Origin of the sequence: Pseudomonas sp. ArH3a (assembly GCF_022648765.1) — a bacterium.
Lineage (GTDB): Bacteria > Pseudomonadota > Gammaproteobacteria > Pseudomonadales > Pseudomonadaceae > Aquipseudomonas.
This window is the reverse complement of record NZ_CP080330.1, coordinates 343,502-401,172: the sequence shown is the minus strand read 5'-3', so window position 1 is coordinate 401,172 and position 57,671 is coordinate 343,502. Positions and strand designations below refer to the sequence as shown.

The 57,671-nt window shown below is 58.8% G+C and carries 43 protein-coding genes, 2 tRNA genes, 4 rRNA genes and 1 pseudogene (2 of these 50 running past the window's edge); 30 read left to right on the top strand and 20 right to left on the bottom strand.

Features of this window, described 5'->3' with window-relative positions; genetic code table 11:
• Positions 1–3,567 carry the end of a retention module-containing protein gene (locus K0P33_RS01845; RefSeq protein ID WP_242153742.1) on the top strand. Its footprint begins 11,601 nt before the window's first position, so the window shows 3,567 of its 15,168 coding nt (coding positions 11,602–15,168); its start codon lies off the left edge, out of view; its stop codon occupies positions 3,565–3,567.
• Positions 3,568–3,719: 152 nt separating this feature from the next.
• A complete protein-coding gene (locus K0P33_RS01840; protein ID WP_094953149.1) occupies positions 3,720–4,058 on the top strand; it encodes a tryptophan synthase subunit beta in 339 nt (112 codons plus the stop codon).
• 153 nt (positions 4,059–4,211) lie between these two features.
• Here the strand turns inward: K0P33_RS01840 and lapD are convergent, their stop codons facing one another.
• Together lapD and lapG are read right to left on the bottom strand one after the other, a co-directional pair.
• Entirely contained in the window at positions 4,212–6,158 is a 1,947-nt protein-coding gene (lapD, locus tag K0P33_RS01835; RefSeq protein ID WP_094953150.1) for a cyclic di-GMP receptor LapD, read from the bottom strand.
• Between the two features lie 14 nt (positions 6,159–6,172).
• Positions 6,173–6,865, bottom strand: coding sequence for a cysteine protease LapG (gene lapG, locus K0P33_RS01830; RefSeq protein ID WP_094953151.1), 693 nt, complete (start codon positions 6,863–6,865; stop codon positions 6,173–6,175).
• A 250-nt stretch (positions 6,866–7,115) separates the two neighbouring features.
• Here lapG and K0P33_RS01825 point away from each other — a divergent pair, with 250 nt between their 5' ends.
• The 5 genes from K0P33_RS01825 (at position 7,116) to K0P33_RS01805 (ending at position 13,760) form a co-directional block, all read left to right on the top strand.
• Positions 7,116–7,826: a GntR family transcriptional regulator gene (locus K0P33_RS01825; RefSeq protein ID WP_094953152.1), complete on the top strand. Its 711-nt coding sequence runs from the start codon at positions 7,116–7,118 to the stop codon at positions 7,824–7,826.
• Between the two features lie 380 nt (positions 7,827–8,206).
• The gene (locus tag K0P33_RS01820) at positions 8,207–8,965 is read left to right on the top strand and encodes a DUF3050 domain-containing protein (RefSeq protein ID WP_242153740.1); all 759 of its coding nucleotides are present in this window, start codon (positions 8,207–8,209) and stop codon (positions 8,963–8,965) included.
• Complete coding sequence (locus K0P33_RS01815; protein WP_242153738.1) at positions 8,962–9,909, top strand: diiron oxygenase; 948 nt, start codon at positions 8,962–8,964, stop codon at positions 9,907–9,909. The genes K0P33_RS01820 and K0P33_RS01815 overlap by 4 nt, the downstream gene beginning before the upstream one ends.
• On the top strand, positions 9,906–13,283 hold the full coding sequence (locus tag K0P33_RS01810) for an amino acid adenylation domain-containing protein (protein WP_242153736.1): 3,378 nt from the start codon (positions 9,906–9,908) through the stop codon (positions 13,281–13,283). The genes K0P33_RS01815 and K0P33_RS01810 overlap by 4 nt, the downstream gene beginning before the upstream one ends.
• An 18-nt stretch (positions 13,284–13,301) precedes the next feature.
• Positions 13,302–13,760, top strand: coding sequence for an SRPBCC family protein (locus K0P33_RS01805; RefSeq protein WP_242153734.1), 459 nt, complete (start codon positions 13,302–13,304; stop codon positions 13,758–13,760).
• A gap of 39 nt (positions 13,761–13,799) precedes the next feature.
• Here K0P33_RS01805 and K0P33_RS01800 read toward each other — a convergent pair whose 3' ends face one another.
• On the bottom strand, positions 13,800–15,680 hold the full coding sequence (locus K0P33_RS01800; protein ID WP_094953160.1) for a methyl-accepting chemotaxis protein: 1,881 nt from the start codon (positions 15,678–15,680) through the stop codon (positions 13,800–13,802).
• A gap of 148 nt (positions 15,681–15,828) precedes the next feature.
• On the opposite strand from K0P33_RS01800, the pseudogene K0P33_RS01795 reads away from it, so the two are divergent.
• Positions 15,829–16,137 (top strand): annotated as a pseudogene (locus K0P33_RS01795) (sigma factor); the annotation flags it as partial.
• Between the two features lie 162 nt (positions 16,138–16,299).
• Here the strand turns inward: K0P33_RS01795 and rrf (K0P33_RS01790) are convergent.
• The 8 genes from rrf (K0P33_RS01790) to K0P33_RS01755 form a co-directional block, all read right to left on the bottom strand.
• Positions 16,300–16,415 (bottom strand): 5S ribosomal RNA (gene rrf / locus K0P33_RS01790).
• Positions 16,416–16,524: 109 nt separating this feature from the next.
• Positions 16,525–16,640: ribosomal RNA gene (gene rrf / locus K0P33_RS01785) — 5S ribosomal RNA — on the bottom strand.
• A gap of 170 nt (positions 16,641–16,810) precedes the next feature.
• Positions 16,811–19,702 (bottom strand): 23S ribosomal RNA (locus tag K0P33_RS01780).
• A 251-nt stretch (positions 19,703–19,953) separates the two neighbouring features.
• Positions 19,954–20,029 (bottom strand) — tRNA-Ala (locus K0P33_RS01775).
• A gap of 30 nt (positions 20,030–20,059) precedes the next feature.
• Positions 20,060–20,136, bottom strand: a tRNA-Ile gene (locus tag K0P33_RS01770).
• Positions 20,137–20,218: 82 nt separating this feature from the next.
• Positions 20,219–21,755 (bottom strand): 16S ribosomal RNA (locus K0P33_RS01765).
• Together the 16S, 23S and 5S rRNA genes with 2 tRNA genes alongside form the textbook arrangement of a ribosomal RNA operon.
• Positions 21,756–22,383: 628 nt before the next feature.
• On the bottom strand, positions 22,384–23,604 hold the full coding sequence (locus K0P33_RS01760) for a CaiB/BaiF CoA-transferase family protein (RefSeq protein WP_094949637.1): 1,221 nt from the start codon (positions 23,602–23,604) through the stop codon (positions 22,384–22,386).
• 12 nt (positions 23,605–23,616) lie between these two features.
• Entirely contained in the window at positions 23,617–24,798 is a 1,182-nt protein-coding gene (locus tag K0P33_RS01755) for an acyl-CoA dehydrogenase (RefSeq protein WP_242153732.1), read from the bottom strand.
• 157 nt (positions 24,799–24,955) lie between these two features.
• On the opposite strand from K0P33_RS01755, the gene K0P33_RS01750 reads away from it, so the two are divergent.
• From K0P33_RS01750 to K0P33_RS01655, 20 genes are all read left to right on the top strand, one after another.
• The gene (locus K0P33_RS01750) at positions 24,956–25,855 is read left to right on the top strand and encodes a LysR family transcriptional regulator (protein WP_094949639.1); all 900 of its coding nucleotides are present in this window, start codon (positions 24,956–24,958) and stop codon (positions 25,853–25,855) included.
• 452 nt (positions 25,856–26,307) lie between these two features.
• Entirely contained in the window at positions 26,308–27,429 is a 1,122-nt protein-coding gene (locus tag K0P33_RS01745) for a Re/Si-specific NAD(P)(+) transhydrogenase subunit alpha (protein ID WP_094949640.1), read from the top strand.
• A gap of 15 nt (positions 27,430–27,444) precedes the next feature.
• Positions 27,445–27,768 (top strand): NAD(P) transhydrogenase subunit alpha, encoded by a 324-nt coding sequence (locus tag K0P33_RS01740; RefSeq protein ID WP_094949641.1) that lies wholly within the window; start codon positions 27,445–27,447, stop codon positions 27,766–27,768.
• Positions 27,765–29,201 (top strand): NAD(P)(+) transhydrogenase (Re/Si-specific) subunit beta, encoded by a 1,437-nt coding sequence (locus K0P33_RS01735; RefSeq protein ID WP_242153730.1) that lies wholly within the window; start codon positions 27,765–27,767, stop codon positions 29,199–29,201. The genes K0P33_RS01740 and K0P33_RS01735 overlap by 4 nt, the downstream gene beginning before the upstream one ends.
• Before the next feature lie 234 nt (positions 29,202–29,435).
• Positions 29,436–30,929: an acetyl-CoA hydrolase/transferase family protein gene (locus K0P33_RS01730; protein ID WP_094949643.1), complete on the top strand. Its 1,494-nt coding sequence runs from the start codon at positions 29,436–29,438 to the stop codon at positions 30,927–30,929.
• A 318-nt stretch (positions 30,930–31,247) separates the two neighbouring features.
• Positions 31,248–31,463 (top strand): DUF1127 domain-containing protein, encoded by a 216-nt coding sequence (locus tag K0P33_RS01725; protein ID WP_003214752.1) that lies wholly within the window; start codon positions 31,248–31,250, stop codon positions 31,461–31,463.
• A gap of 263 nt (positions 31,464–31,726) precedes the next feature.
• Positions 31,727–31,912 (top strand): DUF1127 domain-containing protein, encoded by a 186-nt coding sequence (locus K0P33_RS01720; protein WP_242153728.1) that lies wholly within the window; start codon positions 31,727–31,729, stop codon positions 31,910–31,912.
• A gap of 159 nt (positions 31,913–32,071) precedes the next feature.
• Positions 32,072–32,392, top strand: a complete 321-nt coding sequence (locus K0P33_RS01715) for a DUF2388 domain-containing protein (RefSeq protein ID WP_094949645.1) — start codon at positions 32,072–32,074, stop codon at positions 32,390–32,392.
• Positions 32,393–32,497: 105 nt separating this feature from the next.
• Positions 32,498–32,806, top strand: coding sequence for a DUF2388 domain-containing protein (locus K0P33_RS01710; protein ID WP_242155985.1), 309 nt, complete (start codon positions 32,498–32,500; stop codon positions 32,804–32,806).
• Positions 32,807–32,832: 26 nt separating this feature from the next.
• The gene (locus K0P33_RS01705) at positions 32,833–33,153 is read left to right on the top strand and encodes a DUF2388 domain-containing protein (protein WP_094949647.1); all 321 of its coding nucleotides are present in this window, start codon (positions 32,833–32,835) and stop codon (positions 33,151–33,153) included.
• A complete protein-coding gene (locus K0P33_RS01700) occupies positions 33,150–35,111 on the top strand; it encodes a DUF4105 domain-containing protein (RefSeq protein WP_242153725.1) in 1,962 nt (653 codons plus the stop codon). Before K0P33_RS01705 ends, K0P33_RS01700 begins: the two co-directional genes overlap by 4 nt.
• 272 nt (positions 35,112–35,383) lie before the next feature.
• Positions 35,384–36,691: a CitMHS family transporter gene (locus K0P33_RS01695; protein ID WP_094949649.1), complete on the top strand. Its 1,308-nt coding sequence runs from the start codon at positions 35,384–35,386 to the stop codon at positions 36,689–36,691.
• A 65-nt stretch (positions 36,692–36,756) separates the two neighbouring features.
• Positions 36,757–37,524 carry a TerC family protein gene (locus K0P33_RS01690; RefSeq protein WP_094949650.1) on the top strand — a complete coding sequence of 256 codons (768 nt, stop codon included), beginning with the start codon at positions 36,757–36,759 and terminating at the stop codon, positions 37,522–37,524.
• 301 nt (positions 37,525–37,825) lie between these two features.
• Positions 37,826–39,484, top strand: coding sequence for a Na/Pi cotransporter family protein (locus K0P33_RS01685; protein ID WP_094949651.1), 1,659 nt, complete (start codon positions 37,826–37,828; stop codon positions 39,482–39,484).
• 57 nt (positions 39,485–39,541) lie between these two features.
• On the top strand, positions 39,542–40,927 hold the full coding sequence (locus tag K0P33_RS01680) for a pitrilysin family protein (RefSeq protein ID WP_242153724.1): 1,386 nt from the start codon (positions 39,542–39,544) through the stop codon (positions 40,925–40,927).
• Between the two features lie 67 nt (positions 40,928–40,994).
• A complete protein-coding gene (locus K0P33_RS01675) occupies positions 40,995–42,026 on the top strand; it encodes a DUF5924 family protein (RefSeq protein WP_094949653.1) in 1,032 nt (343 codons plus the stop codon).
• A 54-nt stretch (positions 42,027–42,080) separates the two neighbouring features.
• Positions 42,081–43,229 carry an ABC transporter permease gene (locus tag K0P33_RS01670; protein WP_242153722.1) on the top strand — a complete coding sequence of 383 codons (1,149 nt, stop codon included), beginning with the start codon at positions 42,081–42,083 and terminating at the stop codon, positions 43,227–43,229.
• Positions 43,226–44,029, top strand: coding sequence for an ABC transporter ATP-binding protein (locus K0P33_RS01665; RefSeq protein WP_094949655.1), 804 nt, complete (start codon positions 43,226–43,228; stop codon positions 44,027–44,029). The genes K0P33_RS01670 and K0P33_RS01665 overlap by 4 nt, the downstream gene beginning before the upstream one ends.
• Before the next feature lies 1 nt (position 44,030).
• Positions 44,031–44,969: an MlaD family protein gene (locus tag K0P33_RS01660; protein ID WP_094949656.1), complete on the top strand. Its 939-nt coding sequence runs from the start codon at positions 44,031–44,033 to the stop codon at positions 44,967–44,969.
• Positions 44,966–45,577 (top strand): ABC-type transport auxiliary lipoprotein family protein, encoded by a 612-nt coding sequence (locus K0P33_RS01655; RefSeq protein ID WP_242153720.1) that lies wholly within the window; start codon positions 44,966–44,968, stop codon positions 45,575–45,577. The genes K0P33_RS01660 and K0P33_RS01655 overlap by 4 nt, the downstream gene beginning before the upstream one ends.
• A gap of 94 nt (positions 45,578–45,671) precedes the next feature.
• Here K0P33_RS01655 and K0P33_RS01650 read toward each other — a convergent pair whose 3' ends face one another.
• The 5 genes from K0P33_RS01650 to K0P33_RS01630 form a co-directional block, all read right to left on the bottom strand.
• The gene (locus tag K0P33_RS01650) at positions 45,672–46,901 is read right to left on the bottom strand and encodes a spore maturation protein (RefSeq protein ID WP_094949658.1); all 1,230 of its coding nucleotides are present in this window, start codon (positions 46,899–46,901) and stop codon (positions 45,672–45,674) included.
• Between the two features lie 96 nt (positions 46,902–46,997).
• The gene (gltP, locus tag K0P33_RS01645; RefSeq protein ID WP_094949659.1) at positions 46,998–48,329 is read right to left on the bottom strand and encodes a glutamate/aspartate:proton symporter GltP; all 1,332 of its coding nucleotides are present in this window, start codon (positions 48,327–48,329) and stop codon (positions 46,998–47,000) included.
• A 730-nt stretch (positions 48,330–49,059) separates the two neighbouring features.
• Entirely contained in the window at positions 49,060–49,527 is a 468-nt protein-coding gene (locus K0P33_RS01640; RefSeq protein ID WP_242153718.1) for an inhibitor of vertebrate lysozyme family protein, read from the bottom strand.
• Positions 49,528–49,529: 2 nt separating this feature from the next.
• Positions 49,530–49,694 carry a DUF1328 domain-containing protein gene (locus tag K0P33_RS01635; RefSeq protein ID WP_003170804.1) on the bottom strand — a complete coding sequence of 55 codons (165 nt, stop codon included), beginning with the start codon at positions 49,692–49,694 and terminating at the stop codon, positions 49,530–49,532.
• A gap of 77 nt (positions 49,695–49,771) precedes the next feature.
• Complete coding sequence (locus K0P33_RS01630; protein WP_094949661.1) at positions 49,772–50,056, bottom strand: hypothetical protein; 285 nt, start codon at positions 50,054–50,056, stop codon at positions 49,772–49,774.
• Between the two features lie 389 nt (positions 50,057–50,445).
• Between K0P33_RS01630 and algB the strand changes: the two genes are divergently transcribed.
• Both algB and K0P33_RS01620 read left to right on the top strand, forming a co-directional pair.
• Positions 50,446–51,792, top strand: a complete 1,347-nt coding sequence (algB, locus tag K0P33_RS01625) for a sigma-54-dependent response regulator transcription factor AlgB (RefSeq protein ID WP_094949662.1) — start codon at positions 50,446–50,448, stop codon at positions 51,790–51,792.
• A gap of 10 nt (positions 51,793–51,802) precedes the next feature.
• A complete protein-coding gene (locus K0P33_RS01620) occupies positions 51,803–53,590 on the top strand; it encodes an ATP-binding protein (RefSeq protein ID WP_094949663.1) in 1,788 nt (595 codons plus the stop codon).
• Between the two features lie 98 nt (positions 53,591–53,688).
• Here the strand turns inward: K0P33_RS01620 and K0P33_RS01615 are convergent, their stop codons facing one another.
• From K0P33_RS01615 to dsbA, 4 genes are all read right to left on the bottom strand, one after another.
• The gene (locus K0P33_RS01615) at positions 53,689–54,465 is read right to left on the bottom strand and encodes an N-acetylmuramoyl-L-alanine amidase (RefSeq protein ID WP_094949664.1); all 777 of its coding nucleotides are present in this window, start codon (positions 54,463–54,465) and stop codon (positions 53,689–53,691) included.
• Between the two features lie 89 nt (positions 54,466–54,554).
• On the bottom strand, positions 54,555–56,621 hold the full coding sequence (locus K0P33_RS01610; RefSeq protein WP_242153716.1) for a GGDEF domain-containing protein: 2,067 nt from the start codon (positions 56,619–56,621) through the stop codon (positions 54,555–54,557).
• On the bottom strand, positions 56,618–57,496 hold the full coding sequence (locus K0P33_RS01605; protein WP_094949666.1) for an endonuclease/exonuclease/phosphatase family protein: 879 nt from the start codon (positions 57,494–57,496) through the stop codon (positions 56,618–56,620). Before K0P33_RS01605 ends, K0P33_RS01610 begins: the two co-directional genes overlap by 4 nt.
• A gap of 10 nt (positions 57,497–57,506) precedes the next feature.
• A protein-coding gene (gene dsbA / locus K0P33_RS01600) for a thiol:disulfide interchange protein DsbA (RefSeq protein ID WP_094949667.1) crosses the window boundary here: on the bottom strand, positions 57,507–57,671 show its 3' end. It continues 471 nt past the right edge of the window; 165 of the gene's 636 nt are visible here — the last part of the coding sequence; its start codon lies off the right edge, out of view — the gene reads right to left on this strand; the stop codon is at positions 57,507–57,509.

Here is a 57,671-nt window from a genome sequence, read left to right as displayed (position 1 = left end):
GACTTCAATGGCGTGTACACCGTGAAGATCCCGGCCGGCTCCAGCAGCGTACCGTTTGATATCCGCACCCTCGACGACAAGATTACCGAGCCGACGGAAAAAATCGTCATCACCATCGACAAGACCACCGGGGGCAACTTCGAGAACCTGGTGGTCGGCAATGGCAGCGTCAGCACCGATATCATCGACAACGATGCACCACCGGTCATCGACCTGGATGCCAACAACTCCAGTGGCGCCACCGGTGCCGACTACAAGACCTCATTCACCGAAGGCGGCACGGGCGTGTCGATTGCTGACACCGACATCAAGATTACTGACCCGGACAGCACTCAACTGACCGGCGCCACCGTGGTCTTGACCAACACCCAGCAGGGCGACGCGCTGAATTTCAGCAGCGTCACCGGCATCACCGTGGCCTCGGCGACAGACCCTGCCACCGGCAAGATCACCCTGACCCTGACTGGCACGGCGTCGCTGGCTGACTACATGCAGCAGATCAAGAACATCACGTTCACCAACAGCAGCCACGACCCGAGCACCACGCCGCGGACCATCACCGTGACCGTGACTGACGGCGGCAACTACTCCAACGTCGCCACCACCACGGTCAACGTAGTGGCGGTCAACGATGCGCCTGTGGCGACCGGCAGTGCTGTGACCGGCACCGAAGACACCCCGCTGGCCCTGACCTGGGCTAACTTCGGCGTGACCGACGTGGACTCACCACCAGCCAGCCTGGCGGTGAAAATCACCGACCTGCCCATTGCCGGCAAGCTGCAATACCTGGCGACAGACGGCACCACCTGGACTAACGTGACTGCCGGCCAGACCTTCACCAAAGCCCAGATCGACGGCGGCCAGTTGCGCTTCATGCCAAACGCCAACGAGTCCGGCGCCGATGGTTATGGCGGCAACGGTATCGGCAACAAGCAAGCCGATTACGCACAGTTCAAGTTCCAGCCAACAGATGGCAAGGACTTTGGCACCAGCGCCACGGTGAAAGTCGATATCACCCCAGTGGCCGACGCACCGACCCTGAATGTGGCCGACAACAACGTCAACTCGATCGGCTTGCTCAAGCAAAGCTGGAACAGCATTGCAGGCATTGGCTCTAACGGTAACGGCGCGTCAGCGACCGACCTGAAAAACGCTATTGATAAGGCCGGCACGCCGAACAGCAGCGGCGTCGTCACCAACGTCGAGTCCACCGAAAACGTCGCCGCAGGCGCGGGTTCGAAGATCTCCGGGCTGATGTATATGGAAGCCGGCAAGACCTACACCTTCAGCGGTACCGGCGATGACAGCCTGGTGATCAACGTCGGCGGCAAAGACGTGGCCAGCGCGCAGTGGGGCACCAACAGCGGCAAGTTCAGCGGCTCGATCACCCCGACGGTGAGCGGTTACTACAGCCTTGAAATCTACCACGCCAACCAGGCCGGCCCAGGCAGCTATGACGTCAACCTGTCGGTCAACGGCGCCCCGGCCACAGACTTGAGCACCAGCGGCGTGCCGCTGTACACCGGCATCACCGACCTGACCAACGCCGGCGTAACCGTGTCCGACCTGCATGGCAGCAACGGTGACGGTTACTACGTGGGCTACAAGCTCAACGAAGGCCAGGAAAACGGCACCGTGAAGCTGTCCAAGGTCACCACTGCGCTGACCGATACCGACGGCTCGGAAACCCTGAGCGTGAAGATCAGCGGCATACCAGCGGGCTCGGTACTCACGGACGCTTCCGGGCACACCTTCACCGCGACCAAAACCGTAGGCGAAGTCAACGTGAACGGCTGGGACCTGAGCACCCTCACCATTAAGCCGCCGACCTACTACAGCGGCCAGTTCAACCTGACGGTTACCTCGACCTCCACCGAAAGCATCGGCGGTTCGGCGACTACTACCGCGCAATTGCCAGTCACGGTGCACCCGGCGACCTACAACCCGGTAACCGGCACCTCGGGCAGTGACACCATCAATGGCACCGATGGCAACGACATCGTCGTGGCCGACATCGCCGGCTTGAACGTGGTGCAGGGCAAGAACTACAACATTGCGTTCATGATCGATACGTCGGGCAGTATGGGTTCGGACTCGGTAGCGGCGGCGAAAGCCTCGCTGACCACCGTGTTCAACTCACTGAAAAACAGTGTCGGCTCCAGCACCTCTGGCACCGTGAACGTCTTCCTGGCGGACTTCAGTGACCAGGTCAATCGCACAGTTACAGTCAACCTGAAAGACCCAGGTGCACTGGATGCGCTGCAGAAAGTCCTGGATAAGATGGTGTCGACCGGCGGCACCAACTACGAAGACGTGTTCAAGTCTGCATCCAACTTCTTCCAAAGTGCCCAGGCGACTGGCAACACTGGCGCAATCAACACCACGTACTTCATCACCGATGGTCAGCCGACGTTTTACCAGGCGTCCGAGCAGACCAACCCGTACTTGTACGGCAACGTCAGGCTCGATGATGTCGTCACCATGAACAACTACACCATAGGTACAGCCACCCGGATCAACATCGATTCGAATAATTACCTTGATATCAACTCTGTCGGTAAGGTAACCCTCTGGTCCTACGGCGGGTCGTACAACAAGGGAATCATCCACGCCCAAGGGGATGGCACCTATGAAATATCGGTACAAGGCGGCCTCGGGTACGATACCGACTACTCCACCACCACCAACTCCAACAGCGCGTTCGCACTGCTCAAAGGCCTGTCCACCGGTGGTGTAGAAGCCATCGGCCTCAACAGCGGGGTCAGCCTGAGTCAGTTGGCACCGTACGACAGTGATGGCAAGCCACAAAGCAACATCGATCCGAAGGACTTGGCCAACGCCATCCTCGGTCACAGCGAGGCGACGCTGCCAGGCTCTGACACCATCAGCGGTGGCGACGGCAACGACATCATCTTCGGCGACCTGGTGAGCTTCAGCGGGATTGCCGGTGAGGGTTACAACGCGCTGCAGGCCTTTGTTGCACAGAAAACCGGTGTAGCCGTCACAGCCGTGACCGCCTCGAACGTGCACCAGTACGTCACCGAGCACTACGCGGACTTCGACGTGTCCGGCGCCAAGGACGGTAACGACACGCTGTTGGGCGGTGCAGGCGATGACATCCTGTTCGGCCAGGGCGGTAACGACACCCTGGACGGCGGCAAAGGCAATGACATCCTGCTGGGCGGCACCGGCAACGACACCTTGATCGGTGGCCAGGGCAACGACATCCTGATCGGCGGTTCGGGTGCCGACACCTTCGTGTGGAAGGCGGGTGACATCGGCAACGATGTGATCAAGGACTTCAAGGCATCGGAAGGTGACCGGATCGATCTGAAGGATCTGTTGAGAGGTGAGACCGACAGCACCATCGACAACTACCTCAAGATCACCACGGTAGACGGCGTGTCGACCTTGCAAGTCAGCACTGAAGGCAAGCTCAACGCCGCTGGCGGCCTGGCCAATGCCGATGTGACGATCAAGCTGGAAGGCAACGATTGGTCCCACACCAGCATCAACTCGCTGATCAGTGGTGCCGACCCAACCATCAAGATCGACCACACCGCCTAAGCTTCAGTTTATCGGCCGCCCCCAGGGGCGGCCGATTTGCTTAGGTGATACGTTGCTGGCCCTGGCGGGCGGTTGCATCGCATACTCGGTTCAATAAACACACCGCTGGCCTATGCGGGTGAAAACGTGTGGCTCATTTTCGAGGGTTTCTTATGTTTTACGTGCAACGTGATGCACAGGGTGCACTGAGTCGCGTGGAGGCCGCCGCCTTTGCCGAGTCAACCGAAACCCTGCCGGCCGATCACCTTGAGATTCAGGCTTGGTACGCCAACGAAGCGGTGGAAACCAGCCTGGCACAGCTCAAGCAAAGTGACCTGGAGATGATCCGGGTGCTGGACGACTTGATTCAGGTACTGACCCAAAAGGGCGTGATCAACGTGACGGACCTGCCGCCGGCGGCGCAGGCCAAGCTGATGGACCGTAACCACGCGCGGGAAGCGTTGGGCGGGTTGAGCCATTTGATCAATGATGAAGAGACTGGGCTGATCTGATTTCGGCAGGCAAACCGAATCTAAATGTGGGCAGGCTTTTGTGGGAGCTGGCTTGCCTGCGATGCAGGCACCTCGGTGTATCAGGCAGCCCGAGGTGATGCTATCGCAGGCAAGCCAGCGCCCACATAAGCCCGCTCCCACATTGGATTGGCATTATTTCCAGGGCGCGGGTTCACCAAACAACTGGCCCTGCACGCCGAAAATCCCCATCTCGCGAATCACCTTCAGCTCACCCTCGGTTTCCACGCGCTCGGCAATCAATGGCAAGTCGATACTGTGGGCCGCGCGTTGGATCGCTTCGATAAACAGGCGCTTGTCGCTTTCCTGGTCGATGGCGCGGATGTAGCTGCCGTCGATCTTCAAGTAAGCCAGGCCCAGGCGCGCCAGGTTGCCGATCATGCTGAAGCGCCCACCAAAACGCTGCAGGCTTAGGGAGAAGCCCAGCTCGCGTAGGCGCTTGGTTAACTGTTCCAGCAGCGCCTGCTCAGGCAATTGTTCTTCGCCAATTTCCAGGGTCAGGCGCGAGCCCAGGTTGCTGTGCTGGCGTAGCAGCTCAAAAATCCGATTCAACGCCTGGGCGTCCTGCAAGGTCGCCGCCGAGAGGTTCAGCGCCAGGCTATGGCTGTGGCCGGCCATCTGCTTGAGCACTTGCTCCAGCATCAGGCGGTCCAGGCGCGCGGTCCAGCCGAAGCGCTCAAGCCACGGCAGGAAACGCCCGGCGGGTATGGTCTGGCCGTCTTCATCCTGCAAACGCGACAGCACTTTGTAGTGCAGGACCAGCTGCGGGTCCTGGCTGGCGACGACCGGCTGGAAGTACAGCTTGAAACGTTGCTGAGTCAGGGCCTGGTCAAGCAGGGTGTGCCAGGCATGGTGATCATCACCGACGCTGGCGGCGGCACTGTGGTCGAGGCACACCCAACTGGTGTCGCCCTGCCCTTCGGCCTGGGCCAGGGCTTGGTCAGCCAAGGTCAACAGCGCCTGGGGGGAATCGCCATGGCTGAACGGCGCCAGGCCGATATAGGCGACCGGCGTCACATCACTGGCACCGGTGGCTTGCAGGCTGAGTAAGGTGCTTTCAAGGTTCTGCGCCAATTGCAGCGCTTCATCGCGCACCAGCCCGGGCGCCAGCACCGCGAATTCACCGCCGCGGATACGGGTGACGAGGTTGTGGGTTTCGGGGTACGGCTCGCACTCGCGCAGCAGTTGTTCACCGACCGCTTGCAGCAACTGGTCGGTGCGCTGACCACCCAGGCGCTGGTTAAGACCGGCCAGGTCCTTGACCCGCAATAGCAGCAGGTAGCCGGAGTTGGTGTCTTCCGGGTTACTCACCCGGGCGTTGAGCTGCATCTCGAAATAACGGCGGTTGGCGAGGCCCGTGAGGTTGTCCTGATAGGATTCGTTGCGCAGTTTTTCACTGCGCTCGGCCTGCTCCTGGAACAGCGCCTTGAGCTTCTCTACCATCTGGTTCATGGCCTGCACCACACGGCGCAGCTCCGGCGTACGTGGCAGGTCGGGCACGCTGAGGAACTCGCGGCGCGCAATGGCGTGGGATTGCTTGACCATGTAGTCCAACGGTTTCAGTTGCCGACGCAGCAGCAACGCGCCCAGCACCGCACTCACCGCACCGCACAGCAACAGCCAGCCGAGGCTGCCCAAGGCGCTTTGCCAAAGCTTGGCCAGGGCGAACATCGGGTGGCTGACCACTTCTACACGTGCCGCCTGTTCCCAGCCGCGGTTGACCAGCGCATCACCACCGGCCGGCTCCAGGCCGATCAATTTCACGAACCAGTTGGGCACACCGTTGTTGTCGGGGATACCGCTGCGCTCGACGATGGTTTTGTCAGTGGCCAGATCCACCACGCGAATGCTGGCGTAATAGCCGCTGTCGAAGATCGAGCTGACCAGTAACTCGACCATCGCCGGGTCGTCGATATTGGGCGTCAGCGACAATGCCAGCGCCGTCGCCGCGTCCTGTGCATGCGAGCGCAGCTGGTTGACGTATTGCGTGCGCGAGCTTTCCAGGCTGACCATGAAGCTGCCGCTGAAGGCGACCACCAGGAACAGACAGATTGCGATCAATAGTTGTTTGAACAGAGACATCCGATCAGTTACTCCTAGTTGGCAGGCTCGGCTGGGAAGCCTTCCGCACGCATTTTTTTCAACACATCCTGCCAGCGCGACAAGCGTTTAGTGTCACCGACTTTCTTGTTGCCCTTGGCGCCGGGCAAGTACAAACCTTCGGCGTTGAATGAGTACACCGGAATCAGGTCGGTACGGCGGGTGGCCGGCAAGATTTCGTCCATCAGGCTGTCGAGCACCAGCGGGATCGCGTCTGGGGTCGAATAATACGTCAGGACCATGTGAGCGCGATTCTGACGCAAGGCCTTGACGTAGGTAATGCGCAATTTGTCGCTGGAGACGCCCAAATGACGCAAACTGAAATACTTGGCGATCGCGTAGTCCTCGCAGTCGCCAGCCCCCTTCCAGAGTGCTTCGATGGGCGTCTCCCAGTAGTCGACCACGTGCCAGAGGTCGGTGTCTTCCACGTAAGACATTTGCTTGTTGAAGAACAGGTTGACCACCTTGAGCTGCTCCTGTTCGTCGACCTGCTTTTGGGTCGCCAGCAACCGCTGCCAGGCGTCGATACGCTGCTGGCCCTCCCCCAGCGGCCCGTACAAGGCCGTGGCCTTGCGGCTGATCTGGGAAAAATCCCAATCAGCATGCAGCCCGCCGAGCATAAGGCCGGCCAACACAATCGCTGAAAACAGCCAGCTAAAGATTCGAGAGGGAATAAAACTTACCGCCAAGGCGTTCAGTCCATGAAGAGAGACGGAATTTCAAAGGATGGTGATGCTTCGACTGGCAAAAAACAATGGCACAGTGCAATCATCCATCGGTCGGGCGAGTTTATAACCGCCCCCTGTGGGATGCACAAAGTACGCCCCGTAAGCCCTTACAAACGGAAACTTTGGTTGTTTGACAAGCGCGCGGCCCGTCTCTAGTGTGCATTGGATCCAATTAAACACACTCCACTCAAGAAAGGAGGATAGCGTAACCGTGACGCAGAAGCCGAACCCTTTAAGCAGCATCAAAATCAGCGGGCCTATTCCCGCCCATCTTGCTCGCGCCGTTATTGAAGAAACACTGCGTAATGCCATTCTCGATGGTCGATTGCCGTGTGGCACCGCGATGCGTCAGCAAGAGCTGGCTAGCCTGTTCGGCGTTAGCCGTATGCCCGTGCGCGAGGCTTTACGCCAACTGGAAGCTCAATCCTTGCTGCATGTGGTGACCCATAAGGGCGCCGTGGTTGCACCGTTGATCGAAGACAATTCGGCTGAGACCTATGAACTGCGCATGCTGCTTGAATCCGAAGCGTTGCGCCTCTCGACTCCGTTTCTCACCGACGCCGACATCGCTGAAGCCGATGCCTACATCAATGCGTTGGAGCAGGAGAAAGACTACACCGAGATTGGCCGTCTCAACCGCCTGTTCCACATGGTGTTGTATGGCAAGGCACCTAACCAGCGGCTGCTCAAACTGGTTGAACACGGTTTGAATGAGGAGGAACGCTTTCTGCGCTTCAACCTTGAGGCGATGGGCCTGGGCGAGACGTCCCAGGAAGATCACCGAGAACTGCTGAGCCTGGTGGCGCAGAAGAAAGTCGACGAGAGCATCCTGACGCTACGCAACCACTTGATGCGAGGGATGGAGGTAATCACCACCTACCTCAATGGTCTTGAAGCCTGCGCAAAGAAAGGCGCGCAGTAAGGTTTACGGCTCTGTTCCTTGACGCCTCTACGGTGTGGGGCTCCCTACCTCTCGGCGAGGGGCCCGCACTGATACGCCAGCGCCAGAACGATTCGATTTAAATAAGACGGCTCACTTCGAGGAAACTTCAAACAACTATCCAGGCAACTTACCCACAACAAGATATTTCTCGAAAAAACATCTAACACATTCATAAGATCCTCAAAACGTTTAACCAGACTATTATCTCTCGCCAATAAAACAAACATTTCGCTCGGCAGCACAACCCTATGTGCGGTTAGCGCTGCGCGCGTGGCACGGCTAAATGCCATCTTTACGTTGTTAATTAAAAACCCATTACTGTTTTCAGAGCAGTCGCAACAACTTATTAGGCGTCAACCATGCACCAACACTTACTTAAACAAAAAAAACTGCAGTTATGCAGCCATCCGTTATTTATAGAAATAACTTCAGTCAACAAGTTACACGTTTTTATGGAGCACCATGTATTTGCCGTTTGGGACTTCATGACCTTGACCAAACGCCTGCAGCAGGACTTGACCTGCACGCATTTACCCTGGCTTCCGCCCGCCGACCCGAAAGCCGCCCGCCTGATCAATGAAATCGTGCTTGGAGAGGAGTCGGACGAACACCCAACACATGGCCATTGCAGCCACTTCGAACTGTATCTGGAAGCCATGGGGGAGGTAGGGGCCGACACCACTAGCATCCAGCGCTTCATTGAATTGCAGCGCCAGGGCGTGGAAGCAAGTGCAGCCTTACACATGCTTGAGGTGCTTCCCGGCGTGGCCGGCTTTGTCGACAGCACGCTGGACATCGCGTTAAACGCACCTACCCACTGCGTGGCGGCGGCCTTCCTGCACGGCCGCGAGAGTGTCATCCCGTTGATGTTCGAACGTATTCTGCACAGTAATCCATGCATTGCTCGTCAAGCACCCACCCTGAACTATTACCTCAGCCGCCACATCGAGTTGGACGCTCAAGACCATGGGCCAGCGGCGCAGCAATTACTCCAACGCCTGATCGGGACAGACACTGCCCGACAACGCCAGGCCGATGAGACCGCCCTCGCCGCCGTGCAAAACCGCCTCAGCTTCTGGGACGCCGTGCGCGCCTCGCTTCAAGAGGTGCAACCATGACCGCCGTCGACTACCGCTCCTTTGCCGAAGACTGGGAACGCCGTGCAACGATCCGCACACGCCCTCGGCGCCTACTGGAAAACGATGACAGGTTGATCTATCCGCTGTGCCGCCAACCACTGGTGCTGAGTGCAACCTTTCTGGAGCACTGCCCGCAGTACCGCGACTTTGTGTTGGCGCAAAGCTTCTACAAATTCATCAACGATGTGGTGATCTTCGAAACCGAGATCGTCGGCAAGACCGCCCGCAACATTGCCAAGAACCACTTTTCGCTGCCCTTCCCCCTCGCCTGTCGCGTGGACGCGATGACCGTCGTGGTGGATGAGGACTACCACGCGCTGGTCGCGCTGGACTTCCTGCAACAGACCGTGGAAATGACCGGCATACAGCCCCTCGACCTGCCTGGGCAAATCGAACTGAGCCATGCCCTGCCGGCAGCGCAGGCGATGGCACCGGCACACCTGCGCGATGCCGTGGAATTGATTGGCGTGGCCATCGCCGAAAACACCGTCACCCATGACGTAGCGGCGTTTTCCAAGGACGACAGCGTCAAGCCTTCCATCCGTGGCTTGATGGCCGATCACTTGTTTGATGAAGGGCGCCATGCGCAATTCTGGACGCAACTGGTGCGTCTCTACTGGCAAGCGGCAAGCACGGCCGACCGCGACAGTATCGCTGTTACCCTGCCGACCTTTTTGGCGCATTACCTGACCAACGATCTGCAAAAAGGCTTTGATTTACACCTGATCGAACACCTGGACGCCAGCGCCGATGTTCGCCACGCGCTACAGGGCGAAGTCGCAGCGCTGGACTTTCCCATCACCCGCCAGCACCCACTGCTCGGTAACATCATGGGGTTCCTGCATCAGAGCGGCGTGCTGCACACACCGAGCGTCGCCCTGGCCCTGAGCGACTACCTGCCCGAACCGGGGAGGCCGGCATGAGGCGCTTGAAGATTGGTTGGAACGGCAGCAGCAATGCCTTGCAAGCGCTCAGGCAGACGCTGGAGCAATACGGGCACGTCAGCGCAACAGAATCCCTCGACATCGTTATTGAAGATGGCAGCCAACCACCGCTGACTCATTCCGACAACGCCCAATGGATAAGCCTGCGCCTGGGTGTCGGCCCGGTGTTCGAACATGGGCTTCCCGCGCTGCAGTTGCGCTGCTATGACCATGACCAACGCGTATTGGCGGTACAGGACCTTGCCGACGAACCCAGCGGCAACGGCCAGCAACTACGCCGGCACGCGACGAACGCGCTGGTGGAATGGGTGGCCTCGCTGGTCAGCGGTTTCTCGAGGGACGTGGGCTTCTTCGCCGCAACCACCACCGTTAACGCCTGGCCCGAGCAAGGCCTGCAAACGCTGGACGCGCTGGCGTTTGTGCATCGATTCAATCGCACAGCGCAGCCGGCATTATTGCAAGCAGCCCAGGCGCCCATCATCGAACGGCTACAGGCAAGCCTGCACACATTCGCCGAACGCCCGGCGCTGAACATCGCCGGCAGTGTGGTGACCTACCAGCAATTACGGATACGGGCCCTATCGATCCAGCAACGCCTGCGCCCCCTGCTGGAAGGCATTGAGGCGCCAGCAGTGGTCGGCGTTTGCCTGGGCAAGTCCACCGAGTTGTACGCCAGCATTCTCGCGGTGTTGGGTTGCGGCGCGGTGTACCTGCCACTGGCACCGGAGCATCCGCCACAGCGCCAGCAAACGATGCTGCAAAGTACTCGGGCGAGCGTGCTGTTGGATGATGGCCAGCACCCTTTGCGCGACCAGTTCGTTAGCCTGAATGTGTGCCAACTCGACCCGACGCACACTGACACCACGCAGCCTTTGGCGCACCATCGCGCCAGCGGCGAAGCACCCTGCATCGTGCTTTTCACCTCCGGCACCACCGGCCAGCCTAAAGGCGTGCTGCTCAGCCAAGGCAACCTTGCGCATTTCACCGCCTGGCTTGGGGCCTGTGTGGCGCTGAATGAGCAGAGCCGTGTGCTGCAATTTTCGCCGCTCAGTTTCGACTCATCGCTGATCGACATCTTCCCTGCCCTGATCGCCGGTGCCGAGTTGATCGTGCCCAGCGAGGGCCAGAGGCACGACCCTCAGCAGTTGGTCGAGCTGATTCGCCAAAAGAACATCAGCCACGCGTTTTTGCCACCGGCACTTTTGAGCATCCTGCCACTGGATCAGCCGTTGGGCCTGACCCACCTGTTGACCGGCGGTGATACCTGCGAGCCGCACGTGATCGAAAGGTTGGCGGGCCAGTGCCGATTGCACAACCTCTACGGCCCTACCGAGACGACGGTGCTCGCCACCCACCGCATGTTTCAGGCCGGCGACAGCCATCGCAACGTAGGCCATCCGATTGCCAACAGCCGGGTGCTGATCCTCGACGACCACCTGCAACCGGTGGATGAGCAGGTGATGGGCGACCTATACATCGTCGGCCCTGGGGTGAGCCTGGGGTATGTGAGCGCACCGCAACGGGTGGACAACCCGTTCGTTGAGCTGACACTGCCGGATGGCCAGATGCTGCAGGCTTACCGCAGCGGCGACCTGGCGAAATGGACGCAAGACGGTATAGAGCTGGGCGGTCGACGGGATGACCAAGTGAAGATCCGTGGTTTTCGGGTCGAGCCCCAAGAAATCGAAGAGTGCCTGCGCAGCAGCCGGTTGTTTCGCCAAGTGGCCGTGGTGATTGATGGTGATCGCCGGATTTTCAGTTTTGCCGCCCAGCCCGAGCCCGGCGCCACGCTGGCAGGCTTGAAGCGACATGCGCAGCAATGGCTACCGGCTTATATGCACCCCGAAGTGTGGACTGAGGTGCCAATAATGCCGCGCACCTGCCACGACAAGATCGACCGCCAGGCACTGCTGGCGATGCCAATGCACCCCACGCCCCACACTGCCCGTCACGCACCACAAACGCCTCTGCAAACGCGGCTGACGGCGCTGTGGAGCGAGTTGCTGTCGGTACCTGGCGATGCTCTTGGCATCGATGACAGCTTTTTCAACTTGGGCGGCCATTCCATCCTGCTGTCGACGTTGTTGCTGCGTCTGCGCGAAGAGTTTGGCCGCAGCCTGTCATTGAGCCGTTTCTTTGAGGCGCCGACGATTCGTACGCTCGCCGTGCTGATGGAGGACGGTGAACTGCCCAATGCACCGTCAGGCCAAGTGCACAAAGACGCATCGCAAGCGCTGAATCTACACATGCTGCATGAGGACCGCGCTGGTGATCCGCGCAAGGTGATCGTCACAGGCGCCAACAGTTTTGTCGGGGTGCACCTGGTCGAAGCGTTGTTGGCGGGCGGTGCGCAAGAGGTGGCCTGCCTGGTGCGAGAACAGCCGGGGCGCTCGGCGGCGGCGCGGTTTGCCGAGGCATTGCGCGAGTATCGCCTGGACCATCTGGACCTGAGCCGCGTGCAGGTCCATGCCGCCGATATCAGCCTGCCCCGGCTGGGCCTGGCCAGCGACGTGTATGAACACCTCGCCAGTACTTATGGCGTGTTGGTGCACAACGCAGCAAGGGTCAATCATGTGATGGACTACGCCTCACTCGCCAGGGACAACGTCGAACCGGTGCTGGAGTGCCTGCGCCTGTGTGAAACCCAGTGCAAGAAGGTCTTCAATTTCATCTCCACACTGTCGGCCTGCAGCAGCGTCGACGCTCAGGGGAACATCCTTGAAACACTTGCAGTGGCGACGTTGCCGCTCTATCTGAAGAACGGCTACAACCTCTCCAAGTGGGTGGCCGAACGGCTGTTGGGACGAGCGGCCGAGCAAGGTGCCTGGGTCAATATCTATCGCCCGGGCAATATCGCCTTCAACAGCCGCAGCGGTGTTTGCCAGCCGCAAAACAACCGCTTGATGCTGATGCTCAAGGGGTCGTTGCAGCTGGGCCTGGCGCCCCGCCTTGAGGTGAATTTCGACCTGATGCCGGTGGACTTCTTTGCCCGTTTCGTTGCGTTCCATTGCAGCCAATTTTCTGCCAGGCGCAACGTCTTCAACCTGCACAACCCACAGCCCTTGAGCTGGGATCACTACCTTGATGCATTCAGTCAGGCGGGCCACCCCTTCGAACGGGTGAGTGTTGCGCATTGGCAAAGAGCGTTGCGTACGGTGGGCTGCGAGAACGCGCTGTTTGGCGTGCTGGGTTTCTACCTGGATGACCTTTCAGAAGACATCAGCGACATCTCGATGATCTGTCACGACAACGCACGCCAGGGTGTTGAAGCCATGGGCGAGCACTACCCACAAAAGGACCCGGCGCTGTTGCGTAAGGGCTGCGACCACCTCAGGGCCATTGGCTTTCTCTGACCGCTAAAGGACACGCTTATGAAACCGCTGCAACCGGATACATTGATCCGCAACCCGAATGCCGCACCGTTGGTGGCGTCTGTCGAAGTCCCGTGCGAAGCCGCTCGCCTGTGGAACGTGGTAGGCAACTTTGCAGGCTTTGATGCCTTCATTCCCGCCCTTTCGCACATCGACATGACGGGGACAGGTGTAGGCGCATTGCGCACGAAATTTTTCCACGATGGCCATTGCGCTGTAGAGCAACTCAACAGCAGGGACGACGAGGCCATGTGCATGACATGGACCACAATCTACAACACGTTGGGCGTCGCGCGGTTGTGGGCTGCAATGCGCGTGGAAGGGCTTGGCGAGGGGTGCTCCAGGGCGACCTGGACCCTGATGGGCGAGCCACTGGAAACTGAGCAGGCAGAGTTTGAACAGTTTGTGCAGGCGTTCGCCGACAGCGCACTGCAGAACGTGCGCCAGATGCTCGGCTGATCAGCAGGAGCGAGAGGCCTCGCTCCTGCATAAACAGGGTCAGATTTTGAAGCTGTCGACCAATTGCTTCAGACGGCTGGCCTGCTGGGACAGTGCATCGCAGTCCTTGAGCGTTTCGTTGAGGTTAGCCACGCCCTGCTGGTTCAGCAGGTTGATCTGGTTGATGTCGACGTTGAGGGTTTCAACCACAGCGGTCTGCTCTTCGGTGGCGGCAGCAACCGATTGGTTCATGCCATCGATCTCGACGATTCGCTGAGTCACGCTGACCAGGCGCTCACCGGCCTGGTTGGCCACTTCCACGCTTTCTTCGCTGGAGGTCTGGCTGGCGTTCATGGTGGTCACCGCTTCACGCGAACCCACTTGCAGCGAAGTGATCATCTTATGGATCTCTTCGGCGGATTCCTGGGTACGGTGCGCCAAGTTACGCACTTCATCGGCAACCACGGCAAACCCGCGCCCGGCTTCCCCGGCACGCGCGGCCTCGATCGCGGCATTGAGCGCCAACAGGTTGGTTTGCTGGGAGATGCCTTTGATCACATCAAGGATGTGGCCGATGTTGTCGGTGCTGGCGTTCAGGGTTTCGATCTGGGTGCAGGACAGGCTGATTTTTTGCGACAGCTCCGACATCGCCAGGATGGTTTTCTCTACCACCTTGCGACCGTCGTCTGCCTGTTCACTGGCACCACTGGCGTGCTGCGAAGCATCGGCGGCGTTACGCGCGATTTCCTGAGTGGCGGCGCCCAATTCGTTGATCGCCGCGGCCACGCTATTGGTCCGCGCACTTTGCTCGTCCGAACCGATGATCGAAGCGTTGGACGAAGCCATCACGCGCTGGGACAGGTCGTGTACCTGACGCGTTGCCGAAGACACTTCCGAGATGGACGCGTGAATACGCTCGACGAACTGGTTGAAAGCACTGCCAACCTCGCCAAACTCGTCCTTAGTGGTCACGTCCAGGCGGCGAGTCAAATCGCCCTCACCCTGGGCGATGTCCTGCATGGCAACACCCATGGTGGTCAGGGGGCGTAGCAGCACTTGAATCAACAGGCTCAAGAGCACCGCAATGGCGACGACCGCGATTAACATGGCGATCAGCGCAGAAGTACGGAACTTGCCCAGTGGTGCGTAGGCTTTGTCTTTATCGATCGACAGACCGATGTACCAGTCTGCACCGGGCAAACCACTGATCGGGGTGAACGAAAGGATACGGTCCTTGCCATTGAGGACAACGTCCTGGCTGACCTTCTCGATGCGCAGATTAGCGCCAGGGTAGATGTCCTTGAGGTTTTTCATCACCTGGGCCTGGTCAGGACTGACGATGACCTGGCCATCGGCGCTGACCAGAAACGCATGGCCCATGCCGCCGAAGTCTACCGAATTGATGATCTTCACCAGGGTTTGCAAGCTCAGGTCGCCGCCGACCACACCCAGCAGTTCGCCGTTCTTTTTGACCGGCAGAGCGATGGTCACGATCTGCCCGCCCACAGCTGCCATGTAGGGCGGGGTGAGCATGGTTTTATCGGCGGCCACCGCTTGTTTGTACCAGGGACGCTGACGAGGGTCGTAATCGTCGGACATCTTGGCGTCAGGGCGCTGGGTGAACACGCCGTTGGTTTGACCGACATAAGTGAACTGGAAATTCGAGGTGAATGCAGGCTGGTCGACCAGGCCTGGAAGGTCGGCAGCACTGCCCTGATGCGCAACGTTTTGCGCCAGGTTTTCGAGGACCAGAATCCGGCCACTCAGCCAGTTCTGCACACTGCTGGCGGTGAGTTCACCCGATTGCTGGATAGACGACTCCAGGTTTTGCTTGATGGTGCTGCGCTGCAGGTAGTCGTTGTAGAACGTGAATAACGCGAAAGCGAGAACCACGACGCCTGACGCGGCCAACAGAATTTTATGACTGAACTTGAGATTCATTTCATCGACTTCTTTTTGCCAAAGGGGGATGAGCGTGCCGAGTGGAACATTTCATCTAACGGGATAGGCGAACTCTGCGACCGCTCTATTTCGGTGCACGCATGGCTCATCAGTCTTTCGGCCAATTCAGGAAAAATCTTAGAAATTTGTGAGATACATCCTTATTTTGAGTAGGAAACCGACAGGCGGTACAGTCGCACTGGGCAGTGCCGCCGATGCGGCGGACCTGGCGCAAGACACCTGTGTGCAGCTACTGCAAAAGACTGAACGCTTTGAACTCAAGGCGCCTCGGGCTTTTTTGCGCACGATCGCTCGCGGCTTGGTGGTTGATCATTGGCGCCATGAAGAAATCGAGCGCGCTTACCTCGAGTCCATCGCCCATCTGCCGCAAGCGCTGGCACACAGCGCCGAAGCCCGTGCGTTGGTACTGGAGTTTCTGGAGGAAATCACACAGCTGGCAGCGCTGGACGTCTGACCTCGCGACCACCACCAGCGAGCGACGCAGTGTGCAATTCTGCTCACTTGCCGGGAAGTTTCCAGCCGCGAGGGTTCCTAGTTATTAAACCTCTAAACGACAAAACCCCTGTCTGCGTTAGCAGACAGGGGTTTCGGAATTCAATCTTGACGATGACCTACTCTCACATGGGGAAACCCCACACTACCATCGGCGATGCATCGTTTCACTGCTGAGTTCGGGATGGGATCAGGTGGTTCCAATGCTCTATGGTCGTCAAGAAATTCTGTGTACCAGACCGTTGCGTGAGCAACGTGCTGGTGAAATTCATGGACTTCTACATAAACAAAACCCCTGTTTGTGTTAGCAAACAGGGGTTCTGGAATTTAATCTTGACGATGACCTACTCTCACATGGGGAAACCCCACACTACCATCGGCGATGCATCGTTTCACTGCTGAGTTCGGGATGGGATCAGGTGGTTCCAATGCTCTATGGTCGTCAAGAAATTCGGGTACTGAGTCGTGACCTTATGGCCTCGCTTCAGCAAATTGGGTATGTGATAGCTTTCGGTGTTTTGTGAGATCGAACTTTCGGTTCTATCGTCTTCACACACCGCAATCTGATGCTTCTACTTGTTTCCAAGTCCGAAGTAGTCAAATTGCTTGGGTGTTATATGGTCAAGCCTCACGGGCAATTAGTATTGGTTAGCTCAACGCCTCACAGCGCTTACACACCCAACCTATCAACGTCGTAGTCTTCGACGGCCCTTCAGGGGACTCAAGGTCCCAGTGAGATCTCATCTTGAGGCTAGTTTCCCGCTTAGATGCTTTCAGCGGTTATCTATTCCGAACATAGCTACCCGGCAATGCCACTGGCGTGACAACCGGAACACCAGAGGTTCGTCCACTCCGGTCCTCTCGTACTAGGAGCAGCCCCTCTCAAATCTCAAACGTCCACGGCAGATAGGGACCGAACTGTCTCACGACGTTCTAAACCCAGCTCGCGTACCACTTTAAATGGCGAACAGCCATACCCTTGGGACCGGCTTCAGCCCCAGGATGTGATGAGCCGACATCGAGGTGCCAAACACCGCCGTCGATATGAACTCTTGGGCGGTATCAGCCTGTTATCCCCGGAGTACCTTTTATCCGTTGAGCGATGGCCCTTCCATACAGAACCACCGGATCACTAAGACCTACTTTCGTACCTGCTCGACGTGTCTGTCTCGCAGTCAAGCGCGCTTTTGCCTTTATACTCTACGACCGATTTCCGACCGGTCTGAGCGCACCTTCGTACTCCTCCGTTACTCTTTAGGAGGAGACCGCCCCAGTCAAACTACCCACCATACACTGTCCTCGATCCGGATAACGGACCTGAGTTAGAACCTCAAAGTTGCCAGGGTGGTATTTCAAGGTTGGCTCCACGCGAACTGGCGTCCACGCTTCAAAGCCTCCCACCTATCCTACACAAGCAAATTCAAAGTCCAGTGCAAAGCTATAGTAAAGGTTCACGGGGTCTTTCCGTCTAGCCGCGGATACACTGCATCTTCACAGCGATTTCAATTTCACTGAGTCTCGGGTGGAGACAGCGCCGCCATCGTTACGCCATTCGTGCAGGTCGGAACTTACCCGACAAGGAATTTCGCTACCTTAGGACCGTTATAGTTACGGCCGCCGTTTACCGGGGCTTCGATCAAGAGCTTCGCGTTAGCTAACCCCATCAATTAACCTTCCGGCACCGGGCAGGCGTCACACCCTATACGTCCACTTTCGTGTTTGCAGAGTGCTGTGTTTTTAATAAACAGTCGCAGCGGCCTGGTATCTTCGACCGGCATGAGCTTACGGAGCAAGTCCTTCACCCTCACCGGCGCACCTTCTCCCGAAGTTACGGTGCCATTTTGCCTAGTTCCTTCACCCGAGTTCTCTCAAGCGCCTTGGTATTCTCTACCCAACCACCTGTGTCGGTTTGGGGTACGGTTCCTGGTTACCTGAAGCTTAGAAGCTTTTCTTGGAAGCATGGCATCAACCACTTCGTTAACTAAAAGTTAACTCGTCATCAGCTCTCGGCCTTAGAATCCCGGATTTACCTAAGATTCCAGCCTACCACCTTAAACTTGGACAACCAACGCCAAGCTGGCCTAGCCTTCTCCGTCCCTCCATCGCAATAACCAGAAGTACAGGAATATTAACCTGTTTTCCATCGACTACGCTTTTCAGCCTCGCCTTAGGGACCGACTAACCCTGCGTCGATTAACGTTGCGCAGGAAACCTTGGTCTTTCGGCGTGGGTGTTTTTCACACCCATTGTCGTTACTCATGTCAGCATTCGCACTTCTGATACCTCCAGCAAGCTTCTCAACTCACCTTCACAGGCTTACAGAACGCTCCTCTACCGCATCACCTAAGTGATACCCGTAGCTTCGGTGTATGGTTTGAGCCCCGTTACATCTTCCGCGCAGGCCGACTCGACTAGTGAGCTATTACGCTTTCTTTAAAGGGTGGCTGCTTCTAAGCCAACCTCCTAGCTGTCTAAGCCTTCCCACATCGTTTCCCACTTAACCATAACTTTGGGACCTTAGCTGACGGTCTGGGTTGTTTCCCTTTTCACGACGGACGTTAGCACCCGCCGTGTGTCTCCCATGCTCGGCACTTGTAGGTATTCGGAGTTTGCATCGGTTTGGTAAGTCGGGATGACCCCCTAGCCGAAACAGTGCTCTACCCCCTACAGTGATACATGAGGCGCTACCTAAATAGCTTTCGAGGAGAACCAGCTATCTCCGAGCTTGATTAGCCTTTCACTCCGATCCACAGGTCATCCGCTAACTTTTCAACGGTAGTCGGTTCGGTCCTCCAGTTAGTGTTACCCAACCTTCAACCTGCCCATGGATAGATCGCCCGGTTTCGGGTCTATTCCCAGCGACTAGACGCCCTATTAAGACTCGCTTTCGCTACGCCTCCCCTATTCGGTTAAGCTCGCCACTGAAAATAAGTCGCTGACCCATTATACAAAAGGTACGCAGTCACCCAACAAAGTGGGCTCCCACTGCTTGTACGCATACGGTTTCAGGATCTATTTCACTCCCCTCTCCGGGGTTCTTTTCGCCTTTCCCTCACGGTACTAGTTCACTATCGGTCAGTCAGTAGTATTTAGCCTTGGAGGATGGTCCCCCCATATTCAGACAAAGTTTCTCGTGCTCCGTCCTACTCGATTTCATGACTAAGAGATTTTCGCGTACAGGGCTATCACCCACTATGGCCGCACTTTCCAGAGCGTTCCGCTAATCTCAAAGCCACTTAAGGGCTAGTCCCCGTTCGCTCGCCACTACTAAGGGAATCTCGGTTGATTTCTTTTCCTCAGGGTACTTAGATGTTTCAGTTCCCCTGGTTCGCCCCTTACACCTATGTATTCAGTGTAAGGTAACCATCTTATGATGGCTGGGTTCCCCCATTCAGACATCTCCGGATCAAAGTCTGTTTGCCGACTCCCCGAAGCTTTTCGCAGGCTACCACGTCTTTCATCGCCTCTGACTGCCAAGGCATCCACCGTATGCGCTTCTTCACTTGACCATATAACCCCAAGCAATCTGGTTATACTGTGAAGACAACATTCGCCGAAAATTCGATAATACTCAATTACGAGTAACTCACAAATTTTACCTTAGCCTGATCCGTTACCAGTGAAAGTAACGTTCAGTCTATCTTTCTATCACATACCCAAATTTTTAAAGAACGATCTAATCAAAGACTAGAAATCAACATTCACCATCACCTCGATGGAATGCTCATTTCTAAGCTTTCAAAACTTTCAGAAGCAGTAGTGGTGGAGCCAAACGGGATCGAACCGTTGACCTCCTGCGTGCAAGGCAGGCGCTCTCCCAGCTGAGCTATGGCCCCGTATTTCTACAGGCGTTTCCCACACAAAATTGGTGGGTCTGGGCAGATTCGAACTGCCGACCTCACCCTTATCAGGGGTGCGCTCTAACCAACTGAGCTACAGACCCAATTTCGGGCTGCTTCTTATCGTCTTCTTCAATGAATCAAGCAATTCGTGTGGGAACTTATGGAGCAGCTGATGTCGTCGATTAAGGAGGTGATCCAGCCGCAGGTTCCCCTACGGCTACCTTGTTACGACTTCACCCCAGTCATGAATCACACCGTGGTAACCGTCCTCCCGAAGGTTAGACTAGCTACTTCTGGTGCAACCCACTCCCATGGTGTGACGGGCGGTGTGTACAAGGCCCGGGAACGTATTCACCGCGACATTCTGATTCGCGATTACTAGCGATTCCGACTTCACGCAGTCGAGTTGCAGACTGCGATCCGGACTACGATCGGTTTTGTGGGATTAGCTCCACCTCGCGGCTTGGCAACCCTCTGTACCGACCATTGTAGCACGTGTGTAGCCCAGGCCGTAAGGGCCATGATGACTTGACGTCATCCCCACCTTCCTCCGGTTTGTCACCGGCAGTCTCCTTAGAGTGCCCACCATTACGTGCTGGTAACTAAGGACAAGGGTTGCGCTCGTTACGGGACTTAACCCAACATCTCACGACACGAGCTGACGACAGCCATGCAGCACCTGTCTCAATGTTCCCGAAGGCACCAATCTATCTCTAGAAAGTTCATTGGATGTCAAGGCCTGGTAAGGTTCTTCGCGTTGCTTCGAATTAAACCACATGCTCCACCGCTTGTGCGGGCCCCCGTCAATTCATTTGAGTTTTAACCTTGCGGCCGTACTCCCCAGGCGGTCAACTTAATGCGTTAGCTGCGCCACTAAGAGCTCAAGGCTCCCAACGGCTAGTTGACATCGTTTACGGCGTGGACTACCAGGGTATCTAATCCTGTTTGCTCCCCACGCTTTCGCACCTCAGTGTCAGTATTGGTCCAGGTGGTCGCCTTCGCCACTGGTGTTCCTTCCTATATCTACGCATTTCACCGCTACACAGGAAATTCCACCACCCTCTACCATACTCTAGTCAGTCAGTTTTGAATGCAGTTCCCAGGTTGAGCCCGGGGATTTCACATCCAACTTAACAAACCACCTACGCGCGCTTTACGCCCAGTAATTCCGATTAACGCTTGCACCCTCTGTATTACCGCGGCTGCTGGCACAGAGTTAGCCGGTGCTTATTCTGTCGGTAACGTCAAAACAATCACGTATTAGGTAACTGCCCTTCCTCCCAACTTAAAGTGCTTTACAATCCGAAGACCTTCTTCACACACGCGGCATGGCTGGATCAGGCTTTCGCCCATTGTCCAATATTCCCCACTGCTGCCTCCCGTAGGAGTCTGGACCGTGTCTCAGTTCCAGTGTGACTGATCATCCTCTCAGACCAGTTACGGATCGTAGCCTTGGTGAGCCATTACCTCACCAACTAGCTAATCCGACCTAGGCTCATCTGATAGCGCAAGGCCCGAAGGTCCCCTGCTTTCTCCCGTAGGACGTATGCGGTATTAGCGTCCGTTTCCGAACGTTATCCCCCACTACCAGGCAGATTCCTAGGCATTACTCACCCGTCCGCCGCTCTCAAGAGAAGCAAGCTTCTCTCTACCGCTCGACTTGCATGTGTTAGGCCTGCCGCCAGCGTTCAATCTGAGCCATGATCAAACTCTTCAGTTCAAACATCTTTGGGTTTTTAAGAAACCCTAAACTTGGCTCAGCAATCGTTGGTTACATCTTTGATTTCTCGCGGAGTAACTTGTGATGCTGATAATCTTGTTGACTATCAGTCTGACTCCACAAGCACCCACACGAATTGCTTGATTCAGTTGTTAAAGAGCGGTTGGTTAAGATCTTTCGTCTCAACCGAGGCGCGCATTCTACAGCAGCCTCATTTGCTGTCAAGTGATTATTTTCAGAAGTTTTCGAAGATTTCTTCAACAACTTCAACCACTTGCGCTTCCGATCTCTCGTTAGCGGGAGGCGAATTCTACAGCGTTACACGCTGCTGTCAACACCTCTTTTTCTCCGCTTTCGACCGAGAAGATCGAAACGTTAATAGAGCCAAACAACACTGCTCTACCAACTCCTTCTGGGCTTCGATCAACTGAAGCAAGCCGCTGTCGAATTCTGCATAACTCTTTGTTTACCAAGGAGTTTTCCGTTTCGACTGCGCCGGAAGTGGGGCGAATTATAGACTTCCAGAATCTGCCGTCAACCCTTAATTTCGCGTCTCTATCAATTACTTAGGATTGATTAAAAAACAACCTATATAGGCGCTTTACGCGCCCTATATAGAAGGGAATACTCAGATAACACCCGCTTCTCTTAAAGCAGCCACATTTGCGGGCCCCAGCCCAAGCACACCCTGCAGCACCTGGACCGTGTGCTCTCCTAATAGAGGAGGCGCACTGCGGTACTCCACAGGCGTCTTGGACAGCCGTATCGGACTGGCCACCTGCGGAACCATCCCCGCCAGCGCATGAGGCAACGCCATAGCCAGCCCACGCGCCTTGACCTGCGGATCGGCGAATACCTGCGCCAAGTCATTGATAGGCCCACACGGCACGCCCACTCGCTCCAGCTGCGTCACCCATTCAGCCGTCGTCTTGAAGACCGTAGCTTGGCGAATCAACGGAATCAGCTCCGCACGGTTAGCCACCCGCACCTTATTAGTAGCAAAGCGCGGATCGTCCGCCCACTGCGGCTGCCCAGCCGCCTCAGCGAACTTGCGAAACTGCCCGTCATTACCCACCGTCAGGATGAAGTCACCATCGGCCGTGGGGAAATCCTGATAAGGCACAATATTCGGGTGAGCATTGCCCAGCCGCTTGGGCGACACACCCGTCGTCAGGTAATTCATCGCCTGATTAGCCAGGCAGGCCACCTGCACGTCCAGCAACGCCATATCAATATGCTGCCCGCCGCCGTCATGGTCCCGGTGCGCCAGCGCTGCCAAGATCGCCACAGTCGAGTAGAGCCCCGTCAAGATGTCCGTCAGCGCCACTCCAACCTTTACCGGCCCAGCGCCATCATCACCCTCAGGCCGACCGGTCAAGCTCATGAGCCCGCCCAACCCCTGAATCATGAAGTCATAGCCCGCGCGCGCCGCGTAGGGCCCGGTCTGACCAAAGCCGGTGATCGAGCAATAGATCAACTCCGGATTGATCTCCTTCAGCGACTCATAGTCCAGCCCATACGCCGCCAGGCCACCCACTTTAAAATTCTCGATCAGGATGTCGGACTTCGCCGCCAGGTCACGCACCAGCTTCTGCCCCTCCGGCCGCGTGAAGTCGATGGTCACCGACTCCTTGTTTCGGTTGGCCGACAGATAATAGGCCGCCTCACTGGTGTTCTCGCCATACGCATCCTTAAGGAAGGGCGGCCCCCAGGCGCGCGTGTCATCGCCATTACCCGGCCGCTCGACCTTGATCACCTCAGCCCCAAGGTCCGCCAGGATTTGCCCGGACCAAGGGCCCGCCAGCACTCTCGATAAATCCAATACCCGCAGATGTGAAAGCGCGCCCATGCCGTGCTCCTATTAATAGAACGCTTGAAGACCGGTTTGCGCACGCCCAAGAATCAGGGCGTGCACGTCATGCGTACCTTCATAGGTGTTAACCACCTCCAGGTTGACCAAGTGACGCGCCACCCCGAACTCATCAGAAATACCGTTGCCACCCAGCATGTCCCGCGCCATACGCGCGATATCCAGGGACTTGCCGCAGGAGTTGCGCTTCATGATCGAAGTAATCTCAACCGCAGCCGTACCTTCATCCTTCATACGCCCCAAGCGCAGGCAGCCTTGCAAGGCCATCGTGATCTCGGTCTGCATATCGGCCAGCTTCTTCTGGATCAGTTGCGTCGCCGCCAATGGACGCCCGAACTGATGACGATCCAGGGTGTACTGGCGAGCGGTGTGCCAGCAGAACTCGGCGGCCCCCAGCGCCCCCCAGGAAATGCCATAGCGCGCCGAGTTAAGGCAGGTGAAAGGCCCTTTCAAGCCACGCACATCCGGAAAGATGTTTTCTTCCGGCACAAACACGTTATCCATGACGATCTCACCGGTAATGGAAGCGCGCAGGCCGACCTTGCCGTGAATCGCCGGAGCACTCAGGCCTTTCCAGCCTTTCTCCAGGACAAAACCACGAATATCACCGGCATCGTCCTTGCCCCACACCACAAACACATCGGCGATCGGGCTATTGGTGATCCACATCTTGGCGCCGCTCAGGCTGTAGCCGCCGTCCACCTTACGGGCCCGCGTAATCATCGCGCCTGGGTCGGAGCCGTGATTAGGCTCAGTCAAGCCGAAGCAGCCGATCCACTCGCCAGAGGCCAGCTTCGGCAGGTACTTCTGCTTCTGTGCCTCAGTGCCAAATTCATTGATAGGCACCATGACCAGTGATGACTGCACACTCATCATCGAGCGATAGCCGGAGTCGACACGCTCGACCTCACGGGCAATCAGCCCATAGCTGACGTAGTTCAAGCCACTGCCACCGTACTGCTCGGGGATCATCGCGCCCAACAGGCCCGTTTCGCCCATCTCGCGGAAGATCGCAGGGTCGGTCTTTTCATGGCGAAAGGCTTCGAGCACACGCGGCGCCAGCTTGTCCCGGGCGAATTGCTCAGCACTGTCACGCACCATGCGCTCTTCTTCGGTGAGCTGTTGATCCAGCAGCAGTGGATCGATCCAGTTGAAGCTTGCCTTACCAGCCATGAATAAGTCCTCGCGGAAAAAATCAGAAGTCGTGGATGCAGCCTAGGCCGGGCAGTCGCAGAGGGCAAACGAGGTTTCTGCATAGGGTTGTGCTAATTTCTCACTTCGAAACGACTGAGAAGGGCGCAGACGCGCTTTATAAGTGAGTACTACGTACATGCGCAGAAAAATTCCCAGCACCACCGCCCTGGTCAGTTTTGAAGCCGCGGCCCGCCACGAGAGCTTTACCAAGGCGGCGCAGGAGCTTTCCATCACCCAAGGCGCCATCTGTCGACAGATCGCCAGCCTTGAGGAGTTTTTAAGTGTCGAGCTGTTTCGGCGCTCACGGCGCGGAGTAAAGCTGACCGAAGCGGGGTTGTCCTACAGCCGTCGCGTCGCTATGCAGCTGGACGCGGTAGAGCGAGACACCTTGTCAGTAATGGGACAGCAGGGCGCCAGCGTCATCGAGCTCGCCGTGGTGCCAACCTTCGGCACCCAATGGCTGATCCCGCGCCTCAAGGACTTTCAACGCCAGCACCCGGAAGTCACCGTCAATCTCACCAACCGCACGCGCCCGTTTCTATTTGCCGATACCGAATTCGATGCCGCAATCTACTTTGGCGATGCCGACTGGTCTGGGACCGAGTCCCACCGGCTGATGGGGGAAAACCCGGTTCCGGTGTGCAGTCCGCGATTACTGGGCACCCGCACCCACTTCAGCCCCCAAGAGATCGCAGAACTGCCGCTGCTGCAGCAAACCACACGGCCTTACGCCTGGCGCCAATGGTTCAACGCGCAACAACTGAACATACCCCGCGACATGACAGGCCCGCGTTACGAGCTATTCTCGATGTTGTCTCAGGCCGCCATGCATGACATGGGGATCGCGCTGATACCGCCGTTCCTTATCCAGCGCGAGCTGGAGGAGAACCAACTGATGATCGCAAGCCCAGAGGCGCTGAGCAGTTCGAAGGCCTACTACTTGATGATTCCCGAGAGAAAAGTCGAATCTGCATCGCTGCACGCATTCAGAGACTGGTTGATTGATCAGTCGCAGCGCTATAGCCCCAGCGTTTAAAGGCAAAAACCGAGCCGTTGACTTTGTAGTCAGATAATTATTGGCACTACAGATATACGTATATGTCGCATTTAAGCAGACTGTACTTCTCTGCAATAGATAAGGCTCAAGGCCATGATTCACTTGGCTTGTAGCGACTATCACTGGCCAATGCCCGACTATTCACAACCACGATTGTAAAACATACGTAAACCGCCTAAATCCCTTTAAACACCTGTATTTAAAGAGGTTATTTCGAGGCGTTGCGACAATCAGTCACAGGGTGACTTGTAGTTAATTTTTCGTCACCCGTCATAATCCCTTGAAGGCCGTAAAGTTCGCCTGCAAAATGCCGCGCCCCGCTGTCATTTCAGCGGGATCGTGCTGATCGGCCGCCCCAGTTGCGCCACTCACGGTGCACTGGCCTTTTTACAAAAAGATCAAAAGCAAAAAGATCATGCAGGAGATTTGACGTGCACATTGGTGTTCCTCTCGAAACCCAGACCGGTGAAACGCGGGTGGCTGCCACCCCGGAAACCATCAAGAAGCTGATCGGCCAGGGCCATAAGGTCACTGTTCAAAGCGGCGCAGGCGTTAATGCCAGCGTCGTCGACAGTGCCTACGAAGCGGCAGGCGCAACCATTGGCAGTGCCAGCGAGGCGTTTGGCGCCGAGCTGATTCTCAAGGTGGTCGCCCCCAGCGACAACGAACTGGGGCTGATCAAAAGCGGCACCGTCGTTGTAGGCATGCTCAATCCGTTCAGCAACGAAACCATTGCCAAGCTGGCCGAGCGCGGCATCACTGCCTTCGCGCTGGAAGCTGCGCCGCGCACCTCACGGGCCCAGAGCCTTGATGTGCTGTCGTCGCAAGCCAACATCGCCGGCTACAAAGCAGTGCTGCTTGCAGCCCATCACTACCCGCGCTTCATGCCGATGCTGATGACGGCTGCTGGCACCGTGAAAGCTGCCCGCGTGCTGATCCTCGGCGCTGGCGTCGCAGGTCTTCAGGCCATCGCCACGGCGAAACGCCTGGGTGCGGTGATCGAAGCGTCCGACGTGCGCCCAGCGGTGAAAGAGCAGATCGAATCCCTCGGCGCCAAGTTCGTCGACGTGCCGTACGAAACCGATGAAGAGCGCGAATGCGCCGTCGGTGTTGGCGGTTACGCACGCCCGATGCCAAGCAGTTGGATGCAGCGCCAGGCCCTGGCCGTGCACGAGCGCGCCAAGCAGGCCGACATCGTCATCACCACCGCGTTGATCCCGGGCCGCAAGGCGCCGACTCTGCTCAGCGCCGAAACCGTCGCACACATGAAGCCAGGCTCGGTGGTCATCGACCTCGCCGCCGCCCAAGGTGGTAACTGCCCGCTGACCGTGGCCGATCAGGTCGTCGTGGCAAACGGCGTGACCATCTGTGGCCCGACCAACTTGGCCGGTGCCGTCGCTGCCGACGCTTCAGCTTTGTATGCACGCAACCTGCTGGACTTCCTGAAGCTGGTCTTCAACAAGGAAGGGCAGTTTGAAATCAACCTCGAAGACGACATCGTCGCCGCGTGCCTGATGTGCCGCGACGGCCAAGTCATCCGCAAAAACGCCTAAGCAGGGATTCAGACGATGGAAGAGCTTATCTCCCCCGGTATCTACAACCTGATCATCTTTGTGCTGGCGATTTATGTCGGTTACCACGTGGTCTGGAACGTGACACCTGCGCTGCACACGCCATTGATGGCGGTGACGAACGCAATCTCAGCAATTGTGATCGTCGGCGCCATGCTGGCTGCAGCGCTCACCGTTACACCATTGGGCAAGACCATGGGCACCCTGGCCGTGGCCTTGGCGGCAGTTAATGTGTTCGGCGGTTTTTTGGTAACCCGCAGAATGCTGGAAATGTTCAAGAAGAAAGCCCCGAAAGTAAAAGCAGAGGCGCCATCGTCATGAGCATGAATCTGGTCACGACGCTCTACTTGATCGCGTCGATTTGCTTTATCCAGGCCCTCAAAGGCCTGTCGCATCCAACTACCTCGCGGCGCGGCAACCTGTTCGGCATGCTCGGCATGGCGCTGGCGGTGCTGACCACCGTGGGCCTCATCTATAAGCTTGGGGCTGAACTGGCCACCGCCGGTATCGGCTACGTGATCGTCGGCCTGCTGATCGGCGGCACCGCCGGTTCGATCATGGCCAAGCGCGTAGAAATGACCAAAATGCCTGAGCTGGTCGCGTTCATGCACAGCATGATCGGCTTGGCCGCAGTATTTATCGCCATCGCCGCCGTGGTCGAGCCGCAATCGCTGGGCATCGTCAAGCACCTGGGCGACTCGATCCCTGCCGGCAACCGCCTGGAACTGTTCCTCGGTGCAGCCATCGGCGCAATTACCTTCTCCGGTTCGGTAATCGCGTTCGGCAAACTCTCGGGCAAGTACAAGTTCCGCCTGTTCCAAGGCGCACCGGTACAGTTCGGCGGCCAGCACAAGCTAAACTTGGTGCTCGGCCTGGCCACCCTCGGCCTCGGCCTGGCGTTCATGTTCACCGGCAACCTCAGTGCCTTCGCATTGATGCTGGCCCTGGCGTTCGTGCTCGGTGTGCTGATCATCATCCCGATTGGCGGCGCCGACATGCCGGTAGTCGTGTCGATGCTCAACAGCTACTCAGGCTGGGCAGCGGCGGGTATCGGCTTCTCGCTGAACAACTCGATGCTGATCATCGCCGGCTCCCTGGTGGGCTCCAGCGGCGCGATTCTGTCGTACATCATGTGCAAGGCGATGAACCGCTCCTTCTTTAATGTGCTGCTCGGCGGTTTCGGCAACACAGCGGATGCAGCCGGCCCGGCGGGCTCTAAAGAAGCGCGCCCGGTGAAGTCCGGCTCCGCCGACGACGCTACCTTCCTGCTGACCAACGCCGACACCGTGATCATCGTGCCGGGCTATGGCTTGGCGGTGGCACGCGCGCAACATGCGCTTAAAGAGCTGACCGAGAAGCTGACCCACCGCGGCGTGACCGTGAAGTACGCGATCCACCCGGTGGCGGGGCGCATGCCTGGCCATATGAACGTGCTGCTGGCTGAGGCGGAAGTGCCTTACGACCAGGTGTTTGAGATGGAAGACATCAACTCCGAATTCGGCCAGGCTGATGTGGTGCTGGTGCTGGGCGCGAACGATGTGGTCAACCCGGCCGCCAAGAACGACCCTAAATCACCCATCGCCGGCATGCCGATCCTGGAAGCGTTCAAAGCCAAGACCATCATCGTCAACAAGCGCTCGATGGCCAGCGGCTATGCAGGCCTGGACAACGAGTTGTTCTACCTGGACAAGACCATGATGGTCTTCGGTGATGCGAAGAAGGTCATCGAAGACATGGTCAAGGCCGTCGAATAACACTGCGCTAGCGCAATACCCGAAACCCTGGCCTCCAGTAGGCTGGGGTTTTTTCGTTCCACTGCTCTGCGTGGGAATGCAGCCAGGGATGCTCTGCGTCCCGCTCTGCACACTCACATGAAACCCGACCAAAGGCTCTAAATCGCCGCCTGGCATTCGACCATGGTAGCGGGCCGAATTTTTTTGAAATCACTACACTGCCCACCTTGCTTCCGTAGCCTGAGATAACAATTCATGTACCGTGATCGTATCCGCTTGCCTTCGTTGTTGAACAAGGTCATGAGCGCGGCAGACGCCGCTGCACTGATCGAGGACGGCATGACCGTCGGCATGAGCGGCTTCACCCGAGCCGGTGAAGCCAAGGCCGTCCCTCACGCACTTGCCGAACGCGCCAAGACTTCGCCGCTGAAAATCACCCTGATGACCGGCGCCAGCCTGGGCAATGACCTGGACAAGCAACTGACCGAAGCCGGCGTGCTGTCCCGCCGCATGCCATTCCAAGTGGACAGCACCCTGCGCCGCGCGATCAACGCCGGCGAGGTGATGTTTATCGACCAGCATCTGTCGGAAACCGTCGAGCAACTGCGTAACAACCAGCTCAAGCTGCCGGACATCGCCGTCATCGAAGCCGTCGCTATCACCGAACAAGGCCATATCGTGCCGACCACCTCCGTGGGCAACTCGGCCAGTTTCGCGATTTTCGCCAAGCAAGTGATCGTCGAGATCAACCTCGCGCACAACCCGAACCTGGAAGGGCTGCACGACATCTATATCCCGACCTACCGGCCGACCCGTACGCCGATTCCGCTGGTCAAGGTCGACGACCGCATTGGCAGCACCGCGATTCCGATCCCGCCCGAGAAGATCGTCGCCATCGTGATCACCAACCAGGCTGACTCAGCCTCCACCGTGACGCCGCCAGACGCCGACACCCAAGGCATCGCCAATCACCTGATCAACTTCCTCAAGCAGGAAGTGGACGCCGGGCGCATGACTAACAAGCTCGGCCCGCTGCAGGCCGGTATCGGCAACATTGCCAACGCAGTGATGTGCGGCTTGCTCGATTCGCCGTTCGAAGACCTGACCATGTATTCGGAAGTGCTGCAGGACTCGACGTTCGACCTGATCGACGCAGGCAAGCTGAGCTTCGCCTCGGGCAGCTCGATTACCTTGTCGGAACGGCGCAATGCCGATGTGTTCGGCAACCTGGAACACTACAAGGACAAGCTGGTACTACGCCCGCAGGAAATCTCTAACCACCCTGAAGTCGTGCGACGTCTGGGGATCATCGCTATCAACACCGCGCTGGAGTTTGATATCTACGGCAACGTCAACTCCACCCACATCTGCGGCACGCGGATGATGAACGGCATTGGGGGCTCCGGGGACTTCGCACGCAATGCGCACCTGGCGATCTTCGTCACCAAGTCGATTGCCAAGGGCGGCGCGATTTCCAGCGTGGTGCCGATGGTCAGCCATGTGGACCACACTGAGCACGACGTGGACATCCTAGTGACTGAGGTTGGCCTTGCCGATCTGCGTGGCCTGGCACCGCGTGAGCGTGCCCGGGTGATCATCGACAACTGTGTGCACCCGGCGTACCGCGATGCGCTGAACAGTTACTTCAACGCCGCCTGCGCTATCGGCGGGCATACCCCGCATATCCTGCGTGAAGCACTGAGCTGGCACATTAACCTGGAAGAAACCGGGCATATGCTCAAGGCCTGATTGATACAGATTCGGGCTGATGCAAAGACAGTTGCATCAGCCCGAAGGCATACCCGTCACTTCTGTAAAAAACTGTACTGCTGTACCGGTCTTTTCCTACATGCATATCCCATAACTTCGGCCGAAACCGTCCATTTCGCACCGTTTAAGTGCAGACAGGTACAGTTGCCCCGTTTCCGTACAGTACAGCCGCTATAAACAGTTAACTGGCCCCTCACAATACAGGTGAACTGTATCTAGTGAGTCTTGCGTCGGAGGAGGATCATTGGCATCAGTTAAACCACTACCTAATCCCGCCACAAGCGGAAGGATGTCACCATGGAACGTACACTCAGTTCCGATCTGTTCTTCGAAGAAAAAGCTGTAAACACCCAGGCTTCCCTGCCTTTGCGCGTTCTCGCTAACCTGATGTTGTGGCAGCGCCGCATTTCCAGCCGCCACCAATTGGCTCGTCTGGACTCGCGTCTGCTGGCTGACGCTGGTATCAGCGAAGCTCAACGCTACGAAGAGCTGAGCAAGCCGTTCTGGCGCTAATTGGCGCCCGCTGGCCCTGACCCACCGGGTCCACCGCCAGCACTCTGATTTGTCAAAACAAAGCCCGCCCCGGGAAACCGGAGGCGGGCTTTGTTGTTTCTGGGATTCAGCTCTTTTCACCGCTGAACAGAAGGCTTACGCAGCAACCAGTACAGTTAAAAAAATACTACAGTTAAGCGGTACAATTTAACCTTGGTGTATCTGTATCGGTAGAAATGAGGCGCCCAACATGGAGCTCCAAGACCTCATGAAAGGCTCCAGCCATGAACACGCAACGCTCGTCCTTTAAACAGCTGCTCGTTCGCACCGCCAGTGCATTGGCCAGATGGGCGCGACAGGCCCATGAGCGGCATCAACTGGCACAGCTTGACCCGCGCGAACTCTCAGACGCGGGCATCAGCCAGGGCGACCGAATAGCCGAGCTGTCCAAGCCGTTCTGGCGTGAATAGACACCCGCGGGACTTTCCGAACAGATAAACGGCAGCTTAAGATCCCACTAATACGTGGCGAACCTTGTAGAACCGGCGTCTGATGCTCAATCGCAACACTGTCGGTTTCACAGTGGCCGCTTTGCGCCGCTTTATTTGTTCATCTACAGGAGTCACTCCATGTCCCGTCTTCGCCTGCTCAGTGCCGCCGCCCTGTTGGCCGTGGCTGCCAATGCCAACGCAAGCAGCTTCATCGTGACCACCGATTCAATCGTCGGCGCGCTGAAAGCCACCTCCGACGCCAGCTCGGATGCCACCTCCTCACTGCGTGACAATAAAGTCGTGCAGGCCGCGCGTGACGACGCCGCCAGCTTTGTCGCCAGCGAAGGCGCCATCCGCGGTGTGAAACTGGAGAGCGCCCTGGCGCAGATCCGCCAACAGGCACCCCAACTCAATACCGCTACTGACGCACAGCTGGCCCAAGCGATCCTGGCCATCTGACCAAGGCAAATGCAAGAGGGCGCCAGCCGCTACCAAATGTGTCAGCGCTGGCTCTCGCCCGGGCATTGCGCTAGCCTTGGCGCTCGCTTTCAGTTGTCGAGTCCCATGGTTTTTTCATACCGCTTGTTGATCGTTCCCGTGTTGTTTTCCGCCTGTTGGTCGCCATCGGTGTTTGCCTTTGATGTGGCCACCCAGAGCACCGTTATCAGTGCGTATGCCACCAGCAAGGTGACCTCCGCACCTTTTGACAGAAAGTTGATAGTGGCCGCCCAGGATGACGCTGCCGCTTTTATCGCCACTGACGGCCAATGGCGGGGCGCTCGTCTGGAATCTGCGCTGGATTATCTGCGCCGCACCCAGCCAAAACTTAACGCCAGCGACCTTGAACTGGCGCAAGCAATTCTCGTCCAATAATCATCTTTGTATTTCGGAGTTTTTCCATGCGTAGTCCGCTGATCGCCGCCGCTCTCGGCTTGCTGTTGTTGGCCGATGTTGCCCACGCGCAAACCCTGAAGGCCACCAGTAACATCATCGTGCGTGCATCGGCCCGCACCATTGACTTCACCTCGGACACCACCACGTCTATCCGTGATTCCAAAATCGTGCGCGAAGCCCACGATGACGCCGCCAGCTTCGTCGCCACCAACGGCGAGATCCGCGGCGCACAGCTCGAAGCTGCCTTCGACACCCTGCGAACCCGCGTGCCGCAAGCCCGCGACGCCAGTGACCAGACCCTCGCCGAAGCCATTCTCGCTCTGTGAGGCGCCTAGTCGCCTGGCTATTGGCTGGGACTGTGCTGCTCTGTGCAAGCGCAGCTCAGGCCGGCCTGCAACTGCGGCTCAAGACCGATGGCTTGAGCCCGGCCGAACAGCAGGCCAGCCAGGCATTGCTCGATGAAGCGATGCGCGCCTTGCCGCCGCGTTTTATCGAGCAGTTGGACCGGCGCATTGATGTCGGCTGGACCGACAAAATGCCTGAAAACGCTTACGGCCAGGCCTCACTGGTGTCCGAACTGGACCTCAACCAGAACCTGCTCGCCAGCCTGACCGACGGCAGCGCCGCCACCCAGAAGACCAACCGCCCCCACGGCACCGTGCGCCGCGAAATGCTCGCCACCGTGCTGCATGAACTGACCCACATCTATGACCGTGCGCGCCTGTGGTCCAAAGACGAGCGCACACTGATCCGTCGATGCAGCCGCCAGAACAACATCACCGGCCTGATCGGCCTGACCGATCAATGCCGCGGCCAGAATGACCGCCGCTTTACCCTAAGTGACGACCCGCGCCTGCTGGACCTTGCCGGCTGGCCGCAATACGTTGGCCGTCGCGGCGAACGTGAACAAAACAACCATCAAGTCGCCCGCAGCCCAGATATCTACGAAACCACCAGCCCGCTGGAGTTCGTGGCGGTCAACATGGAGTACTTCCTCCTAGACCCAAGCTACGCCTGCCGCCGCCCCTCGCTGTTCCGCTATTACAAGGAACACTTCGGCTGGGCGCCGCCTGAGCAAGAAACCTGCGCCCAAACCTTTGCGTTCCTCAACGCAGGCAACGATTTCGCCAAGACGCCGCTGGGCCAGGTCGACCCGGAGCGGGTGTATGAAATCGACTACCTGCTCGCCGAAGCCAACCAGAACCTGGTCAGCCGCTGGGGCCACAGTATGTTGCGCCTGGTGATCTGCGCGCCCGGACGCCCACGCGGCCCGGATTGTCGGCTGGACCTGGACCAACACCTGGTGTTGTCCTACCGCGCCTTCGTCGGTGACGTACAACTATCAAGCTGGGATGGACTGGTGGGTAAGTACCCGTCGCGACTGTTCGTGCTGCCGCTGTCCCAAGTGATCGACGAATACACCAAAACTGAGCTTCGTGGCCTGGCATCTGTTCCGCTAAAACTTACGCGTCAAGAGATCAACGACACCGTCGAGCACGCCGCCGAAATGCATTGGAGCTACGACGGCAACTATTTCTTCATTTCCAACAACTGTGCGGTGGAGAGCCTGAAGCTGTTACGTAGCGGCAGCGCCAACCCCCAATTGACCGGCCTGGACAACATCACCCCCAACGGCTTGCTGGAAGTTCTCAGCGCGCGCGGCCTGGCTGACACCAGTGTACTCAACGACAAACGCGAGGCGTTGCGCCTGGGTTACCACTTCGACTCGTTCCGCGAGCGCTACCAGGCGATGTTCGATGTGCTGCGCAAACACTTGCCGATCAAACAGACTCAGGTCGAAGACTGGCTGGCCCTCAGCGCCGAAGAGCGCCGCCAATGGTTCAGCCAGGCCGACCTGCGCACCAGCGCAGCACTGTTGCTGCTGGAACAGGCCAGCTATCGCAGGCAACTGATGTTGGCCCAGGACGAAGTCAAACAACGCTACCTGGGTGCTCGCGAGCTGAAAAACGGTGGCATGGAAAAAGCCAACAACACGCTGCAACAAATCCTCGCCAACAGCGGCTTCCTCAGCCGCCCGGCGGAACTGCTTGGCAGTGGCGGCTACGGCCTGCCGCAACCGTCGGAATCCAAACGCCTGGAATCGGAAAGCGCCGAACGCCAGAAGCAGCTGCAATCCTTGACCGGCGAGCTGGATAAAGAGGTGAGGGTGCTGCTGGAGCCTTCCCGCGCCGCCGAGATTGCCGCCTCCGAAGCCAACCTCAAGCAGGTGGGCGAGCACCTGCGGGCGCTGCACAAAGCGGCCGGGGGCCTTGAGCTTCCCTGATTCGCCAGATACAAGCTGACTCTTCCTACATAAAAACAGGATAAGCCTCTCATCATCTGATTACACAGCGAAAGCTGGCTGAAAGCTTCCACGTCTAGGATCGCCCCACTGCCGGCAACAGACCGGCTGCTAACAACAACAATGGTGATTCCTGATGTCCGCTCGTAACCGCCTGTCCGCCCCCATTCCAACCGTACGCTACGTGCCTTTCGTACTGCGCTGACCCCACTCGGTTCGCCATTTCCTAGCCGCGCTACGCCTGGAGTATTCCTATGCTGACCTTCCTTGGCTTTGCCATGGTCATCACGTTCATGTTCCTGATCATGACCAAGCGCCTGTCTGCGCTGATTGCCTTGATCATCGTGCCGATCCTGTTCGCCCTGTTTGGTGGTTTTGCACCCGAAATCGGCCCAATGATGCTTGCGGGCATCACCAAACTTGCGCCGACCGGCGTGATGCTGATGTTCGCCATTCTTTACTTTGCCCTGATGATCGACTCCGGCCTGTTCGACCCGGCCGTGCGCAAGATCCTCAAGATGGTCAAGGGCGACCCGCTGAAAGTGTCGGTCGGCACCGCCGTGCTGGCTCTGGTGGTGTCCCTCGACGGTGACGGCGCCACCACCTACATGATCTGCGTCGCCGCCATGCTGCCGCTGTATCAGCGCATCGGCATGAGCCCGCGGATCATGGCCGGCCTGATCATCCTCGCCGGCGGCGTGATGAACATGACCCCGTGGGGTGGCCCCACCGCCCGCGCCGCCAGTGCGCTGCATGTGGACCCCTCAGATATTTTCGTACCGATGATCCCGGCCATGGCCGCCGGCGTGGTGGCGATCCTGGTGATCGCCTACATGTACGGCAAGCGCGAACGTGCGCGCCTGGGTGAACTGCACCTGCAAGGTGATGAAATCGACCACAGCGAGATCAGCGTTTCGCAATTCCCGGACGCCCGCCGTCCGAAGCTGATCTGGTTCAACGGTGCCCTGACCTTCGCCCTGATGTGCACCCTGATCGCCGGCCTCTTGCCGCTGCCGGTGCTGTTCATGGTGGCGTTCAGTATTGCGATGATCGTCAACTACCCGTGCCTGCAACAGCAGAAAGACCGCGTCGCCGCCCACGCAGGCAGCGTACTGGCGGTGGTGGGGCTGATCTTCGCCGCCGGTATCTTCACGGGCATCCTGTCGGGCACCGGCATGGTCGACGCCATGTCCAAAAGCCTGCTGGCGGTCATTCCGGAAGCCATGGGCCCTTACCTGGCGGTGATCACCGCGCTGGTCAGCATGCCATTTACCTTCTTCATGTCCAACGATGCGTTCTACTACGGCGTACTGCCCGTACTCGCCGAAGCCGCCAGCCACTACGGCATCACTGCCGTGGAAATGGCCCGCGCGTCCATCGTCGGCCAACCCGTGCATTTGCTCAGCCCGCTGGTACCCTCGACGTACCTGCTGGTAGCCCTGGCCGGTATCGAATTTGGCGACCACCAACGCTTTACCCTCAAGTGGGCAGTGCTGGTATGCCTTTGCATAATGTTCGCTGCTTTGCTGATGGGGATTTTTCCGCTGTTCAGCACTCTATAGTCGTACCCGCTCACCCGCGCGGCGCTGCAGCTTGCGCGGTTTAACATTTGCTTAAAGGAATACACATGGAATGGCTGACCAATCCGGAAATCTGGATTGCCTTTTTCACCCTGACGGCCCTCGAGATCGTCCTGGGCATCGATAACATCATCATGATTTCGATCCTGGTCAGCCGCATGCCCAAGCATATGCAGGCGCGCACTCGGATCTTCGGCCTGGCCCTGGCCATGGTCACGCGAATCCTGTTGCTGCTGTCGATCACCTGGGTCATGCAACTGACCGCCGACCTGTTCGTGGTCTTCGGCCAAGGCATTTCCGGTCGCGACCTGATCCTGTTCTTCGGTGGCCTGTTCCTGCTGTGGAAAAGCTCCCAGGAGATGTACCACGCGCTGGAAGGTGAAGATGAAACCCACGACGAACCAGGCGGCAAGGGTGGCAAATTCATCTACACCATCATCCAGATCGCGATCATCGACATCGTGTTCTCCCTGGACTCGGTGATCACTGCGGTCGGCATGGTTTCCCACGTGCCCGTCATGATCGCGGCGATCGTGGTGGCCGTACTGGTGATGATGCTGGCGGCTGGCACCATCAGCGAATTCATCGACAAGCACCCGTCGCTGAAAATGCTCGCACTGTCGTTCCTGCTGGTCGTGGGTACGGTGTTGATCGCCGAATCCTTCGGTGTGCACGTGCCAAAAGGCTACGTCTACTTCGCCATGGCGTTCTCGCTGGCGGTGGAAGCGGTCAACATCAAGATGCGCACCGCCATCGCGAAAAACAGGAAACAACAGGATCCGGTGAAACTGCGCAAGGACATTCCGGGTCAATAACACACACCCGCTGCTGAAATGGGGCGTTCGCGCCCCATGATCATTCCCACGCTCTGCGTGGGTATGTCGCCTACGGAGACGCTCCGCGTCCTACCCTCAACGCGACGCAGAGCGTCACAGGATGCATTTCCACGCAGAGCGTGGGAACGATCTTCATGACAGTTTTATTTCAAACCCTACTTTAGCTATGCGATGCTGGCGCGCAGCCCATTCGCCAACTACAGCTTAAGTACAAGACGTAGAGCGGCACGCGGCAATTCTTATTTGCTCTTTTTGAGCTAAACCACACGGGGGGCCGAGCATGCTGACCTTGCTCAATCTGCTTTCCGCCGTGACCCTGCTTATCTGGGGCACGCACATCGTTCGTACCGGCATCTTGCGGGTCTACGGTTCCAACTTGCGCCAAGTCATCGGGCAGAACATGTCCAAGCGCTGGCTGGCGTTTATCGCCGGTATCCTGGTGACGGCCATGGTGCAGAGCAGCAACGCCACGGCGATGCTGGTCACCTCATTTGTAGGCCAAGGCCTGATGGGGCTGATGCCCGCCCTGGCGACCATGCTCGGCGCCGACGTCGGTACGGCGTTGATGGCGAGGGTGCTGACGTTTGACCTGTCCTGGCTGTCGCCGCTGCTGATCTTTCTGGGGGTGATTTTCTTCCTGTCGCGCAAACAGACGCGGGCCGGGCAGATGGGCCGCGTCGGGATCGGCCTGGGCCTGATCATTCTGGCCCTGCAGTTGATCGTCGAAGCCGCCGGGCCGATTACCCATGCCCAAGGCGTCAAAGTGCTGTTCGCCTCGCTGACCGGCGACATCTTGTTGGATGCCTTGGTCGGCGCACTCTTCGCCATGATTTCCTACTCCAGCCTGGCCGCCGTGTTGCTCACGGCAACCCTGGCCGGCGCCGGCGTGATCGGCCTGCACGTGGCGATCGGTCTGGTGATCGGCGCCAATATCGGCAGTGGCGTGCTGGCTTTCCTCAGCACCAGCATGCAGAACGCAGCCGGTCGGCAAGTGGCACTGGGCAGCCTGCTGTACAAACTGATTGGCTTGCTGTTGATCATTCCGGTACTCGACCCGCTTGTCGGCTGGATGGACGGTCTGGACTACAGCGCCCAAGGCATGGTCATTACCTTCCACCTGCTCTACAACGTCAGCCGCTGTCTGATCCTGTTGCCGACCATCGGGCCGATGTCACGCCTGTGCGCCTGGTTGCTGCCGGAACAAGCCGAGACCAACGGCAAAGCCAAACCACGCCACCTCGACCTTGCGGCACTCGCCACCCCAAGCCTGGCCCTCGCCAACGCTGCCCGCGAAACCCTGCGCCTGGGTGACCTGATCGACAACATGCTCACCGCGATGCTCGAAGTGTTACGCGGCAAGCAGACCGCCATCACCCAGGAAATGCGCAGCCTCAGTGATGACGTCGAGGCGCTGTACAGCGCGATCAAACTTTACTTGGCGCAAATGCCCCGCGAAGACCTCAGCGAACAAGACAGCCGCCGTTGGGCCGAGATCATCGAACTGTCGATCAACCTGAAACTGGCCGGTGACCTAATCGAACGCATGCTGCGCAAGGTCCAGCAGCAGAAAACCTCGCAGCGCCGGCAGTTCTCCGAAGTGGGCCTGGAAGAGCTGGCGGGCCTGCATACTCAGCTGATTGCCAACCTGCGCCTGGGCCTGTCGGTGTTCCTCAGCGCCGACCCGGAAAGCGCCCGCCAATTGCTGCGCGAGAAGCGCCGCTTCCGCGCACAGGAACGGCGTCTGGCGCACGCGCATGTCAGCCGTCTGCAACGCAAAATCGTACAGAGCCTGGAAACCAGCTCCTTGCACCTGGAGCTGATTGCCGACATGAAACGCCTCAACTCGCTATTCTGCAGCAGCGCCTATGTGGTGCTCGAAACATCCGACACCGGCGCGCTCTCCGCCGAAGATATCGCCGACATCACCCATTCACCCTGAACGTAAGACGGCGAGTGAAGTCAGTTAACAGTGGACCCCACTCGCCAGGAAGCTGTTATGCGTCGCCTGTTATTCGTCTGCCTGCTCATGGGCTCTGCACACGCCTTCGCTTTTGACCGCTTGCAAGTCGAGGGCTACACCTTGCCCAACGGCCTGCAATTGCTGCTCAAGCCGGGCACCGAACGCGGGCACGTGGCCATCCGCTTGGTGGTAGGCGTAGGCCTGGATGACTTCCCCTGCGAAGAAAAGGAGCTGCCGCACCTGCTCGAACACTTGTTGTTCAGTGGCATCGACGGCGGTGGCGAAGGCGACCTCGAAGACCGCATGCAGGCCTTGGGCGGCGAGTGGAACGCCTACACCAGCAACGCCGACACCACCTTTGTGATCGAAGCCCCGGCGCAGAACCAGCGCAAGGTGCTCGACCTGCTGCTGGCGATCCTCACCCGCTCCGAGCTGACCGACGCCAACATCAACGCGGCAAAGCAAGTGGTCGAACGCGAAGACGGCGGCCATTACTCACACCTGCAACGCCTGCTCGACCGCCAGGACCTCGGCCACACCGCCAGCAACCAATTGGCTGTTGAATTGGGCCTCAAATGCGCCGAACGCGCCGAGGTCGACCACCTGACCCGCGATCAGCTGCAGACCCTGCGCAAAAACTGGTACGCGCCCAATAACATGACGCTGATCATCGTCGGCGACCTCGACAAGCTGTTGCCGGCTTACCTGGAACGCACCTACGGCCAACTTGATCCCATCGAACCGAGCGAGCATTTGCCGCTACCGCAAATCCAGCACGCCGCCGCCAGCCACCGTGACCTGATCCACGGCTGGGTCGGTGACAGCGCCAAACTGCACTGGCTGTTCCCCGAACCGGTGCTGGACGACCAGCACGATGAAACTTACGACTTGCTCAAGGACTACCTCGACTGGGCGCTGTACCGCCAACTGCGCCTCAAGCACGGTTTGTCCTACGGGCCATGGAGCGAGCGCGAAGTGCTCGGCGGCGTCGGTTTCCTCAGCCTGAATGCCGACCTCGAGCGGGATAACCTGCCCGAAGCCGAACAAGTGCTGCAGGACCTCAAGGCGCAACTGCTCAAGGACGGTCTCGACGCAACGACATTCGTGCGCCTGCAGCAAGCCGCCATCGCGCGCCAAGCCTGGGCCGTGCAGGGCAACAGCGCGTTGGCCGATTATTACTGGAGTGCCTCCGGCGACTACGCCGACGGCCACTTCAGCGACCCAGTCAAACGCATCAAGGCCGTGAACCTGAAACAGGCCAACCAGGCCATGCGCCAGGTTTTCGAGCAGCCGGGCTATTGGCGCATCGAAAAACCACTGCTGAGCTACGACAGCCTGACCTGGATCGGCGCCGGCGTGCTCGGGTTAATCGCGATTGTGCTGGGCGGCTTGCGGCTTTATCGCAAACGGACCGCGCAATGAGGCACCGAACACAGGGCTAAGACGTTATTCTGTCTGGGTTTTTTCCTACATACACTGTGAACCGCCCATGCCAAACCTGCCGCCCCTTATCCAGCGCATCCTCGTACTGATCAAGCGCTACCCTGGGGTGATTGCGCTCGGCGGCTTTATCTCGGGCGTGTGCAGTTTCATCTTGGTGGACCGTCAGCAAGGCATGGCCAGCTGGATCGCGGTGATCATGCTGGTGAGCTGGCTGTGGCTGATGCTGGAAAACAGCTTTACCCGGCTGTTCACCAAAGTCTTCAACCGGGAAATCCCCGAGCCGCTGCTGCGCTACGCCACCCAGATGATCCACCAGGAAAGCCTGTTCTTTGTGCTGCCGTTCTTTTTTGTCACCACCGCCTGGAACAGCGGCCAATCGGTGTTCACCGGCCTGCTCGGCGCGGCGGCGCTGGTGTCGATCACCGACCCGCTGTACTACAAGTGGCTGGCGCCGAAACGCTCGCTGTTCCTGGCGCTGCACACTCTGACCCTGTTCGCCGCGCTGCTCACCGCGTTGCCGATCATCCTGCACCTGACGACCGCAGAGAGCTACAAATTGGCGCTGGGCGTAGCCATGGCGCTGTCGATCCCGAGCCTGGCCGCAAGCCTGCCGCTGCGCAGTATCAAAGGCTGGGCGATGCTACTGGGCGTGACGGCCGCCATTGGTTGCGCGGGTTGGTTCCTGCGCAGCTGGGTGCCGCCCGCCACGTTATGGATGACCGAAGTGGCAATCAGCACGCAGCTGCAAGACCGCACGCCCGGTGACGACCTCAAGGAAGTCAGCGCCGCCCAATTGCGCAGCGGCGGGCTGTACGCCTACACCGCAATCAACGCACCGCGCGGGCTGGACGAGCGGATTTACCACGTGTGGAAATTCAACGGCCAAGAGGTCGACCGCATCGCCTTGGATATCCACGGCGGGCGCAAGGAAGGCTACCGCGCCTGGACCCACAAGCAGAACTTCCCCGCCGATGCGGTAGGCCGCTGGCAAGTGCGAGTGCTGACGGAAGACGGCCAGGTCATCGGTGTGCTGCGCTTCAAAGTCACTGACACAGCACAAACGGACAACCCAAAGTAGGTTGTATCGTGCTATTACGTAGGGATTCTGGATAGCCAAACAAGCTCGGAGCTTATGACCACCCGTACAACAGCCGGCGCAGCCCACCTGGATACTTCTTCCGCCCCCCCGTTACTCAGGATTACGGGGGACTGGACGCTTGCCCACTACGCAAACCTGAAGAAGCTGTCGGACACGCTCGACGGCCAATACGACGCCGGCGCGCGCATCGACCTAAATGGCTTGGGCGCCCTGGACACCGCCGGCGCGTCGCTGCTGGTGGAGCTGCTGGGCCCGGAGCGTATCGAGCAGTCCGCCGAGCAAACCGATTGCAGCTTGTCTGCCGCCGACCGCGCGCTGCTCAAGACTGTCTACCGCTCACTCAATGATTTCTGCGTACCGACCAAAGAGCCGGAAGAGGCGACCGGCATCCAAGTGTTGGCGCGCATCGGCCGCGCCGTAGATACCGTGTGGCAAGACGGCATGAAGCTGCTCGGCTTCATCGGCCTGATCCTCGAAACCTTCGCCCGTGGCATGTTCCGCCCCAAGCGCTGGCGTCTCACACCGATGGTCGCGCACATCGAACAAACCGGCCTGGATGCCGCGCCCATTGTGGCGTTGCTGACCTTCTTGGTCGGCGCGGTGGTGGCGTTTCTCGGCGCCACGGTGCTCAAGAGTTTTGGGGCGACCATCTTCACCGTGGACCTGGTGGCGTTCTCGTTCCTGCGGGAGTTCGGCGTACTGCTCACCGCCATCCTGATCGCCGGCCGCACCGCCAGCGCCTTTACCGCACAAATCGGTTCGATGAAGGCCAACGAAGAAATCGACGCGATCCGCACCCTGGGCCTGGACCCGATGGAGCTGCTGGTACTGCCACGGGTGATGGCGCTGCTGGTGTCGCTGCCGATGCTGACGTTCCTGGCGATGCTCTCGGGGATTGTCGGCGGCGGTGTGGTGTGCGCCTTGGCCTTGGATATTTCCCCGGCGATGTTCCTCTCGCTGCTGCAATCGGACATTGGTGTGCAGCATTTCCTGGTCGGTATGGTGAAAGCGCCGATCTTCGCCTTCCTGATTGCCGCGATTGGCTGCCTCGAAGGCTTCAAGGTCAGCGGCAGCGCCGAGTCGGTCGGCGCCCACACCACCTCCAGCGTGGTGCAATCGATCTTTGTGGTGATCGTGCTGGATGCCGTCGCCGCGCTGTTCTTTATGGAGATGGGCTGGTGAGTCGTCTACACCGTGCGCCCACTGAGGCGGTGATCGAAGTGCGCGGCCTGTGCAACCGCTTTGGCAGCCAGAGCGTGCATGAAAACCTCGACCTGGAGTTGTATAAAGGCGAGATCCTGGCAGTGGTCGGCGGCTCCGGCAGCGGCAAGTCGGTGTTGCTGCGCAGCATCGTCGGCCTGCGCCGCCCCAGCGAAGGCGAAGTGCGGGTGTTCGGCAAGAACCTGCCAAGCCTGTCCGAACATGAGCGCTCACTGGTGGAACGGCGCTTCGGCGTGCTGTTCCAGAAAGGCGCGCTGTTTTCCTCGCTGACCGTCACCGAGAACGTCGCGCTGCCATTGATCGAACACGCCGGCCTCAGCCGCGCCGATGCCGAACACCTGGCTGCGGTCAAGCTTGCCCTTGCGGGGTTGCCGCTGTCGGCGGCGGACAAGTACCCATCGTCACTCTCCGGCGGCATGATCAAGCGCGCGGCCTTGGCGCGGGCGTTGGCCTTGGACCCGGACATCCTGTTTCTCGACGAACCCACCGCCGGCCTCGACCCGATTGGCGCCGCGCAATTCGACCAACTGATCCTGACCCTGCGCGATGCGCTGGGCTTGAGTGTGTTCCTGGTCACCCACGACCTGGACACGCTGTACACCATCACCGACCGCGTGGCGGTGCTGGCGCAGAAAAAAGTGCTGGTGGCCGATGCCATCGATGTCGTCTCGGAAACGGACGACGCCTGGATTCACGAATACTTCCACGGCCCCCGGGGCCGCGCGGCATTGAATGCCGCTCAATCGCTCAACGAGGTATGACATGGAAACCCGAGCCCATCATGTGATGATCGGTCTGTTCAGCGTGATCGTGGTAGTCGGCGCGATGCTGTTTGGCCTGTGGCTGGCCAAGTCCAGCGTCGATAGCGCCTTTCAGGACTATGAAGTGGTGTTCAACGAGGCCGTCAGCGGCCTGTCCCAGGGCAGTTCGGTACAGTACAGCGGGATCAAGGTCGGCGATGTGATCAGCCTGCGCCTGGACCCCAAAGACCCGCGCCGTGTACTCGCACGCATCCGCCTGTCCGGGCAGACGCCGATCAAGGAAGACACCCAGGCCAAGCTGGCCCTGACCGGCATCACCGGCACCTCGATCATCCAGCTCAGCGGCGGCACACCGCAAAGCCCGGAGCTCAAGGGCAAAGACGGCAACCTGCCAGAAATCATCGCCTCGCCCTCGCCGATCGCACGCCTGCTCAATAACAGCAACGACCTGATGACCAGCATTAACCTGCTGCTGCACAACGCCAACCACATGTTCTCCCGCGAGAACGTCGAGCGTCTGAGCAACACGTTGGACAACCTGCAGCAAACCACCGGCGCCATCGCCGAGCAGCGCGGCGACATCAAAGTGGTGATGCAGCAATTGATGCAGGTGAGCAAACAGGCGACTGCCGCCCTGGAGCAAACCACCGTGCTGATGCGCAACGCCAACGGCTTGCTCAACGAACAAGGCAAGCAAGCCTTCGGCAGCGCCGAGCAAGCGATGAAATCCCTCGAGCAAAGTACCGCGACCATCAACACCTTGCTGACCAACAACAAGGACTCAGTGAACAGCGGCATGCAAGGCCTCAACGAACTGGCGCCGGCCGTGCGCGAGCTGCGCGAAACCCTGGGTTCGCTGCGCGCCATCTCTCGCCGCCTGGAAGCCAACCCCAGCGGTTACCTGCTGGGCAGCGACAAGAATAAGGAGTTCACGCCATGAAGCGCGCTTACCAACTGATCGCCCCCGTGGCCCTCGCGCTGATCAGCGCGTGCTCGATCCTGCCCAAGGCCGACCCCTCCGACGTGTACCGCCTGGCTTCGGCCCAGACAGTCTCCCAAGGCACACCGGTCAGCTGGTCGTTGCGCGTGTCCAAGCCGCAGAGCAGCGAATTCCTCGACAGCCCGCGCATTGCCGTGGTGCCCAATGGCAACCTGATCAGCAGCTACGCGAACTCACGCTGGAGCGACCCGACGCCGGTGTTGCTGCGCAATCGCTTTATGGACGGCTTCCAGCGCGATGGGCGCGTGACGCTGCTGAGCACCGACGAGACGAACCTGCAGGCCGACTATGAGCTCGGCGGGCAGTTGCAGGCGTTTCAGAGTGAGTATCGCGCCAGTGCGGTGGACGTGGTGATCCGCCTGGATGCGCGGTTGGTGCGCGGGAGTGATCAGCGGATTATCGCCAGCCGGCGGTTTGAGGTGCGCCAGCCGGTGGGTGACACCAAGGTGCCGGCCGTAGTGGCTGCGTTTGGGCAGGCGGGGGATCAGTTGAATAAGCAGGTGGTGGATTGGGTGGTGCAGCAGGGCAATACTGCTGCGAAACGCTGAGGGCCTCATCGCAGGCAAGCCAGCTCCCACATTTTGATGTGTAAATACATTCAAACAGGTGGGAGCTGGCTTGCCTGCGATAGCAATCTAAGCCTCAACCAAAGAACCAGTAGCACACCGAAATCGCCGCCACGACGCCAGCAAACTCAGCCAGTAACGCACATCCCACGGCATGCCGTGCCCGCTGGATCCCCACCGAGCCAAAGTACACCGCCAACACATAGAAGGTGGTCTCCGTACTGCCTTGGATCGTCGCCGCCACCAACGCCGGGAAGCTGTCCACGCCCTGGGTCTGCATGGTCTCGATCAGCATGGCCCGCGCGGCACTGCCGGAGAACGGCTTGACCATCGCGGTCGGCAACGCGTCGACAAAACGCGTGTCCATGCCCGTCCAGGCCACCACGTGGCGAATGCCTTCCAGGCCAAAGTCCAAGGCGCCGGATGCGCGCAACACGCCCACCGCGCAGAGCATCGCCACCAGATACGGCAGCAGGTTCTTGGCAACGTCGAAGCCCTCTTTGGCGCCTTCGACAAACGCTTCGTACACCTTGACCTTACGCAGCGCACCAATCACTAGAAACAACATGATCAGGCCGAACAGCGTCAGGTTGCCGAGGATCGAAGACAAGCCGGCCAACGCCGTGGCGGACAAGGTCGCCAACAGCGCCATAAAGCCACCGAGGATCAGCGCGCCGGGAATCAGGTAAGCCAGCACCACCGGGTCCCACAGCCGCAGGCGCTGCATTACCGCCACCGAGAGCAGACCCACCAAGCTCGAAGCGCTGGTAGCCAGCAGGATTGGCAGGAACACCAGCGTCGGGTCGACGGCGCCTTGCTGAGCGCGGTACATGAAGATGGTCACCGGCAACAGCGTCAGCGAAGACGCGTTGAGCACCAGGAACAGAATCTGCGCGTTACTCGCGGTGTTGGGGATGGGGTTGAGTTCCTGCAGCGCCTTCATGGCTTTCAGGCCGATAGGCGTGGCGGCGTTGTCCAGGCCCAGGCCATTGGCGGCGAAGTTAAGGGTGATCAAGCCAATGGCGGGGTGGCCGGCCGGCACTTCCGGCATCAGGCGGCGAAACAGTGGGCCCAGAGCCTTGGCCAGCCAGTCGACGATCCCGGCTTTTTCGGCAATGCGCAAGAAGCCCAGCCACAAGGTCAGGGTGCCGAACAGCAGCACCATCACTTCCACCGACAATTTGGCCATGGCGAAAATGCTTTCCACCATTGCCGCAAAAATCCCGGCATTACCGCCAATCAGCCATTGCGCCAGTGCTGACACCATTGCCACGACAAAAAAGCCAAGCCACAGGCCATTGAGCATCAGTTAAATCCCCCGAAAGATGGGCGAATGATAGCGGGGCTGGCAGAAACGACAAACCCCGGATTTCCCGGGGTTTGTCTCAAAGCAGTCGTGCTATCAGCCGCGGGTAGCTTGCGCGGTTGGCGAAGCTGGCTTGCTGCGCCAGTGCGGCAGGGAGTTCCAGTAGCGCTCGCCCTTGGCGTCGTCGTACATGCCTTCCCAGCGAGAGATGACCAGTACGGCCAACGCGTTGCCGATCACGTTCAAGGCGGTACGCGCCATGTCCATGATGCGGTCGACACCGGCGATGAACGCCAGGCCTTCCAGCGGGATACCCACGCTGCCCAAGGTGGCCAGCAGCACCACGAAGGACACGCCCGGTACGCCAGCGATGCCTTTGGAGGTGACCATCAGGGTCAGCACCAGCATCAGTTGCTGGCCGATCGACAGGTCGATGCCGTACAGCTGGGCGATAAAGATAGCGGCGATGCTCTGGTACAGCGTCGAACCGTCGAGGTTGAACGAGTAGCCGGTCGGCACCACGAAGCTGCAAATGGCTTTTGGCGCGCCGTAGGCTTCCATCTTCTCGATCACACGCGGCAGCACGGTCTCGGAGCTGGCGGTGGAGTAAGCCAGGACCAGCTCGTCTTTGAAGATGCGTATCAGCTTAAGGATCGAGAAGCCGAACAGGCGCGCGATCAAGCCCAACACTACAAACGCGAAGAACAGGATGGCGACGTAAACCAGGATCACCAGCTTGGCCAGCGGCAGCAAGGAGGCGAAGCCGAAGTTGGCGACGGTCACCGCGATCAGGGCAAATACGCCGATGGGGGCGTACTTCATGATCATGTGGGTGACTTTGAACATGCTCTCGGACACGCCCTGGAACATGGTTACCAGCGGCTCGCGCAGTTCCGGCTTGAGGCTCGACAAGCCCAAGCCGAACAGTACCGAGAAGAAGATGATCGGCAGCATATCGCCACGGGCGACGGCGGCGAAAATGTTCGAGGGAATCAGGTTGAGGATGGTCTCGATGAACGCATGCTCATGCTGCACTTCGGCGGCAGTGGCCGTGTACTTGGAGATATCGACGGTACCCAGGGTACTCATGTCGATGCCGGCACCTGGGTGGAACAGGTTGGCGAGCAACAGGCCGACCACGATAGCGATGGTGGTGACCACTTCGAAGTAAAGGATGGTTTTGACGCCGATTCGACCGAGCTTCTTCGCGTCACCCACACCGGCGATGCCGACGATCAGCGAGGAAATCACAATCGGGATCACGATCATCTTGATCAGGCGGATAAAGATATCGCCCGCCGGCTGCAACACATTGCTGATCCACCAGGCTTTTTCAGCACTGAAATGGTTGAGCACTGCACCGATTGCGATCCCCAACACCAAACCGATGAGGATCTGCCAGGCGAGGCTTAGCTTTGCCTTCTTCATGTCATTACCCTTACTTCAAGTGGACTTAAGGCAAATGCGCCATCTGGAACGCTCGGAAGCGAAAAAGTGTGTGCATCTGCCTCCGTAGAAGGTCACCGCCGCATGGCCGAAATGGCTTACTGGCAGGCGAAAAAAGGCGCAACTATTCCCATGCAAGAGAGCGACGTCTAATGCCGTAAACGCCTACCCTATGCCGAATCGGCATGGCTTTTTTTGTAAATAACTGTCCGAACGGTCAGTTCAAATACGCCATTTAGGCAGGTGAATATGCCGTTAACCGGCCAATACCGGCTCGCTCAGAGATTTTGGACGACCTTCAGTCGCTGGCAAAAATGCCTGGGATTTGATGAGCTTGGCGTCGGATATGTCCTATGGCACGCGCAAAATTTTCTCGATAGAAGGTCACCGCGACACACCAAGTAATGTTTGCGAAGAGACAGAAAAGAAAATAGCGGCTATGGACAACATACAAGATGGGCAATGGGTGCCATAAGCCCGCCGCAAGTTCAGCAAGCTTGAGGACTTGTGAACTTGCGTCGCAGCTTTTCGCCTGACCCAGCCCTTGCGCAGGCACTCCCTGTACCCGTAGGTCACGCCGATCTCGATGGATCAGAGCAACCCGGCCCCCTGGTCATGCATCACCCTTGGCGGGCGATGCAGACAGAAAGAAGCGAAGGAGCTTCTTTCTATGGACGCCGGCCCCGTTGACGACAGAAGCGTCAGACGGAACCTAGTACCAATTCGGATCTTTCTTAAGCTGCTCCATCAGCAGCTTTTGCATGCCTTCGTTCGGCTTACCGATGAAACGGTAGTCGGCATGCCGTGTCGGGGACTTGTCTGCCGGCAGACCGGCCGGGACTTGTACCAACATGGCGTAGGCATCTTCCTTGTCGTAGCTGAAGGCAACGATCAGGCGCTTGTTCAAGCAGGTATCTGCTGTTTCGCAGAGCGGCCCGACCAAGTATTTCTCGCCATCTTCTTCCAGCGCATTCATTTGTTCGGCCGTACCCGACAGGTTCATCACCCATTCCGGCAGGCGCTCTTCTTTCTTCACCACGCTTTGCCAGGTTTCGCGGTACTGCTTGTCCGCACTGAGCAACTCGTTGGCCCGGGATTGGCCGTCATTGGCGGCCATCACCAGGCCGCTACCGCCCAAGAGCAGGGCGGCAGCAATGGCTTTAATAGACAAAGTGGTCATATTCAGCCTCGGCCGCGACGACCAAAGAAGAACGAAGCGATGAACATCACCAGGAAGACCACAAACAGAATTTTTGCGATACCCGTGGCGGTGCCCGCGATACCACCGAAGCCCAGGACTGCAGCCACAATGGCGATGATCAGAAATGTGATTGCCCAACTCAACATGGTAATTCTCCTTACGCTTCTAGAGGGGTAACAGCGGTAGTGCAGTGCGCCGCTCAACACAAGCGACCTTTTGTTGCCTAGAACACCCAACGCTCTTGAGCGGGCAATTCGCCCAGGGTCGAACCCTGGTCAGCCACTCTCAATTGCGGGGCGGTTACATCGGCAGTCGCGCTGCCAACGGAACGGAAATGGGTCTGGGTCATCATCGGACGTTCAAATTGCGGGGCTTGCTGCTGACTCTGCTGCCAATGCTGCATCTGCTGGCCGGCAATCAACGTGACCATCAAGGCCAGGCTGGCGAACAGACCTTGCTGCAAGCGCAGTGGCGATACACGCAATTGGCTGAGGCTTTGGCGAGTCATGCTGCATTTCTCCCGCATTCTGAATATTCGGTCATGACACTGTTGGGAGAGGTATTGCAGGGTGCATGCCAGATCTTTTACAAAATAAAACTCAATAAAATCAGATAGTTATAAATACATTACGGCCGCTGAGCCCAGCATCCTGCACGATGCCCCTATCCAGGCCGTGCGAAATGCACGATGGTCAATGGTCGGGTCAAGGGATCGAAATCGGATATCGAGTTGCCGAAGTGGCAAGAGGGCATGAAAACGCCATCAACCAGCGCGTTTGTAGAGGGGTGTGCAGATACCTGCGCGAAGGTGCTTTTTATCAATCAGAATAAACCATGCAACTTGCCCGATTATTCCGGGACTAAACACCATCATTCATATTAAGGAGCGCGGGACAGATGGAATCAGCCAAGGAACTTCAAGGCCGTATTCTTTTAGTGGATGACGAATCCGCGATCCTTCGCACCTTCCGTTACTGCCTGGAAGATGAAGGCTATACCGTAGCCACCGCCAACAGCGCCGCCCAAGCCGACGCCCTGATGCAACGCCAGGTGTTCGACCTGTGCTTTTTGGACCTGCGCCTGGGCGAAGACAATGGCCTGGACGTACTGGCCCAGATGCGCATTCAGGCGCCGTGGATGCGCGTGGTGATTGTTACCGCGCATTCCGCCGTGGATACCGCGGTCGACGCGATCCAGGCCGGTGCCGCCGACTACTTGGTCAAGCCATGCAGCCCTGACCAATTGCGCCTGGCCACCGCCAAGCAGTTGGAAGTGCGCCAACTCTCGGCACGCCTGGAAGCGCTGGAAGGCGAAGTGCGCCAACCCAAAGACGGCCTCGATTCCCACAGCCCGGCCATGATGGTGGTGCTGGAGACCGCGCGCCAAGTCGCGGGCACCGACGCCAACATCTTGATCCTCGGCGAGTCCGGTACCGGTAAAGGTGAATTGGCCCGGGCTATTCATGGCTGGAGCAAGCGCTCGAAGAAGTCCTGCGTGACCATCAACTGCCCGTCACTCACGGCCGAGCTGATGGAAAGCGAATTGTTCGGCCATAGCCGTGGTGCGTTTACCGGTGCCAGTGAGAGCACCTTGGGCCGCGTCAACCAAGCGGACGGCGGCACGCTGTTTCTCGACGAGATCGGCGATTTTCCCCTCACCTTACAACCCAAGTTATTGCGCTTCATTCAGGACAAAGAATATGAGCGCGTAGGCGACCCGGTCACCCGGCGCGCCGATGTGCGCATCCTGGCGGCCACCAACCTGAACCTCGAAGACATGGTGCGCGACGGCCGTTTCCGCGAAGACTTGCTCTATCGCCTCAACGTCATCACCTTGCACCTGCCGCCGCTGCGTGAACGTAGCGAAGACATCCTGACCCTCGCCGACCGCTTTCTGGCGCGCTTCGTCAAAGAGTACGCGCGGCCCGCTCGCGGTTTCAGCGATGACGCCCGAGAAGCGCTGCTCAACTACCGCTGGCCAGGGAATATTCGAGAGCTACGAAACGTTGTAGAGCGAGCCAGCATTATCTGCCCACAGGAAAAGGTTGAAATCAGCCACCTCGGCATGGCCGAACAGCCGACCAACAATGCACCGCGTATTGGCGCGGCGTTGAGCCTGGATGAGCTGGAGAAAGCCCACATCGGCGCGGTACTTGCCACCAGCGACACCCTGGACCAGGCGGCCCGTACTCTCGGCATCGACGCGTCGACCCTGTACCGCAAACGCAAACAGTACAACTTGTGAGCTGTACCTTATGAAGCTAGCGATGAAACTGCGCACTCGTTTATTCCTGAGTATCTCAGCGCTGATCACCGTCGCCCTGCTGGGACTGGTCCTGGGACTGGTCAGTGTTATGCAAATGGCCAAGAGCCAGGAGTCGCTGATCCGCAGCAACTTCATCACCCTGGACCTTGGCCTCAAGCTGCGCCAGACCTTGGGCGACCAGTTGATCCTGATGTTGCAGGAGAAACCGGACCCCGAGGTGCTGAAAACCTCAAAACAGCAATACTTCGCCTTGCTGGATGAGGGCATCGCCCATGAACAGCAAGACGGCAGGCTCAGCGGGTTCAGCCAGGCACGCGTTGACTACCTGAATTTTATCAAGGCATTTGACGAGGCCCAGCAAAGCTCGCTGATCAACAATAAAAACCAAAAGCTGACCGAAACCTTTAATGCGTTGCGCAACGGCCTGATCTCCGAACACAAACAAGCCTTGGAGAATATCAACGCCAGCGAACACAAATCCCGCGACCGAGCGCTGTTGATTGCCGGTCTTCTGGGCCTGGTGGGCCTGGCGGTGTTGATCATCGGCTTCATCACCGCCCATGGCATCGCCCGGCGCTTTGGCGGGCCGATCGAAGCCTTGGCCAAAGCCGCCGACAAGATCGGGCAGGGCGATTTCGAAGTGACGCTGCCGATCTCTTCAGCAGCGGAAATGAACCTGCTGACCCGGCGCTTCGGCATCATGGCCGAAGCGTTGCGCCAGCATCAGGCGACCAATGTCGATGAATTGCTGGCTGGCCAGCAGCGCCTGCAAGCGGTGCTCGACAGCATCGACGACGGTCTGTTGATGATCGACCGCCAAGGCCGCCTGGAGCATCTCAACCCCGTCGCTCAGCGCCAGTTGGGCTGGGACGAGGCACGTTTAGGCCAGGGCTTGGGCGAGGCGCTGGGCCGCGCGGAAATGGATGAACAGTTGCAGCTAGTACTGCGCGGCGGCAACCTCGAGCGGGCGCCGGAAGATCTGGAAGTGGAGGTTGAAGGCGAACTGCGCCTGCTGACCTACAGCCTGACGCCGGTCAGCCACACCCAGGGGCATATCCTCGGGGCAGTGATGGTGTTGCATGACGTCACCGAACAGCGTGCCTTTGAGCGCGTGCGCAGCGAATTCGTGTTGCGTGCCTCCCACGAACTGCGCACGCCGGTGACCGGCATGCACATGGCCTTCGGCCTGTTCCGCGAGCGGGCAAAGTTTCCGGCGGATTCCCGTGAAGCGGACTTGCTGGATACGGTCAATGAAGAAATGCAGCGCCTGATGCAGTTGATCAACGACTTGCTCAACTTTTCGCGCTACCAGAATGGCCTGCAAAAACTCACCTTGGGGCCCTGTGATGTCACCGACCTGCTGGAGCACGCACGGGCGCGTTTCACTGAGCTGGCGAGTGCTCAGAACATCGAATTGCTGGTGGAAGCCCAACCTGATTTGCCCAGGCTGTATGCAGACCAGGCTCAGCTTGAGCGTGTACTCGACAACCTGTTAGGCAACGCATTGCGCCATACCGCCGATGGCGGGCAAATTCGCCTGCAGGCACGCCGCCATGGCGAGCGCGTGATTATCAGCGTCGAAGATAACGGCGAAGGCATCGCCTACGGCCAGCAGGGGCGGATTTTCGAACCCTTCGTGCAGGTGGGCCGCAAGAAAGGCGGCGCCGGCCTGGGGCTGGCACTGTGCAAAGAGATCGTGCAACTGCACGGTGGCCGCATGGGTGTGTATTCGCGGCCGGGGCAAGGTACGCAGTTCTATATGGCGTTGCCGCTGTAGTCTGACGACTCGGGTTACCTACCGGCCGCGCCGAACGAAATGTGGGAGCGGGCTTGCTGTGGCGGGCCCGCTCCCACATTTTGAATCGGCTTACACGCTTAACTGCGGTTCAATGCGCGCAATATCGCAGCACTTTCAGCATCCGGCGTGCCATCAAACAGCGCTGGCCGGAAGTGCATCTGGAACGCCGCGATCACATGCCGTGTGGCGACATCCAACTCGCCGGTCTGCGGTGTCTGGTAGCCCAGGCGTGCCAGCTCTTCCTGGAACCAGGTGACGCTCGGCAGGTCAGCCGCGTACTGCACTTGGAATCGAGCAACGACTTGCGCGTCCGGCCAGATCCCCAAACCCTCAGCCGCTAAACGCTTCCACGGAAACAAAGGGCCCGGATCGAGCTTGCGCAGCGGCGCAATGTCGCTATGGCCGATGATGTTCTTGGGATCGATGCCATTGCGCTTACTGATGTCCTTGAGCAACACCACCAACGACTGCACCTGCGCCTCGGAATACGGGTACCAGACACGGCCCGTCGGTGTGTCGCGATAGCCTGGGTTGACGATCTCGATACCGATGGAGCTGGAGTTGAGCCAGGTACGGCCCATCCACTCGCTTTGCCCGGCGTGCCAGGCACGCTGGCTCTCGTCCACCAATTTGTAAATGGTGCCAGAGGCGTCGTCACCGATCAGGTAATGACTGCTGACCTGGCCGTGGGTTAACAGCGCCAGGGAGCGTTCAAGGTTGGTTGCGGTGTAATGGACGACCACGAACTGCACGCGGTTATCGTGGTTGACCGACGGGTGGCTGGTGTCCAGGCGCGGGCCACTGGCGCAGCCGGCGAGCAGGAGGAACATAAAGGCGATGCAAAAGGATTTCATAGCAGAAGACATTACGCTGAAGACGATAATGCAATAGTGTAACGTACCGTTCGTGGCTGAGCGGCCAAATTACAAAAATGGAACATATTTTAGGCCGCCTGCACTTGATTACGTCCCGCCGCCTTCGCACGGTAAAGCGCCTCATCGGCGCGCTTGAGCGCCAGGTCACTGCGCTCACCCGGCTGGAACTGCGCCACACCCATGGAGACCGTGATCGTTACCGGCTCGCCCTTGAAGTGGAAAGGGCACGCTTCGATCGCGGCACGCAGCACTTCGCCCACGGCGAGGGCATCCGTCAAGGCTGAGTCCGGCATCAGCAACACAAACTCTTCACCACCGAAACGCGCGATAAAGTCAGTGGGGCGCAGGCGTTTGCGCAACACATTGGCGATGATCTTCAGCACCTTGTCGCCCGCCAGGTGGCCGTAGCCGTCGTTGATGCGCTTGAAATGGTCCAGGTCCAGCATGGCCAGCGACAGGTTATTGCCGCTCTGGTGCCAGGTATTCACTTCATAATCCAGGCGCTCGCTCCAGGCCGCACGATTGGGCAGGCCGGTGAGCGGATCGATCAAAGCCTTCTGGCGCTGTACTTCCAGATGCTCGCGATAGCCTTGGGCTTCTTGCTCCATGCTCGCCACCCGCTCAGCCAGACCTTTGAGGCGCGCTGCCACTTCCTGCTCGCGCTGGTCACGCTGCTGCTGGTGCGCGTCCATCGTGCCGAGCAGGCCTTCGAGGTGGCTCTCCAGCACGTGCTTGAGGCTGTCCAGATCGGCCGCGTCCTGCACGCTGCTTTGCAGACCGTCGACCTGTTCACGAATCTGCGTGTCCAGCTCCTGCGCGGCCGAGCGGCTGTCGGCATGGCCTTCACTGGCTACCTGCAGGTGGCCCTGGAATGCCTCGAGGCGCTCGTTGAGCTGCTTGAGGTAGGCTTCGAACTCGTGTTGGCCACTGTCGGTGATCGCCAGCATCAGCACGGCCAGGTCGTCGAGGATCGGCAGCAACTCGTACCAGTTCAAGCCGTGGGCCAGGCGCTCGCGCATGGCTTCGGCCTGGGGCCGGTGACGCTCAGGCAGCGACAGGTCTTCCAGCAGGCCGAGCAAAGTGTCTTCAATATGCTTGGCGACGGAGCTGTAGGACGGCTCCGGCGAGTCGGGCAGAGCGTAGATGCCGTCCGATTGCAGTTCATCCGGATCGGGCTCGGGGCTCTCCAGCACCGGCGGCAGGGACAGACTGCCGATGGTGGTTTGCTCCGGCGTGTCGACCGCAGCCTGCGGCTCTTCGATAAATGCGGCGAGCGCGCTTTCGGGAGCAGCTTCCTCTGTCGGCGGCGCAGGCGTCTCGGGTTCAGGCGCCTCGACAGACAGGACGGCAGGCTCCACTGATGCCGGAGCTTCGAACACAAATGTTTCACCAGCGACCTCTGCCACTTTGACGGGCGCAACGGGTGCAACACGTTCAGGCTGCGAGGGTGTCGGTGCTTGCGGCAACGGCGCGAAGGCGCGCAAAGCTTTTGTCAGTTCTTCGGATTGCGCCGGCTCTTGAGGCTCAGGCGCGGGTTTGGGCGCAACGGGCTTTGGTGCAGCCAGCTCTGGCGTGGCTTCGACCAGCGGCGCGTCATTTGAGACTTCCTTCGCGCCAAACAGGCGTTGCAGCAGGCCTGGCCCAGGGCGCGTGGTTTCGCCGTCCGGCTCCAGGTTATTGAGGGCTTGCCCCTGCAGGCTGCTCAGCTCACTGAGTAGCAGCGGAATCTCCCGCGCCTGTCCGACTCGGCTATCCAGTTGCTTGGCGAAGGTTTTCAGCGGGCGGGCCACCTCACGCGGCAGCGGCAGCTTTTGCAGCTGCGCGACCAGGGCTGTGAGTGCAGTGCTCATCTGGTCGACGCGCGTTTCGCGGCGCTGCTCCGAATCCAGCACGGCTTTTTCCAAACGCGGCAGCAAGGCGGCGAGGGCGGCGTCCATGTCGTCGGTACGCACCACGTCGCGCATCTCCTTCATGCATTGGTCGACCGCGCGGTCGGTCCCTTCCGCCGCCAGCGTGCTGCGCACCAGCCCTCTGCGCAGCAGGTCGAGGCGGGCAGCCCAGCGGCGCTCGAGCTTGTCTTGCTGCTCGATGCTTTTGAGGTATTTCTCTTTCCAGCGCTGGGTGTCGTCGCTCATGCAAGGGGTCCGCGAGGGCCTGGGCTCAACGCGGGTAATGCATCAGCCGTGAGCGAACCCGGCAGACGAATCTCTACCGCGACCGGCAGGTGATCGGAGATGGGCTGCGCCAGCACCTGCACGCTTTCGAGCGTGAGGGTGGGACTAAGCAGGATATGGTCAAGACAGCGTTGCGGGCGCCAGCTGGGAAACGTGGCTTCGACTTGCGGCGCCAGTAGCCCGAGGTCCCGCAACGGGGAATTCTGCAGCAGGTCGTTGGCATGGGTGTTCATGTCACCCATCAGTACCTGGTGTTTGTAGTTGCCAATCAATTCACGAATATAGGCGAGCTGCAGGTTGCGCGTACGCCCCCCGAGCGCCAGGTGCATCATCACCACGACCAAGGCTTCAGGGCCTTCGCCGAAACGCACAAGGATCGCCCCCCGGCCCTTAGGGCCTGGCAAGGGGTGATCTTCGATGGCAGTCGGCTTCAAGCGGCTGAGCACACCATTGCTGTGCTGCGCCAGGCGCCCGAGGTTGCGGTTGAGTTGCTGATACCAGTACGGGAACGCGCCGAGCTGGGCCAAGTGTTCCACTTGGTTGATGTAGCCGGAGCGTATGCTGCCGCCGTCGACCTCCTGCAGGGCGACCAAGTCGAAGTCGTTCAGCAGATGGCCGATCTTTTGCAAGTTAACGGCCCGCCCGTTGTGTGGCAGCAGGTGCTGCCAACCACGGGTGATGTAGTGCCGATACTTCTCGGTACTGATGCCCACCTGAATATTGAAGCTGAGCAGGCGCAAGCGGCTGTCTGCCGGCAGGCCTGTGGTTTCCAGGTGGTGCTCGTTGACCTGCGGGTCGTGCAGGCCAACGACGCGTTCAGTACCCCAGCGGCGCATGGTAGGCCCCTTACTTGGCTGCGCGCTCTTTGGCGATCAGTTGGTCGGCAACGTTGAGGGTTTGCTCAGGACCACCGGTAGTGCCCAGGTCGAAACGGTATTTGCCGTTAACGACCATGCTCGGTACGCCTTGCACGCCGTATTTCTGCGCGAGTTCCTTGGCCTGCTTGATCTG

Coding starts and splice junctions, on each gene's coding strand:
- K0P33_RS01820 (WP_242153740.1), top strand. CDS start 8,207: ATGCACCAACACTTACTTAAACAAAAAAAACTGCAGTTATGCAGCCAT.
- K0P33_RS01615 (WP_094949664.1), bottom strand. CDS start 54,465: ATGAAATCCTTTTGCATCGCCTTTATGTTCCTCCTGCTCGCCGGCTGC.
- lapD (WP_094953150.1), bottom strand. CDS start 6,158: ATGTCTCTGTTCAAACAACTATTGATCGCAATCTGTCTGTTCCTGGTG.
- K0P33_RS01705 (WP_094949647.1), top strand. CDS start 32,833: ATGCGTAGTCCGCTGATCGCCGCCGCTCTCGGCTTGCTGTTGTTGGCC.
- K0P33_RS01725 (WP_003214752.1), top strand. CDS start 31,248: ATGGAACGTACACTCAGTTCCGATCTGTTCTTCGAAGAAAAAGCTGTA.
- K0P33_RS01800 (WP_094953160.1), bottom strand. CDS start 15,680: ATGAATCTCAAGTTCAGTCATAAAATTCTGTTGGCCGCGTCAGGCGTC.
- K0P33_RS01630 (WP_094949661.1), bottom strand. CDS start 50,056: ATGACTCGCCAAAGCCTCAGCCAATTGCGTGTATCGCCACTGCGCTTG.
- K0P33_RS01715 (WP_094949645.1), top strand. CDS start 32,072: ATGTCCCGTCTTCGCCTGCTCAGTGCCGCCGCCCTGTTGGCCGTGGCT.
- K0P33_RS01730 (WP_094949643.1), top strand. CDS start 29,436: ATGTACCGTGATCGTATCCGCTTGCCTTCGTTGTTGAACAAGGTCATG.
- K0P33_RS01610 (WP_242153716.1), bottom strand. CDS start 56,621: ATGAGCGACGACACCCAGCGCTGGAAAGAGAAATACCTCAAAAGCATC.
- K0P33_RS01650 (WP_094949658.1), bottom strand. CDS start 46,901: ATGCTCAATGGCCTGTGGCTTGGCTTTTTTGTCGTGGCAATGGTGTCA.
- K0P33_RS01810 (WP_242153736.1), top strand. CDS start 9,906: ATGAGGCGCTTGAAGATTGGTTGGAACGGCAGCAGCAATGCCTTGCAA.
- K0P33_RS01685 (WP_094949651.1), top strand. CDS start 37,826: ATGCTGACCTTGCTCAATCTGCTTTCCGCCGTGACCCTGCTTATCTGG.
- K0P33_RS01735 (WP_242153730.1), top strand. CDS start 27,765: ATGAGCATGAATCTGGTCACGACGCTCTACTTGATCGCGTCGATTTGC.
- K0P33_RS01760 (WP_094949637.1), bottom strand. CDS start 23,604: ATGGGCGCGCTTTCACATCTGCGGGTATTGGATTTATCGAGAGTGCTG.
- K0P33_RS01670 (WP_242153722.1), top strand. CDS start 42,081: ATGACCACCCGTACAACAGCCGGCGCAGCCCACCTGGATACTTCTTCC.
- K0P33_RS01605 (WP_094949666.1), bottom strand. CDS start 57,496: ATGCGCCGCTGGGGTACTGAACGCGTCGTTGGCCTGCACGACCCGCAG.
- K0P33_RS01695 (WP_094949649.1), top strand. CDS start 35,384: ATGCTGACCTTCCTTGGCTTTGCCATGGTCATCACGTTCATGTTCCTG.
- K0P33_RS01720 (WP_242153728.1), top strand. CDS start 31,727: ATGAACACGCAACGCTCGTCCTTTAAACAGCTGCTCGTTCGCACCGCC.
- K0P33_RS01675 (WP_094949653.1), top strand. CDS start 40,995: ATGCCAAACCTGCCGCCCCTTATCCAGCGCATCCTCGTACTGATCAAG.
- K0P33_RS01660 (WP_094949656.1), top strand. CDS start 44,031: ATGGAAACCCGAGCCCATCATGTGATGATCGGTCTGTTCAGCGTGATC.
- K0P33_RS01750 (WP_094949639.1), top strand. CDS start 24,956: ATGCGCAGAAAAATTCCCAGCACCACCGCCCTGGTCAGTTTTGAAGCC.
- algB (WP_094949662.1), top strand. CDS start 50,446: ATGGAATCAGCCAAGGAACTTCAAGGCCGTATTCTTTTAGTGGATGAC.
- K0P33_RS01690 (WP_094949650.1), top strand. CDS start 36,757: ATGGAATGGCTGACCAATCCGGAAATCTGGATTGCCTTTTTCACCCTG.
- K0P33_RS01635 (WP_003170804.1), bottom strand. CDS start 49,694: ATGTTGAGTTGGGCAATCACATTTCTGATCATCGCCATTGTGGCTGCA.
- K0P33_RS01755 (WP_242153732.1), bottom strand. CDS start 24,798: ATGGCTGGTAAGGCAAGCTTCAACTGGATCGATCCACTGCTGCTGGAT.
- K0P33_RS01655 (WP_242153720.1), top strand. CDS start 44,966: ATGAAGCGCGCTTACCAACTGATCGCCCCCGTGGCCCTCGCGCTGATC.
- K0P33_RS01805 (WP_242153734.1), top strand. CDS start 13,302: ATGAAACCGCTGCAACCGGATACATTGATCCGCAACCCGAATGCCGCA.
- K0P33_RS01815 (WP_242153738.1), top strand. CDS start 8,962: ATGACCGCCGTCGACTACCGCTCCTTTGCCGAAGACTGGGAACGCCGT.
- K0P33_RS01640 (WP_242153718.1), bottom strand. CDS start 49,527: ATGACCACTTTGTCTATTAAAGCCATTGCTGCCGCCCTGCTCTTGGGC.
- K0P33_RS01680 (WP_242153724.1), top strand. CDS start 39,542: ATGCGTCGCCTGTTATTCGTCTGCCTGCTCATGGGCTCTGCACACGCC.
- K0P33_RS01840 (WP_094953149.1), top strand. CDS start 3,720: ATGTTTTACGTGCAACGTGATGCACAGGGTGCACTGAGTCGCGTGGAG.
- gltP (WP_094949659.1), bottom strand. CDS start 48,329: ATGAAGAAGGCAAAGCTAAGCCTCGCCTGGCAGATCCTCATCGGTTTG.
- K0P33_RS01620 (WP_094949663.1), top strand. CDS start 51,803: ATGAAGCTAGCGATGAAACTGCGCACTCGTTTATTCCTGAGTATCTCA.
- K0P33_RS01710 (WP_242155985.1), top strand. CDS start 32,498: ATGGTTTTTTCATACCGCTTGTTGATCGTTCCCGTGTTGTTTTCCGCC.
- K0P33_RS01740 (WP_094949641.1), top strand. CDS start 27,445: ATGGAAGAGCTTATCTCCCCCGGTATCTACAACCTGATCATCTTTGTG.